The sequence below is a fragment of the Vibrio sp. PSi01 genome (genome assembly GCF_054960695.1).
Window position 1 is genome coordinate 346,030 of sequence record NZ_JBHNYN010000004.1, and the last position, 57,671, is coordinate 403,700.

Here is a 57,671-nt window from a genome sequence, read left to right on the forward strand (position 1 = left end):
AATACCAGGGCTAGACCACCACGTTTTATTGTAGAGCTTCTTATTGGCGGCAAGGACATCTGGCGATCGATTAGCACACTCAAGTGCCAACGCATAAGCTTCAGCGTAAGGATCTTCTGCAATCTTGGTCACCAATCCATATTCTTTCGCAGTTTCACAGTCGATCACCTTCGCGGTCATCGCCATTTCCAAAGTATGATCCTTACGCATGAGTTCACGAAATGCGATGGCGCCCCCCATGTCAGGAATCAAACCCCATTTCGCTTCTAATACCGAGAAGTTGGCGTCTGGGCTAGCAATTCTAAAATCACCGCCGCTGACTAACTGTAGACCTCCTCCCCAGCAACGCCCATGTATCGCAAAAATCACCGGGCATGGGATATCTCGCCAGCCAATAGAGAAGTATTGCGCAGCATTCGGCAACGTTGGCCACCATTTAAATAGAAGCTTCAATGCCCCAGCTTTACTATTCAATAAAGACTTAACATCAAGCCCTGAACAAAAATCCGCGCCATTCCCCTTCACTATAACAACGCGAATCTCGGTATTCTTTTTTAGCTCCCTGATCATAGTGTTAACGCCTTGAAACATCGCCATATCAATAGCATTCAGCTTATCTGGACGGTTCAATACTACGGTCGCGATTTGGTTTTCATCGATGGAACAAGTGATACGAGAAAGGTCGGTCATGTGGGCTACTCAACTAAGTGGTCAGACCTTTAGGTTATACATCTTGTTAACATATGCAAAGTTTGCGTATGAGAAGCGAGACCTGTGTTGCTTAACACCTCCCCTTTACACAAACGACATGAATAAAAAAAGCAGTGATGGATCGCTCCATTCACGGCCTTTCATACTTGTTCCAATGAACAATGAACCGAGCTCTTAACTTACTAACCGTTAATTTACGCTCTTCGAGATTTCAGTAACAAGAAGATGAAATAACTGCCGCCAATAATGGAAACTAAGGTTCCTGCCGCAAGCTGCGCGGGGAACACCACCACTTGACCTAGCCAATCGGCAAATAGCATCAATGCTGCGCCAATCAAAAACGCCAAGATAATCTGCTCTCGAACCAAACGAGCCCCTACCATTGCAGCGATATGCGGAGCTAACAAGCCGACAAATGCGACAGGCCCCATGGTGGTTGTCACGACCGAACATAAGATCGCAACAATACACAACAAGGCGACGTAGGCGATGTTGATATTCAACCCTCTGGCACTCGCGAACTGACGTCCAGTCGCAATTAAGGTCACCCAACGACTCAACAATAGAGCAACACCTATGCAAGCCGTAATCACGACAGCCATTATAGTGGCAGACTCAGGTTCAACACGATAGGTAGACCCTGCTAACCAAGCCAATAAGGTGTATTTCCCCTCACCTACTCGCGTTAGAGAAAATTGCACTAAAGCTTCCAGTACTGCGGTCAGCGAGATACCTGTCAGGATCAGAATAGACGGTGCAAACTGATGCTTCTTGCCAAGAAATAGCAATAAACAGAGTGCAATCGCACTGCCTAAAAACGCAACCCACGGGCTTAGTGAGTGAATCGAGTATCCCATAAACAGACTACTGAAAATCAGCGCTAACACCGCACCTGCCGATACGCCAAGAATGTCTGGGCTTGCAAGTGGGTTATAAACCAACCTTTGTAAAATCACACCAGCCACTGCCAAACCGCCACCAGCGAATATCGCCGTTAACATTCTCGGCCAACGAATCGACCATTCAAATACATCGGGGATAACGAAGTAGCCCATATCTGAAGAAGGCTGAGACAATGTACTCAACGCCAGCAACCCGAGGATCATCGAGCCCAACAAGAAGTAAGCCAAAGATGAAATAGACTTCGGCCCTTTAGGCATCGAGAAAAATAGCTGATCTTGAGCAGACATTTGCTTGCGAGCAATAATGATCAACGCTGGAGCACCAATCACCGCGGTTGCCGTCCCTGTTGGAATCATATCTAAAGACCATTGCGCCAAGAATATCGCCAAGCTGTCGGTGACACAGAGTAATAACGCACCTAATACACAGCTTGCGACGAGTTCAGATTTGGCCTTTAGAAAACCTAAATGCCTAGCAATGTTTGGAGCTATCAAGCCGATAAAGCTGATCACGCCTACCGAGGTAATCGATACTGAAGCCAACCAAACGCCAACCGCCATCAATACAAAGAATGTTGCGCCAATATTGAGCCCGCGCGCTGCTGCCCCTTCAGTCCCGATCGAAAGCAAAGTCAGGATTCTTGGCGCCAACAAGAAGATGGCGAAGATCGGCAGCAACTTAGGCATCAGCCAAATTATTTGTTCCCAACCGTTCTGTCCTAGATCGCCCGCCCCCCATACAAACAGATTTTGAGCGTACTGGTCGTTAAGCAGAATAATCGCCGTTGCAAATGCCCCTAGCAATAAGTTGATCGCCATGCCCGCCAATACAATTGGCAAGCCGCTCATATTTTTGATTCCGACAATCGAAACAATCAGCCCCATAGCAAGCAATGCCCCGACTAGCGCAAACCAAACCGAATATTGAGCAACTAACATTGGCGCCACCACATTCAGAATAACCAAACCAAGCCATGCACCTGATGATGTACCTAAAGTTAACGGCGACATCATGCGATTCTGAGTCAGCTGCTGGAACAAACTACCTATGGTGCCAAGTGTTCCGCCAACCAAGATCGCCATCACCAAGCGAGGTAAATTGACATAGGCTAACGCCATCAATTCGAATGAATCATCGACCATTAAGTTGAATGTTGCGATATCACTGATCTGTGAGGCTTGCTGAAGCAACTCACCAATAGGGCCAAATTCCGACTGCCCTAACCACAAATGAATAAGGGCAGCACAAAGCAGCGCAGCCCCCATCATAAAACCACTGGATTTCATTACTGCTCCGCTAGCGTCAACAACGAGTGCGCCATGGCTTCTGTGTTATACAAAATCGACATTGCACCGCCGTAACTCCAACTTGCGGCTACTGGACTAAATTGACCATTACGAACAAAGGGCATGCTCTTCCAAACCGGAGAACGGTCTAGCTTGTCTTGATATGGGAAAGGTTCAAAGTAAAGCGCAATCCCCTTCTTCACGTTCTTAAGCTCGGTCATACGCTTTTGACTGATACCCCACTGACTTGCAGGAAGATCCATCGCATTGTCAAAGCCAAGCTGCTCAAGTGCATATTGTGGAATAGAGTTATCACCGTAAATGTATACAGAAGTCGTGCTCGCAAAACGGAAAGAGGTAACTTTCGGCTTGTCGCCTGGATACGCTTGGTCTAACTCAGCTTTTAGAACAGCGATACGTTCATCCATTGCGGCCAATTTTTGGTTCGCTTGTTCTTCTTTACCAAGCAATTGACCTATCTTCTTGAAGTTCTCGATAGCCGCCGCTGCATTGCTGTGCTGGTCACTGTATGTTTGGTAGTAAAGCACGGGCGCAATTTCAGAAAGTCGTTGCTGAAGATCTTTCTGAGGCGAAGCGATAAGAATCACATCAGGGTTTAGCTTCTTCAAAGCAGAGAAATTAGGCTCAGTTCGAGTGCCAATATCTGCCACGCCTTCTGGAATCGCAGGTTGAACAACCCAATCTGTATAGCCAGCGATATCAGGCACTGCCACTGGTGTTACACCGAGTTCAATCACTTGTTCGGCTATGTCCCAGTTCAGCGCAGCCACTCTAACAGGCTGAGCTTCAAGGGTTTTAACACCCTCACTGTCTTCAACTTGAAAGTTGGCCATCGCTTGAGCTGATAACAACAAGCTCAATGAGACAATGAACGAACTCACTTTAGGGACACGAGAAGTAAAATAGTTGGCTTTCATATAATCACTGTCACTTTTTAATTGTTTATTTAACGACAAAAGCAGCCCACACAGGCTGCTTAGATTTATGTATTCAAATAAATTAGAACTCGTAGTTCACGCTGAGTTCTACAGACTGCTCAGCACCGAACCAGCAGTTCGATTGATCGTAACAGGCATAGTATTCTTCATTGAAGATATTATTTACGGCTAAGTTAGCAGTAGCGCCTGATAAAGTATCACTCGCTGCACCTAAGTCATAACCTACAGACAGGTCAACCACTGTGTACGCAGGTACTTTACCTTGAGTATTACTCGCATCCATTTGCATTTCGCCAACATAACGAGCACCAGCACTGAATCGGGAGCCCGCTAGCATGCCGTTAAATACGTTGTAGTTAGCCCACAAGTTCGCAGTATGTTCAGGTACATAGATTGGCGTAGTGCCCTCTAGGCCATTACTCGTGTCTTCTGTTATTTCCATATCGACGTAAGTGTAAGCTGCCGCAATATCAAAGTTCTCAGTAGCAAACCAACGGCCTGATAGTTCAGCACCTTGCGATACCACTTCACCCACTTGAATTCTTGGTCCATAGACGTTTGTCGGATCTGTCATCAACATATCTTGCTTAACAATATGGAATAAAGAAACCGTCGCTTCTTTCGACATATCATCAGACAGGTATTTCACACCAATCTCAGCTTGCTGCGCCATTTCAGGATCAAATTCGTTGCCACTCTTATCAACACCCGGAGCTGGCTCGAAACTGGTCGCGTAACTCGCAAATGGAGATAGACCATTATTAAGTTCGTATAAACCACCTACACGATAAGTAAATTGCTTGTGATCAGATTCATGTGCGTAGTAATCGCTTTCTGACTTGTAGTGATCAAAACGAGCACCTGCAATTAGGACAAGAGCATCTAAACGAACTTGGTCTTGAAGGTATAAGCCAAGTTGGCTTGATGTGGTGTCATCAAGATACTCACCCGTTTTTGTTACATCGCTACGATCGAGGAGATCATTGTTAGGGTTCAACGGGTCGAAGCTATTGAAACCACTTCCGTTAGCGCTATAAGACGAGTAATTTACGTCTCCATCCATATTTTGATAATCGATACCAACTAACACATTGTGTTCTATTGAACCAGCTTTGATAAGACCACTCAATTGGTTATCAATGACAAAGCCTTTAAAGCTTTCATCTGTAGAATACAAGTATCGACTAAGTTGATTCGGCGTATTTGAATCGTAGCTCACATGGTAAGTGTTCTCTTGGTAAAGAGATGCATCGGTATAACGAGCATTCTGTAAGAATGTCCAATTATTATTGAAGTCGTGGTTAATCTTATAACCAACCATCAACACTTCACGTTCAAATTTACTCCAGTTCTTATCACCCATAGAAACAGATGGGTTGCTTGCTTTCAGAACATCTAATGGCATTGAAGAGTTGATGCCCATTGAAGGATCGTTTTGGTAATAAAGGTTGAAGTTGATTAATGTGCTGTCTGTTGCTTGCCAGTCTACAGAAGGGGCAATTAAGTAACGTTCTTCTTCAGCGTTATCAACTTGGCTATCTTGTTTGCGAGCAAGTGCGATCAAACGGTAAGAGAAATCACTGTCACCAAACTGGCCAGTGGTATCAATCGAAGCTTCTTGTAGGTTTCGCGAACCTGTCGCGACACCAACCTTCGTTGATTTTTCAGTTTGCGGAGCCTTAGCGATCATGTTCACCATGCCGCCCGGTGGCATCGCTCCATAAAGTACAGAAGTCGGTCCTTTAAAAATCTCAACTTGTTGCATTGCGATAGGATCAATCTGCGGCTGTAAGTTCCAGCCATTCAATTGTTGAAGTGATAAACCATCATAATAGTTAACGTTATTGGTTTTAAAACCGCGTATAGAGTAAGAATCGAACATGGCTACAGAGCCACCTCGGTTTTCAGTTACAACACCCGGTGCATAACGAAGGGCTTGGTTCAAAGATTGAACACCTCGTTGCTCTAACTGTGCTTCATCAATAACCGTAATACCTTGAGGCGTTTCTTCTGGTTCAAGTGCCGATTTGGTTGCGGTATTACGATACGCTTTGCCCATAATAGTGACAGTTTCTATATTCGAATCTGCTGCTGTAATAGTATCTTCCGCCAACGCTTGCGTTGAAAACGCCGTCAGCAACGCAACTGCCAATGATGAATACTTAAAACGAGTGTGAGTGGTCATAATTCCCTCGGTACCAATGCTTAATATAAATAATAATAAATCTCATTTGCATTGTATGTATCTATGAATGGGATAATTAACAATTTGGTGCAAATTCCAAAAGAACTTGACTTATTTTGACTAAAAAGCAGCCAATTGATGATTAAAACGGCAATTAGCTGTGATGAGAGGGAGGGCTTTATAGAAAGAAATTTGAATAGATATGACTACGATTTTATAATAGGAACCCAATATTCCATTTCGGCATCAGCGGCGTGCGCTTGATAGCTAAATGGGTATACTTCGAGTTCGTAACCATCCACACCGCGATAACCAGAGTTCGGCAGCCAATTAAGAACAAACCAACTTAAGGTATGTCGCAGGTTTTCTATAGGACCACAATGTTTGACCACGGCGTAGGTTTGCTTAGGGATAGTTAACACCTCTAATTTATCAGAGATAATGCTCGGTAATTGAGGGATTGATATTCCATCGTGTAACTCAACGCCAGCCCAATAATGAATATTCGTGCCATCAAAGCAAGACTGAGTTAGGTCGACGACACCAACAAGCTGAAGCACATTATCGTTTGGAATCGCAACTTCATGTTCTAAACGAGACCAAAGTTGTGGAACTTTTTGTGCGAAGTCTTGTGTCAGTGAAAATAAACCGCTGATTTCTGATGTCATACCCTTAACAAGAAATGACTCTCTCTCATCAATACGAACTTTCACAAAACTGAGAGCACCATGATCAGCAGTGCTTTTAGTTTCAGAAACCTGAATCGGCTTTCTAAGCCCAACTCTTTTGCCTGCTTTTCTATATTGGCTCGGGCTAACCCCAAACATCTGCTTAAACGAACGACTAAAACTAATTTCTGAGTTGAATCCAAGACCAAGTGCAACATCTATCACACGTTCTTTTCCATCAAGTAGCTCTTCCGCAGCTTGGCTCAGCTTAAGCTCCCTTACATAATTGGCTACGGTGAGCCCAGTTTCGGCTTGAAACACCCTTTGTAACTGCCAACGAGACCAACAACTTTGCTTAGCAATATCTTCTAGAGATAACGCAGAACTAAGGTTCGTATGGATATATGCCAGAACGCGACTGATGCGATCAAATGCTGGTGTGTTCATATTCAAGCTTTCATCTTCTCTTTAGTTGGCAGTGGCAAACTGGGTTCACCCGTACTTTTATCATTTAACAAGGTCTTTATCACTTAAAACAAGCAGTCCATGTACTGTTTATAAGTATCAAAAACGACCAACGTTCGAAGTAGATGCTCCAATTTGTGTGGTTCTCCTCGATTATGTTCGCTATGATAACGCAACTGATTCTCATTTGATGGTTTAAAATGCTTTCCCAACTACACAATATTGTCACTCGTAGGAGAGCCCCTTCTCTGCACCAAAAAATCTTCGCTTATTCAAAACAGGTAACCCCTTACCTAAGCGGTAGTTATGGTTCTCTGAGCAGTAAAAGCATCGCAATAACGAATGTCCAGAGTCATATAGAGATCAAACGCGTTTATGATGGCATTGCACAGAGTCACCCTGAAGCAGGCAAAGCCTATTGGTTAACTCGAACTTGGGATCTCGTTTGTTGGCAACCGATTTATGTGACTTTCATTTCTATTTATGGGCTTCGTTCGTTGCCTGATATTAAGAATATTGGCCAGTTTAGGTACAAAGAATTTGTCACAGGTTATCGCTTCTTTAACGGTGATCATCAACACGGTACACCGGAAGAATTGATCCCACATGCCGGCAAAGCCATTCTTGATCTTACTGAGTTTTATCGTAGCCAAATAAGTGAATGGACTCGTATTCGACCAGGGTTTACCAATCACTTACTGGCTGATTTGTTGTTAGCCAGTTTGATAAAACTACAACAACATGAACCGAGCCTGACTAACGACTACATCACATCGCAAGCTAAGCTTTGGTTAGACGCATGCCAATTACCTGACAGCCACTTAGACAGCCTTAAGATTGATTCAGGTTCAGGTATGCTTAAACTGATCAGAATCAGTTGCTGCCTCGTCTATAAGTGTGACTCGGGGAAATATTGTGACGACTGTCCTAGGCACCCTGACAACAGAAAAACCGCTTAGCAATACCCATTATTTTAAAAGACCAATATAGAGAGCCGCTTTCATTAGGCACTGTCATTGGTCTTGATACAGGACCGATATGTTTCAGCTTTCAAATATCAACATCGTTCGAGACAACCGAACTATCCTATCTGTTGAAGACCTTATTATTCCGACCGATGAACTCACCGTCGTTCTGGGTCACAACGGTTCAGGGAAATCAACGCTAGTTAATTTGCTATCCGGACAAATGGCTCCAGATTACGGCACAGTTCAATTAGAAGGCGCTTCCCTGTCCTCGTTAAAAAGCAAAGACTTAGCCAAGAAAATTGCCTATCTGCCTCAAAAATTGCCCGCTTCTGCAGGTTTAACGGTGGAAGAGTTGGTTCGTTTAGGTCGCTTCCCATGGAGAGGAGCACTAGGCCGTTGGAACTCTGAAGATAAATCTATTATCCAACGAGCAATGGAAAGAACTGGCGTTGCTGAATTCTCACAGTCACTTGCGGATGATTTATCTGGCGGCGAACGTCAACGAGCGTGGGTCTCGATGTTACTGGCTCAGCAATCGCCTGTACTCATCCTTGATGAACCAACTTCTGCATTGGATGTTCACCATCAGTTTCAGTTAATGGGTTTGCTTTCTGAACTCAACAAAAAGGAAAACGTTGGGGTGATCGTCATTTTGCATGATTTGAACCTTGCACTGCGTTACGCTACACATATTGTCGCTCTAAAAAAAGGACAGATAGCATTTGAAGGCAGCGCCGATAAGTTGCTCGATGAACAAGCATTGTCTGCACTGTATGAATCACCTATCCGATTGATCGATCATCCCGTTCCAGCTAAGACAGCCGCGAGTGAAAAAGTGGCGGTAGTCTGCGAATAGTTCTCGCTTTCAAGCGCTTTAAACCAACTACTAGCCCCATCCCCCCCACCACCAAAAAAACAAAGGCCACTGAATCTCAGAACTTCAATGGCCTTCTTGGAATTTTTACTCGCTAGTTAAGCTGAGACTCTCTCGCTTCTTGGCTACTAAAACCACGCAAAATATTAATCAGAGTAACCAGCGTGAACACAATGATCACGAGCGATAGGTGCCATGCTTCCCCGAGTCCTAATTGGACTAGCCCCATACTCACCATTGAAGATACGACCATTTGCCCACCGCCCGACATCGCAGCCGCCGCGCCTGCGTTCTTTTTATATGGCAACATCACCAAAGCTTGAGCACAAGGTAACGCGATACCATTACCAAGTATCATCAAGAACTGACCAATAATTAAGTACAGTGGTTCAAGTGGACAGAAGAAAAGCCACAAGGCCGCACAGATATGCAATATAGGTGTGCATAACAGTGTTTTCTTATTACCTAGTATCGGACGAATACGATTACAAAGACTTGTTCCGCCAAGCATGCCTAATGCAGGAATCACCGCCCACATCGCGTATTCGTCGGATGTCATACCGATCTGGTTTTGCATGATAAACGGCATCACTGACACAGTAGTGATCATCAAGCTAAAGTTGAGCCAGCCTATACTCGCAAAGCTCATGAAATAACGAGAGGTGAGTAATTCCTTGTATTGTGCAATCATTTTCTTTGGTGAAGGAATCGCCGAGAATTGAGTGACCGTTTCTTTAAATTTGAACGCCAACACGACCCAAGCAAAAGATACGTATCCAAGTAACGAGATAAACACCATGCTCCAACCAAAGTGGAAGTTGATAAACCCACCAATAACGGGCGCGATCAGAGGTGTAATAGATGCAACCATTGCGATATAGGACATTGCCAGCGGCAAATCAGAACCACTAAAACGATCTCGTGTTGAGGCACGAGCCAGTACCGCACAGCAACCCGTACCTAAACCTTGTAAGAACCTTCCCATTACTATGTTGGTGAACGAATGACTGAAGAATATAATCATCAACAAGCCAAGCATTGCGATTAATAAGCCGCTTAGCAGTACTTTTTTACGTCCCAGAGCATCAGAAATAGGGCCATAAATAAATTGAGAAGGGCCAAAACCTAACAAATACACACTCACCAAAAGCTGAGCTTGCTCTAGTGACACATCGAAGTCTTTGGCAATCCAAGGTAAAGAAGGAAACACCAACCCCATACTGAGTTGGCCAATGCTGATGACCAAACACGCGAGTAAGATCGATTTAAAATCAAATCGACGACTCATGATGTAAAGTATCCAAAAGAACAGCTGTTTTGAGATCGGGTGGTTTGAGAATAGATAGCTTGGCTTTCTACCTGACAACTTAAAAACAGAAAAAATAGCGAAGATGTTGCAGGGGTAATATTCATTATGCTCCGAAAGAATCGAATAGAAGGTGGCAGAATAAACATACGCCAGCTTGTTTGTTCATACAATATTAGTTGAGAGAAATATGTGAATAGTCACTTTTCACTCACCCTAACTTTCCAACTATTAGACACAAGCGCTAGACTAACAAAAAGAATGATCATCAAGGGACTTCAATGAACGTTTATCATCGCTTTATTTCCTGTGCTTTAGCACTCGTTGCATCAGGTCCAATAGCTTCACCAAAGTCTTATGCATGGCAAGCTGAGAAGATCACCGATGGCCTCGTTATTCCGTGGGGGCTGGCTTATATCAACGATGACTCAATGCTACTCACTGAAAAAGAAGGCGTCATTAAGCACGTTGATTTAAAGACAGGTGAGCAAGAGACTTTATTCAGACTACCAAATGTGTGGGCTAAGGGCCAAGGCGGTGCATTAGATATCGCTCTATCCCCTTTTGAACAAGATAAGTTGTACATAACATACAGCAAAAACGTTGATGACGAAGGTGTAACGGCACTCGCCTCTGCTAATTACAGCAACAGTAAAATCTCAAATTGGAAAGACGTGTTTGTATCAAAATCCAGAACGGACACTGGGCGTCACTTTGGTAGCCGAATCACCTTTGATGAGACTCACCTTTACTTTTCAATAGGTGATCGGGGCGACCGAGATAATGGCCAAAACACAATGACTCACGCTGGTTCGATCTTACGATTGAATCCAGATGGAAGCGTGCCAAGTGATAACCCATTCATTGATAATAATAAGGTTCTGAACGAAATTTGGAGTTTTGGTCATCGTAACCCACAAGGCTTGTTTTACGATTTCCCTACTAAAAAACTCTGGTCGATTGAACACGGCCCGCGAGGTGGTGATGAAATCAACCTAATAAAAGCAGGCGCAAACTATGGATGGCCAGTCACATCACACGGCAAAGAGTATTGGGGGCCGATTAGCGTTGGCGAATCTGAAACCAAAGCTGGCATTGAGCCTCCTATAAAGGTTTATGTACCTTCAATAGCACCAGGCAGTCTAATGGTTTATCGGGACGATAAGTTTCCAGAACTCAAAGGTAAGCTGTTAGCCGGCGCACTTAAACTCACCCACATCAATGTCGTTACTTTGAACGAGCAAGGTGAAGTAATCGAGGAAGAACGCATTCTAGAAAACTTAGGGGAAAGAATTAGAGACATAGAAATCTCACCCGCCGGGGACATATTTTTCAGCACCGATAATGGGAACCTGTATCGCTTAAAGGAATAAAGTGACAATCGCTCAACTACAGTTGTTCAATCGCAAAAATATTTATAAATACAAGCTGCTAAACGGATCTAAAACCTCATTTTCGGCTTTTTATGAGCCGTAATTTAATTTATGAAATTGGTGCAATTACCCTAGGTTTGTCATCAATTTCATCCACCTTTTTCACAAAAACGACAACAAATCGCCATACAACTGTAACTCCATGATATTTAAGGAATGCAAAGTTTGACTACCCCCAAATTTCTGCAACCTTTCACTATGTATTCGATTGACTATCCCTTGATTTGATTTAGACTTCATCTCGGCTAGAAAGAAAGTTCTTTGTATATAAACATTTCGTTGGATTACTAGTAACCCCGTTGTGTTGTACGCAATAGCAATAAACTTTTCCACGCTATCAGTGCCACAATTGGCTCACTATAAAAATTAAATTTTAGGATATAATCATGTCTAACACAGTTACTGGTACAGTAAAATGGTTCAACGAAACTAAAGGCTTCGGCTTCATTCAACAAGAAAACGGTCCAGACGTATTCGCACACTTCTCTGCGATCACTGGCGACGGTTTCAAAACTCTTGCTGAAGGCCAAAAAGTTGAGTTCGTAGTATCTCAAGGTCAAAAAGGCCCACAAGCTGACAGCATCAAAGTACTTTAATTTAGTATTTTAAAGCTTTCTAAAAATAGCCAGCCTCTGCTGGCTATTTTTTTACCCGCTATTCAGAGATTTAAGGTAATATTCCCCCTCACTATTTCTACCTAAGACACCCCCTCAATGGCTCTTAAACCGACAATCTACAAGTTTCGTATCTCTCTAACCGATATGAATCGCGACTATTACGACTCTTTTAATCTAACGGTTGCACAACACCCTTCTGAAACAGAACAGCGTATGATGGCTCGAATCATGGCTTTCTGTATCAATGCATCACCTGAACTTGAATTCACTAAAGGGTTGTCTAGCATTGAAGAGCCAGATTTATGGCAGAAGTCGTTAGATGACCAAATCCTAGACTGGATTGATGTGGGCGAACCTGATCCTGAGCGCGTGAAAAAAGCGACTCGCTTATCTAAATCTGTACGCATATTCAGCTTCAACACCAAGTCGAACGTGTGGTGGGAACAAAACAAAGGCAAGTTCGGTTATCTGAAAGCTCAAATTGTCCGTTTGGATAATGCTGGTATCGAACAACTCTCTGAAATGACGCAGCGCACTATGGATCTTTCTGTAATGCTATCGGGTAACTCTGCTTTCGTTAACAGCGACACGCAATCTGCAGAAGTCACTTGGGAAGAGCTACAGAGTAATGACTGAGATCCAAACTCAGACTGAATCTCAGCGCCAAACTAAGCTCGAAGCTTGTTTGCAGCTCGCTGGTCTCGATTCAGTGAAAGCGCTGACGGCTGGCTATGAAAAAGAGTTAAAGTCATTTACTGACGAAAACCACGCTCTTTTCAAACACGCGAGTGAGAATAAGCCTGACAACTCAGAGCGACAAACCTTACTTGGGCTGTTAACAAAAGTGCATATCGATGTGAGCTACCGCTTTGAAAGTAATAAAGAAGCCAGCGAGGCGATGCAAAGCGTTTTCGATAGTACGGTAGGCAGTGAACATGGCGACAAATTTCAGAACTCCAATGCTCAGCAATTGAAGTTAGTGACGCATTTATGGTTGTTCATTCAAGGGCGACTAGGAATGGATTACAGCCTAGCCAATGATCATGCTGCAGCGACCGCAACATTGCTGTCTCGCCTTTCGAGAAGTACTGATGACGAGATTCGAGTCGAGTTCATGGGCAGCTTTTATGATGGCTTGAACCTCTATCAAGCCGAGAACAAACCATCAGGCTTTGTTCATCGTTTTAAGCGTTTGTTTAATCTAACTTAGACACTCCCACCAGCTGCTGACTCTAGATACGCTCTATATTTTTTATAGAGCGTACTTATTCTGCTTAGCCGCCAGAGATTCCCTATTACGCTCGTTCCTCACTTTAGGGAATGACAAAAGTTAACGAGTATCTCATTCTGCAAGATCAGCAGCGTTTGCCTCTAAAAGGCTGTCGATAGAATACACACCGAACCCTCACTCTCGTATTTTACCTCACACGCCGCCATCCTCGAGAAGGAGGAACGACTGAGTCGGGTTCTCGTATCAAGTCAGAAAGCACACAGATAAACAGACTCCCTACTCCGCTCATTCTTCACTCTAGGGAATGACGAAATTCGCAGTTATTGTAGTCAACTTAATTACAAGTACAAAAAAGCCTCGCAGAAAGCGAGGCTTAGAATATTTATTTTTAACGAACATCAATTTACAGAGGCTAAATCGCGTTCATCAAATAACGAAACGTATTAACGCAGACCGTGTAAGAACTCGTGGCGCGTTGCTGGGTTTGATCTGAAAATACCGCCCAGAGCTGTCGTTGTCGTTTCGCTAGTTGCGTCCATCACACCGCGTGATTTCACACAGTAGTGAACAGCATCCATAGTTACAGCAACATCATCCGTTTCTAGTAGCGTTTGTAATGCAACAAGAATTTGCTGCGTCATGCGTTCTTGAACTTGAGGACGTTGAGCAAAGAAACGAACGATACGATTGATCTTCGAAAGACCAATAATCTTGCCTTGAGGGATATAAGCTACGGCCGTTTTACCATCAATAGTCACTAAATGGTGCTCACAGGTACTGGTCACGGTAATGTCTTTTACACGAACCATTTCGCGAACACCCATCTTGTTTTCAATTACGGTGATTTTAGGAAAATTGGCGTAATCCAAACCAGAGAAAATCTCATCCACATACATTTTAGCAATACGCTGTGGTGTTTCTTCCAGACTGTCGTCCGCAAGATCAAGTTCAAGGAGAGTGAGAATCTCACGCATATGATGTTCGATTCGTTCCTTTTTCTCTTCTCGGCTCACCTGATTAGGACGCATTGGTGTCTCTAATCCACGGCTTGCTAGCGCATCTTTAACCAACTTCGCTGATTCGCTAAGACCTGGCATTGAACTTCCTCTTCTATTACCCCTTTTGGATGGCAAACAAGGATACTCGGAATTTTGAAGAAATACACCCATATTTTAAGGGAGGTCATTATTTACGGGGCTTAAACTATGCTAAAGTGACTTCAATTTCGTCGGCGAGTTTTAATAAGCTCAGAAAGGCCGAGCACCTAAATCAAAATAATAACGATCAAGGATTTCAATTATGGGCTGTTGCGACGCTCCGGGCTTAATGCCAATTGAAGAAGCACTAGATAAGCTGCTATCACCAATCAAACCAATCCAAACGACTTTATCTCTGCCTCTTGCTGAAGCATTAGGTTATGTCCTTGCTGAAGATATTCTTTCCCCTATTTTCGTACCTCCTTTTGATAACTCAGCAATGGACGGCTATGCACTGCGCTTAGCAAACCTAGAGAACGGTAATGTACTACCATTAGCAGGCAAATCTTTTGCAGGCCAACCGTTCGAAGGTGAATGGCCAAGCAATACCTGTATTCGCATTATGACTGGCGCAAAGATCCCTGAAGGTTGTGACGCCGTCATCATGCAAGAAAATACGGCCGAAACTGAGGCTGGTATTGAGATTCAACAAGACAACATAAAGCTGAACAATAACATTCGCCCTACTGGTGACGACATCAAACAAGGCGATATCGTTCTTAGTCGCGGTGAGCGTTTAACACCTCGTGACATTCCAATGATTGCTTCATTGGGTGTGAGCCACGTGACAGTGTTACATAAGCCTAAAGTCGCTTTCTTCTCTACTGGCGATGAACTAAAACCATTAGGCCAACCGCTTGAAGACGGTCAGATCTACGACAGTAACCGTTACGGTATTAAACCATTAATCGAAGCCTTTGGTTGTGAAGCTATCGACTTGGGTATCATCCCAGATTGTCCTGCGACGCTTAAAGAAACCTTCGAAAAAGCACAGCAAATAGCAGACGTGGTTGTGACTTCTGGTGGCGTGAGTGTTGGTGAGGCGGATTACACCAAAGATATTTTGGAAGAGCTTGGCCAAATCGGCTTCTGGAAACTGGCAATCAAACCGGGCAAACCGTTCGCATTCGGCGAATTGGATAACGCGTGGTTCTGTGGCCTACCGGGTAACCCTGTATCAGCGGTGATGACCATGTATGTTTTAGTTCAGCCAATGTTGGCTAAACTTGCAGGTCACACAGCATGGACAGCACCAGAATCGATTCCTGCTATTACTAAGTCTGCATTCAAAAAAGGTCCAGGCCGTACTGATTACCAACGTGGCATCTACTCGATTGAAAACGGTCAGTTTGTGGTAGAAACAACTGGCAACCAAAGCTCTGGTGCTTTCCGCTCGATGAGCTTGGCAAACTGCTTTGTGGTACTAGAACGTGAACGTGGCCGTGTTGAAGTAGGCGAAACGGTTCAGATCCAACTGTTTAACTCGACGCTTTACTAACGAGGCTTGCTGATGGAAATACTGTCCGATGCTGAGATGCTTCGCTACAACCGTCAAATCATTCTTAAACAGTTTGATTTTGAAGGCCAAGAAGCGCTGAAACAGAGCTCAATCTTGGTGCTGGGTGCCGGCGGTTTGGGTTGTGCCTCTGCTCAATACCTGGCGACTGCCGGTATTGGTAAGCTCACGCTGATCGACGATGATGTTGTTGAGCTTTCAAACCTGCAGCGACAGGTGCTTCACACCGATGCTGACATTGGTAAGAAGAAGGTCGACTCAGCCGCAGAATCATTGCAGATGTTAAACCCACACCTAAAAGTTGAGACCGTCGATCATAGACTTGATGACCAAGCGCTTGGAAAGTTGGTTGAAGCACACTCGCTTGTTCTTGACGCCAGCGACAACGTAGAAACGCGCAATCAATTGAACCGTTTATGTTACGCATCAAAAACACCACTTGTTTCTGGTGCTGCAATTCGTATGGAAGGTCAGATTAGCGTATTCACTTATCAAGATGACAACGCACCCTGCTACCAGTGTTTGAGCGCTCTATTCGGCAATGCTGCTCTAAGCTGTGTTGAAGCCGGCGTTATGGCGCCTGTTGTCGGTATGGTGGGCGCAGCTCAAGCTTTAGAAGCGATCAAGGTGATTGCAAAATTCGGGCAACCAAAACAAGGCAAACTCTTGATTCTCGATGCCATGTCACACAGCTGGCGTGAGATGAATTTAATGAAAATGCCTAATTGTTTGGTGTGTGGGTAGACTAACTCATATCCACTCTTATCGAAAACCTAAGCCTTGACTAAAAATCAGGGCTTTTTTGTAACTCAAAATAGGAATCCTAGATTGCCCTGTCAATTTGAAATAGCACATGAGATTTAGGTTTCATTTGAATTCTCATTTTGAGAAACCAAAAACAATAGAAATAAAGTAACATAAAATCAGCAAGTTAAAAATGGCATATAACTTGATTAAGTATCTATAACTTCCATCACAAGGATGTAGATATGAGAACTACAACGTTAAGTTTGCTATTGAGTGCACCCCTATTCGCCAACGCCGCACCATTCGACACTTGCCCGAGTCAGGCTTACCTCTTTCAGTCTAAACCCGTCGAGGTTTGGGGTGTAAACCTAGTGACAGGTTCAACCACCCTGTTAGAAGACGACACGGGTATGAATGCCAACATCAACGGCGTCGGTTTCGATTTCGAAGACAGATATATTTATGGTTATGACACCACCAACAAACGCTTGGTGCGTCTTGGCAAAGACTTCCAAGCAGAAATTATCAATACCAGTGGCTTACCAACCGATCACACCTTTTATGTAGGTGACGTATATGGCCACGTTTACTACTTATACCGCACGGGCAAAGGGCTATTCACCGTTGACCTATCTCCTTTAGATGCTGATCCAAATGCGACCGTCACTGTAAATAAGATTGCAAACAGCCCCGCAACTGTAAAACTCACCGATTTTGCTTTTCACCCAAGTGATGGCTCTTTATATGGTATAGATAATGACTCCGGAGGCTTATACAGCTTCAATCCTAAAACTGGTACCGAAACCTACATCGGTGACACAGGAGAAACAGGAACATTCGGAGCTGGCTATTTCGATGTAAACGGCTACTACTATGTGTCACGAAACCAAGACGGTAAGATCTACCGCATCAACTTATCACCAGAAAACGCTGCCAACATAGCCGCTGGGATTGTTCCTGCGGTTGAGTTTGTATCGAATGGTCCAGCGTCTGGACAGAACGATGGTGCTCGTTGTGCAAATGCCCCAGTTGTAGATGAAGATTCCAGCATCGATTTCGGCGATGCGCCAGACAGCTACCTAACTCTACTCGCAAGTAACGGCCCAAGACATGAGCTTGATGGCAACACATGGTTAGGAACAACACCTCCAGATGCTGATTTGGATGGTTATGTCACACCACAATCTGATGAAAGTGTCGGCATTGATGACGAGTGGGCAAACGGTGGTATCGGTTTTGTTACCGCACTTGAAGCCGGACTCGATTCAAAAGTGGTGATTGAAGCTTCAACAACCGGTTATCTTTCAGCTTGGATTGACTGGAACCAAGATGGCAGTTTTGATGGCGCTAATGAGCAAGTATTTACCGATTACCAACTGGATGCAGGTGAGAACGACTTGTTCCTTAACGTCGACATCAACGCACTTACTGGTACTACTTGGGCTCGCTTTAGATTCAGCCAACAAACCAATCTAAGCTACTTTGGTGGTTCTACATCCGGTGAGGTCGTTGATATTCAAGTGGATGTGCTTAACGACGGAGCCACAGCCCGCTACTTCCCTAGTGCTTCTGGCTACGCCACTCTGGCCTATGAAGATAACTGGCCTTATAAAGCTGATTACGACATGAATGATGCTGTAATTATGTACCGCATTACAGAGATACTTAAAGACGGAAAAGTAGTGAAATCCACCATCGACGGACGTCTAGCAGCCGTAGGTGCTTCATATAGAAATGGATTCGCCGTTCGACTTCCGAATCTAGATCCGAGCTTAGTGAGCAGCGGAAGCTCTTACATGAAGCACAATGGCATCTTTACGGACCTAGATATGGAAGTAGGACGCAGTGAAGCTATATTTATTGCGGCTGAGGACTTAACTTCAAAAACAGATACGTCGTGTAATTTCTACCGAACCAGTAACTCGTGTAAAGACAGCGAACAATTCTCGTTCCAAATCGGTATTACCTTAGCTGGTGACGGTGTGAGTACTGACAATTGGACAGACATGCCTTACGACCCGTTCATCTTTGCAACACCAGGTTACTATCACGGCGAAAATCTACCTCTGCATCCAGGACGCAGCTGGGAAGTTCACCTACCAGACCAAGCTCCAACCGAGGCATTTGATACCACGAATCTCTTTGAGGCTGGATTAGGCGTCGATGACAGTAATCCATCAACCGGCAAATATTTCAAAACCGCAGAAAATCACCCTTGGGCGCTGATAGTAACTTCGGACGATGAATGGGAATGGCCTTTAGAGTACGTAGATATTGTTACCGCTTACCCAGAGTTCAAACAATACGCAGAATCAGGCGGAGCTACGAACCAGACATGGTATCTATCACCTACAGACAACCAACGCTACCAACCATAAGGAGAGATGTTATGACTATTTACACAAAACAGTTTCAAGAAAATCATTACGTTGACTCAAGTCGTAACCTTTCTGAGGAAGAACATATGTCCGGGCAAAGTACTTGGAACATCAAGAAATCACTAGTCACTATTTTAGTGGTAACTCCACTGGCATTAGTGGGTTGTGGAGGTGGGGGCGGTGGGGGCGGTACATCTACTCCATCGCAATCCAGTCCGTCGACCCCAGAAACACCTTCTACTGTGCTAACAGCAAACCCTTCTCCAACTCCCGTGACAAGTACAGTCGCAGCGCAAAGCTATACAATGGGTGATCTAATAGTGCCTGACGGGTTTGACTACAGCTCTGTCGAACAGTTTGAGCTCGATATCGACATCAGTAATATCTCGACAGATCGTTCTTTCGTGACCGTTTACAGCCGTTTTGGCACAAGAGACGATTCAACCTTGAAGCCGGATTACTCCAGTAAAGTGATTGCAGGCCCATTACACAATGGCATGTTCGCCTCCAACTTTTCAGCACCGGTAAACCATGAAGCTCTCTTGATAGAGATTTGGTTTTACGATGGTCAGCCGCCATTACAACAAGTGGTATCAAGCAGTGATTCTCAGATCGTCTGGTAATCGGTCGAAACAGTTTGGTCGTCAACAGATACAAAACGGATTCTGTATCGATAGAAAGTGAGCATACGTGCTCACTTTTTCGTTTCGTCGAATAACAGGTAATTCAGCTTTCTCAGCTGGTTCCATTCACTTTACCGCCAATCTCACTTATATTTTAAATATAACCTTCAAAGACTTACTCTCATGACTCAATTAAAAATAGGCCTATTAATCTTACTATGTGGTGTGGGCTTATTGTTGGCCCTCACCTATTTCCCGATGACATCTGAAACAGGTCAACGCATTCAAGCAAAAGTAATTTCGAACACACTCACTCAATCCCTAGATGGCCACAGGCGCTACCTCACTCTTCAAAGTCAAGGCAACGAAATATTTCGCGTTTCAATTCCACCAACGACAGACTGCCCTATTGATTCTGTGGTCGTGCTTGATACATTAAGCAATCAAATAACCGGACAAAATAGCTACCAGTTCGCCCATTGCCTTACTGCACCGTAGTACTGGCTATAGCAGTAATAGCTATCACAACAAAAAATGGACATAACAAGAATGAATCAGCCACTGATCTCACCAGAACAACTTCAACAACGTTTGCTAGAAAATCATTCGCTAAAAAGCGACCTAGTCATCCTCGACGCCAGTATCGAGTTTCAAATTCCAAGCGAATCAGAAAAGATCAAAGGACAGATGATTCCTGGGGCTATTCGTTTTGACTACGACAAAGACTTCTGCAACAAACACACTCTACTTCCTCATATGTTCCCGACCGAGAAACACTTCAATAAACGGGCACAAGAAATTGGTATCAATCAAAACAGCACCATCGTGGTTTACGATAATTCAGGTACCTTAGCCTCTCCTCGTGCATGGTGGATGTTTATGGCGATGGGACACAACAACGTATACATCTTAGACGGCGGTTTGCCAGCATGGATAGAAGCCGGTTACGCTACAGACACTGACTATAGAACCGAAATCCAAGCCGGGAATTTTGAAGGAAGTAGTCAAGATAACTATTTTGTAAATGCTCAGCAGATTGAGAGTTACTCAACTAGCAAGAGCGCAAACATTCTAGATGCGCGCTCTCAAGCGCGTTTCGATTCAGAAGTACCTGAACCACGTGAAGGTTTGCGCAGTGGTCATATTCCAAACTCAATTTGCCTACCGTTTGCACAGGTACTCGATAACGGCAAGCTAAAACCCCAGAGTGAGCTTGTTGATATCTTTTCAACGTTAGAATTAACCCCTTCTCAACCCATGTTCTTTAGCTGTGGCTCTGGAGTAACAGCCTGCATCATTTTATTAGCGGCGAAACTTGCTGGCTATTCAGGTGAAATGGGAGTTTACGACGGCTCGTGGACTGAATGGGGTGCCAATGAACAACTGCCGATGGCCGTCACTCATAAGTAATTCGTTTTGCTCAATGCCATTGATAGCATATACTACGCATGCATAAGAGCTTACAGATAATAAGGACTCCTTACAAAGTAAGCTCTTTATGGCTGAGATATCTCATCTTAGTTTGAAACTAGCACAATCTAAAAACGGTTGATTCGAAAGCGTGGTTGTTTGATAAGTAAAAACTGTGATCAGCTCTAGGTTAATCGTTATCGTTATTTTTGTAGTTAATATTTCGCTCAAGAATCTCAGCTTGTAGTCGTTACACTATTTAATCCTTGATACTTTATTCATCGATTTGTTACACGCACAACGCTGACAACCTAATAGTTTGTCACTTGCAATCAGTTAAAAGAAGTAACTAACAAAAGGCACCCTATGGCTCTATTTAAGAAAAACATCTGGTCGCTGTACGCTCTGATCGTACTGCTTACCCTGATGCTTTTCGCTGGGCTGGGCGTCACTAAATGGCAGTCAAACAGAAATGACTTCACAGAGCAGCAGCATATTCAAGTTGAGCTATTTTCAAGCTCTGTCAGCTCACTATTAACCAGTCAAGAAGCCTTATTGGAAGTAGTTGGGCACCAGTTAGCCCAGCAGTCTGACTTTACACGGACGGCTTCGATTCAAATTCGACCTATTCTAGATAAATTACTTGATACACACCCTGCTATTGCTGCATTTGGCTTACTCAATACTCAAGGTGATTACCTTTCAATTAGCTCAAATCTTCAACTATCTGACCAGAAAAATCTGCTCCAGTACAAAGAAACAAGATCTTCATTTTTGGACGCTATGGCGAGCGAGAAAATGGTGTTGGGTCGTACTTACTTTCAAGAATCTTTAAACAGCCTCATTATCCCAATGAGGAAGTCTATTTCAATCGATGGCAAAAATATTGCTGCGGTTATGACTGCTGGCTTACGTTTGGACAGCACAATAGTTTTTGAAAACAATGCGCACGCCGGTAGCTACAACACATTAACGTTACTTCGACTCGACAACTACCGACAGTTTTTTTCCAGCGATATCGAATCACTCGATGCCTACTCAGATCCCGTTGGGCAGGATGTAATGAAACGCATCTCTAAGAGTTTTAATGAGCAAATTGGCATAAGCATCAAAGACGCTGCAACAGGAAAAAACACCTATTCTTTTGTCATCAGTGACGAGAAGTACCACGCTTTGTTAAGCGCTAAATACATCCCAGATTACAAACTTTGGGTCGTTGGTCGTACTGAGCTCTCTTATGTCGATAACATCTTTATCAATGAGTTCGGTATTCTTCTCATTATCTTTATCTTTCTACAGCTAGGTTTCTACTTTTTGGTTAAATCAATCGCCAAGAACGAGCAACGAACCCGAAGCCAACTCATTTACCAAGCTAATCACGACCCATTAACGTCCCTACCCAATCGCTTATACATGCGAAGAAACATTCATAATTGGGTAAAAAATGAGTCAGAGCAATTCTCTCTACTATTTATCGACATCGATAATTTTAAATGCGTTAACGATACTCACGGACACGATTTCGGTGACAAAGTACTCAAACAGATTGCATTGCGTTTAATGAGATTCCGCTCACGCTTGAGCTTAGTGGTACGGGAATCCAGTGATGAGTTTTTGTTCTTAACGCCATTAACCAACGAACCCGAGATTAAACGGCTCGCAGAAAGAATTATTGATGTGCTATCTCAACCTTATGAAGTTGAAAATTCGCAGTTTTTGTTAGGCTGTAGCATTGGTATCGCTCGTTTCCCTGAACACGGGAAAGATTTAGATAGCTTGCTCCGTTCTGCCGACATTTCAATGTACAAAGCAAAACAACAGCAAAACTCATACAGTATTTTTACGACAGAAATGCAAGATGCCCATATCTACAAAATGCGAGTGGAACAAAGACTACGCATTGCTATCGAAAAACAAACTCTATTTATGGTTTTTCAACCACTGGTCCGCACCGATAAGAGCATTCATGGCGTTGAAGCACTGGTGCGTTGGATTGATGACGAGCTTGGATTTGTTCCGCCCGATGTCTTTGTACCCATAGCTGAAAGTACTGGCTTAATGCAAAAATTGGGCGCTTTCATCATTGAATCGAGCGTCATGCAAATCGCTCATCTACATAGAACGACTGAACAAAACATTGGATTGTCGATTAATATATCGGTTCGCCAGTTTTCTCATAAGTCGTTCTCTGAACACTTACTCGCTACGTTAGAAAAATATCAATTTTCTGCTCATTGCCTAACATTAGAGATTACCGAAAGCCTATTCATTGAGGACGTAACCTTAGTGAAACCTATTTTCCAAGCCTTGAAAGAGAAGGATATAAAAATATCTCTCGATGACTTCGGTACCGGCTACTCCTCATTAAGTATGCTGAAAGTTCTCCCTATTAATGAGCTTAAAATTGATAAGAGTTTCATTGAGAACATCGCTATAGACCAACAGTCGCTCACGATGGTGCAAAACATCATTGCGATAGGCAAAAACTTTGGCATGGTGGTATTGGCAGAAGGCGTAGAGTCCAACGAACACTTCTCTATTCTAAAGGCGTGTGGGTGCGATTTAATGCAAGGCTATTACTTCTCACGACCTATTCCTTACGATCAACTATGTCAGTTTTTAGCCACCACTCTAACTGAGGAAACGGATCTAACCGTGTCTCTATCTTAGTTTTGATTATTTGGTATAAATAGTCGCATATTACTGATACTAAAATCTGATCAACACCAACAGTTTTGGACACTGAGTTAAGTGAGTACAATCACTACTGATTTGAACCATGACGAGCAAGAAGAAACATATTATCCATTCTCCTGAATAAATGTCGCTTAGGTAAAATATCCATTTTGACTGGAGCAGAGCATTCGTAAGAACAACAAGGGATAGGACAATAAAGTATATCTCCTTTGTCTTCTCTTTAGTTTTTATCAATCAGTTCAACATGCTTCATTTGCTCATCCAAGTTAAGTACCGTTAAAGCATTACTTACACTAGTTGCAATCACATCTACCACACCAGTTCTTAGTGCGCCTAATAGAGCGAGAGGTTTACTGTTCTCAGCTGCAATAGCAATAACTTCAGCAATTGGGCGAAATTCTTCCAAGGCCAAACCAATCACACGGTCACTCATTACTGTATTGGCAGCTTTGCCGTGTACATCGAAAAAGTCGTAACCCGCAAAGTCACCGACGACACCTTGTAACAACCTCGATTGAACGACTTCACCAGGTGTAAACCAACCTAAATCGACCATATAGCTGTTTTCACTCATATCACCAATACCCACTAATGCGACATCGGCTTTACGAGCTAGATCGAGTGTTTGCTTAACGGTGCTGTTCTCCATAAACGCGGTTTTTTGTGCTTTATTCTCTGCATAAGCGGGGGCGTATAAGGTTTCTGATGAACCGCCGTACTTCTTAGCCAACTGTCTGCATATATGGTCGGCGTTAAACATACCACCTCTCGGGTGAATACCGCCGATGCCACATACAAACTTACAGTCACGTGGCGTGATAACACCAGTATGGTGAGCAACCGACGATACGTTTCGGCCTTGGCCAACCGTCACCACCATGCCATTTTTCAATGTGCTGGTAAGATAATTAGACACCAAGCCTGCTACTTGAAGACGTTGTTGTTCTTCATTCGGCTGGTCTAACGCAACCAGAGCACGCTTCACACCAAAACGTTCAATCAAACGCTGTTCTATCTTGGCACTGAATACTGGGTGATATTTCACGGTTATCTCAACAATACCTTCATCTCTGGCTTGTTTGAGCATTCGACCAACCTTTGCACGAGAAATAGAGAACTTTTTGGAAATCTCTTCTTGAGTCGCGCCATCTTGATAATAAGCGACCGCGACTTCAGTGAGGAGATCAGTGTTTTCTTCGGAAACATCTTGGATATTCTTACTCATATACCACTCAACCAATATTTAACAATTATTTTACCTGCTTGGAGGACTAATGTTCGATGCTTAAGCATGTGATACACAAGTTTACACCCTGATCATATGTAACAACAAGGAACATTTGTTCAGGGTGTTAACCAGGTTTTTAACGGTGACAAATTAACGCCATATTAGCTGTTAAACGTTTGCTTATAGTCCCCATGATTACTAGAGCGAAATATATTTGACTAAAGTCACCATACAGCACTATTTACCGTTGACTTTGGGGCTAGAACGGATAAATATGGCTACATCATTTACTCATCGAGCGATCAAATGTTCTGTGCAAATGTTCGTTCGGAGAAAAATTTAAATTAATGTAAGTTCGGCTCACTGGTACAACCATTGAGCGCTTCATTAGTTAGCTTGCAAATGCCCGCACCTCTCCCGTTAAAGGGGTGTTATGCGATACATAGGATGATCAAAATGAGCAATAAATTAGAGCAACTTCGTAAACTAACAACTGTTGTAGCTGACACTGGCGATATCGAAGCTATCAGTAAGTACACTCCAGAAGACGCGACAACTAACCCATCTCTAATTCTTAAAGCTGCTCAAATTGCTGAGTATGCACCTCTAATCGATGCTTCTATCGAATACGCTAAAGCGCAAAGCGATGACAAAGCACAGCAAGTTCAAGACACTTGCGACATGCTTAACGTAAACATCGGTAAAGAAATCCTTAAAGTTGTACCTGGCCGTATTTCTACAGAAGTAGATGCTCGTCTTTCTTACGACATGGAAGGCAGCGTTGCTAAAGCTCGTCAACTTATCAAAATGTACAACGACGCTGGCATCACTAACGACCGTATCCTTATCAAACTGGCTTCTACTTGGGAAGGTATCCGTGCTGCTGAAATCCTAGAGAAAGAAGGCATCAACTGTAACCTAACGCTTCTATTCTCTTTCGCTCAAGCTCGTGCTTGTGCTGAAGCTGGCGTATTCCTAATCTCTCCTTTCGTTGGTCGCATCATGGACTGGTATAAAGCGAAAGAAGGTCGTGATTTCGAAGCTTCAGAAGATCCAGGTGTAATCTCTGTTTCAGACATCTACAACTACTACAAAGACCACGGTTACAAGACTGTTGTTATGGGCGCAAGCTTCCGTAACATCGGCGAGATCCTTGAACTTGCAGGCTGTGATCGTCTGACGATCGCTCCTCAACTTCTAGCAGACCTAGAAGCAGCAGAAGGCGAAGTAGTAGAGAAGCTAATCGACTCTAACGGTACTAAAGAGCGCCCTGCAGCGATGACTCACGCTGAGTTCCTATGGGATCACAACCAAGACCCAATGGCTGTTGAGAAGCTAGCTGAAGGCATCCGCAACTTCGCAGTTGACCAAGGCAAACTAGAAGACATGATTGCAGCTAAGCTGTAATCACTCTTACCAAATTCAAATAGGGGAACGTTCAGTTCCCCTACTTTTATCAATTTTGTTTTTCTTAATTTTTATTCGGAAGTTCTTATGAATCGCAAACATCTAGCTAACGCTATTCGTGCTCTAAGCATGGACGGCGTACAACAAGCAAACTCTGGTCACCCAGGCGCTCCTATGGGCATGGCTGACATCGCTGAAGTACTTTGGCGCTCTCACCTAAACCACAACCCAGCAAACCCAGAGTGGGCTGACCGCGACCGTTTTATCCTGTCTAACGGCCACGGCTCAATGCTGATTTACTCTCTGCTTCACCTAGCAGGTTACGAGCTTTCAATTGAAGATCTTAAGAACTTCCGTCAACTGCACTCTAAGACTCCAGGTCACCCAGAGTACGGCTACGCACCAGGTATCGAGACGACTACTGGCCCTCTAGGTCAAGGCATCACTAACGCTGTTGGTATGGCGATGGCTGAGAAAGCACTTGCGGCACAGTTCAACAAAGAAGGCCACGACATCGTAGACCACTACACTTATGCATTCATGGGTGATGGCTGTCTGATGGAAGGTATCTCTCACGAAGCATGTTCTCTAGCAGGTACGCTAGGTCTTGGTAAGTTGGTTGCTTTCTGGGATGACAACGGTATCTCTATCGATGGCGAAGTTGAAGGTTGGTTCTCTGACGATACACCTAAGCGTTTCGAAGCTTACGGCTGGCACGTAATCCCAGCCGTTGATGGCCACGATGCTGACGCTATCAACGCGGCTATCGAAGCAGCTAAAGCAGACCCTCGTCCAACTCTAATCTGTACTAAAACAGTGATTGGCTTTGGTTCTCCAAACAAAGCAGGTACGCACGACTGTCACGGTGCACCATTAGGCGCTGATGAAATCGCAGCAACTCGTAAGCAACTAGGTTGGGAGCACGGTCCTTTTGAAATTCCGTCGGAAGTTTACTCAGAGTGGGATGCGAAAGAAGCAGGCGCAGCTAAGGAAGCAGCGTGGAACGAGAAACTTGCAGCTTATGAAGCAGCATACCCTGAGTTGGCAGCTGAATTCAAACGCCGCGTAAACGGTGACCTTCCTGCTGAATGGGAAGAGAAAGCATCAGCAATCATCGCCGATCTTCAAGCTAACCCAGCAAACATCGCATCACGTAAAGCATCTCAAAATGCTCTAGAAGCGTTCGGTGCTATGCTACCTGAATTCATGGGCGGCTCTGCTGACCTTGCGCCTTCTAACCTGACTATGTGGTCTGGTTCTAAGTCTCTTGAAGCAAATGACTTCTCTGGTAACTACATCCACTACGGTGTACGTGAATTCGGTATGACGGCTATCATGAACGGTATCGCTCTGCATGGTGGTTTCGTACCCTACGGCGCAACGTTCCTAATGTTTATGGAATACGCGCGTAACGCAATGCGTATGGCTGCTCTGATGAAAACTCAGAACATCCAAGTTTACACTCATGACTCTATCGGTCTTGGCGAAGATGGTCCTACTCACCAACCGGTTGAGCAAATCGCTTCTCTACGTCTGACTCCAAACATGAGCACATGGCGTCCATGTGACCAAGTTGAGTCTGCTGTTGCTTGGAAACTGGCAATTGAGCGTAAAGATGGCCCTTCTGCACTTATCTTCTCTCGTCAAAACCTTGCACAGCAAGATCGTGACGCTGAGCAAGTGGCAAACATCGCTAAGGGTGGTTACATCCTGAAAGATTGCGAAGGCAAACCAGAGCTTATCCTGATCGCGACTGGTTCTGAAGTTGAGCTTGCTGTTGAAGCAGCAGCACAACTAACAGCTGAAGGTAAAGCAGTACGCGTAGTCTCTATGCCTGCAACTGACGCATTCGACAAGCAAGACGCTGAATACCGCGAGTCTGTACTTCCATCTGACGTAACTGCACGTATCGCTGTAGAAGCTGGCATCGCTGACTTCTGGTACAAGTACGTTGGTTTCGGTGGCAAGATCATCGGTATGACAACGTTCGGCGAATCTGCACCAGCAGGCGAGCTATTCAAGATGTTCGGTTTCACTACTGAAAACGTAGTAAACACAGCAAAAGAGCTTCTAGCTTAGTCTTGATTAAATTGTCTCACCCTTAAATGGGTTGATGCATACAGAAAGCCCCGCATGAAAATGCGGGGCTTTTTTGTATCAGTTGCCTGTTAGTCTTTGATTGTTAACAGTTCCTTTAGCTCACAAAAAAGCCCTGCTAATTTCGCAAGGCTTTCTCTTATTTCTTACTCGGCGTAAATCTAACCGCTATTTCTCTTCGAAACGCTTCGCCAATTGATAGAATTCATTCACTTGCTCTTTGAGTTCTTTCGAATGATCTTTGACTGAATGTGTCGCCACTAGGTTTTGCTCGGCGGTTGACGCGATAGACTGCATATGAAGGTTTACGTCACTAGATAGCTGACGTTGCTTATGTGCGGAACTTTCAACCGACTGCATTAACTCGTTCATCGATTGCATCAGGTTCTCAACTTCTGACAAGCGCTCTGCACTTACCTTTGCTACATCGCCACACGCATCCGTTTGTTCTCGGTTAGCCAAAATATCTTTCTGCCAACCTTCAATCGTCGCTAACATGGTATCAATGCTCTCTTTGATTTGAACCGTCGCCTTAGAAGTGCGACCCGATAACGCACGCACTTCATCAGCAACCACCGCAAAACCACGTCCTTGCTCGCCTGCTCTAGCCGCTTCGATCGCAGCGTTCAGTGCCAACAAGTTGGTTTGCTCGGCGATTCCGCCTATCTCTTCCATTATCTTGCTGACGCTTTGAGCTTGGTCGCTCAGTTGGTAAGTTGTTTGGGTGGCCTTCTCTGCCTGTGAAGCTAAGCTTTCTAAATTTTGATGAGTTTGATTAATGCTTTCTTTAGCACCCGCACAGGTTTGCAAAGTCACATCAACAATCTGATGCGCTTCTTCTGTACGAGAAGAGACCTCATTCGCCGTGACTTCAACTTCTTCAGTTGCTTCACGCACTTGTAAAATATCTTCCGTTTGTTGATCTAACGCTTCTGACACTTCAAATGAAGTCGTATTGAGATTATCAGCTAAGTCTTGCAATGGCTTCGCTGAATCCGTCATACGACCTAACACCGTTCTGATTCGCGCAGACAACAGCTTCAAATGGAAGTCGGCGATTGAATACTTACTATTACCTGAATAAACAAGACGACTGACACTATCAAACTTAGACTGAAGCTTCTTTAACTGTAACGGTGTATCAATGAGTTCTTGTCGGAAAAGCAGAGCCAATGCAGAAACAGGAAGCAAACTAAGAAACCATTGCGACATTTGCCCAACTTCGACTAGATTTGATACGAGAGGCGCAGCCAACGATCCCAATAACACGGCATAACGAACACTATCCCTGATCTGTAATGACCATTGGCGGCCAGACTTCTCAGCCTTCAATAAGCCTTGGTAGGCCTTATCTGCAATCTGCACCCACTCATTCTTAGGTTTAACACGAACAGACTGATAGCCACTCACCTTTCCATTATCGTAAATTGGCGTGACATAAGCATCGACCCAATAAAAGCCACCGGACTTCGTTTTGTTCTTTACGATTCCACGCCACGCTTTACCTTGTTTTAGGTTGATCCACATATCGGCAAATGCAGCTTTGGGCATATCACCATGCCTGACAACATTGTGGTTTTGTCCTAGGAGTTCTTGTTGGCTATATTCTGCTATACGACAAAAAGCATCATTACTGTAAGTAATCACACCTTTAAGATCGGTAGTTGAGACGAGTTGTTCGTTTTCGCTTAGAAGCGTTTCACGTGATTGAGAAAATGAGCTGACAGTCATTATATTAACTTTTGTTAATTATTATTTTAGGCGAGGAATATATACAATTATTAAAGTTATGACAAAATGTGAATATCACATTTTGCGTAAATGCCTGCTATTTATACAGATTTAAGCTAGATACTTCACAGAGTTCGAACTCACCCTACAAATTTAAAAAGCCAAATCACTCATCTAAATTGACAGCTGTACTGAATTTCACCGTTCTCATAGAAACAGACGTGTGAAACTTACGAATATTTAAATCTTTGCGCAATACACGCTCAACAAAATCTTCATAGGCTTGTATGTCTTTGACCGTCACAATCAACATGAAGTCAAAGCTGCCTGATATCTGATAACACTGCGTGACCTCTTCTGCCTTTGAAATAGAATGGCGAAAGATCTGGTAAATGTCCCCTCGGTCACGCTCCATTTCCACGGACACAACCAAAGTAATCTTACTGCCGGTCAGTTCTGGGTTGATGATAGACACATCACCAACTATAACGCCCTCTTCTCTCAGCCGTTTCACTCGCTTTAAGCAAGCAGGCGGTGACAATCCGACCAGTTCAGCCAATGTGAGGTTTGGAATTCGGTTGTTCTTCTGCAGTTCAACGAGAATATTCCTATCTATACGATCAATTACCATAATTTCTTAAACCAAGAATTTTTTGACTTATAATTTTTAATATTACGATAATTAAAAAATCCATAGCAACTTTAAAGTTCAATTTAGAAATTTTAATCACATCAATCACGGTAAGATCTTTTCATACTAAACAATCGAACTATGGTCGTAACGATGAAATCAACCTATCAATTTTTTAAAGAACTCCTTAAAGAGATTATCGATGTCACCTCGACTCTTTTCCGAATCATGATTCCAATTATCATCGTGATAAAGGTCATTGAAGAGCTCGGCGGCATCGTGATTCTTAGCGAATGGCTTAGCCCAATAATGGAAAGCGTCGGCTTACCAAAAGAGATGGGATTGGTATGGGCAACCACCATACTCACCAACATCTATGCGGGGCTCATTATTCTCATTAACTCAGATATTCCTCTCACTGTTGCTCAGGCTTCTGTATTAGGCAGCATGATGCTCCTCGCCCATTCACTGCCAATCGAAGGTGCGATAGCCAAAAAAGCAGGCGTCAGTTGGTTGGCGACGTTATCAGTCAGAGTCGGCGGCAGTTTGGTATTAGCATGGTTATTGAATCTCAGCTATCAATATGGCGACTTACTCAACTACCCCGCGACAGTGCTTTGGCAACCGGAAGTATCAACGGATACAAGTTACCTCACCTGGGCCTTGGATCAGCTTAAGAGTTTTGCGGTTATCTTCATGGTAATCTCAGCACTATTACTGCTACTCAAAATTTTAAAGCTTGTCGGAATTGAAAAACTGATGGCTGTAATGTTGAGACCATTCTTAAGACTGTTAGGGATCAGCAAAGACGCAACCAACCTAACGATTATCGGAATCACGCTTGGGCTTTCGTTTGGCGGTGGCTTATTGATCAACGAAGCCAAGAAAGGACATATCTCAGCTAGAGACGTGTTCACCGCGCTCATGCTGCTCAACTTGCTCCACAGTTTGATTGAAGATACGTTGTTGATCCTGCTCATTGGGGCTGACTTCTACACCATATTTTGGGGAAGATTAGTATTCTCAGTGCTTGTCGTTGCTTTGATCTCAAATGTCATCAAGCGCATTAACCCCAAAGTGTGTGAACGGTACTTCTATCGCGATGTCTCTCAATCATAGGTATTGTCACCAAATGACTAACTAGAATACAAACGAAAGAGCCTAACTCGGCTCTTTTTACTACTTATTCGTTTATTCCAAAAAACTCTGTTGTTGCACGCTTTCCATCTAAAAATAATTTAACGACTAAAGTTACATTCATCTCTTATAATTTAATTCACTTCTAGATTTCCAAATGCACGAAAATAATTAAACAGTGATTATGACAAACCTCATATTTATTACCTTCTAGAGTAATAACGTTCATTTCAATGAATAGTACTAATAACCAAACTATCACCTATTTATTCATTAACTTTCATTAAATAACTGACAGAAGAATAATTAACCCATCTTATTTGATATTAACTCTTAATGTTGAAATCGGAACGAATAATTGTTTGTAAAAATTAACCATTTGATTGGTTAATTTTATAAATATATTTTGTTACATAATCAAAACTAATGGCTCTTATCACGATGTCTTCCAAAACAATGCCTTTAATAGTTCTACTTTATTGCTCACTGTCACAGGCTTCCACTATTGAGAACGATGAACTCTTGCTGAAATCATTGATTGGACGAGGCGTTATCTGCTCTGGCTTAACCTATGAGGACAATCAAGAAGCTTTGCGTGTTTATCTCAACGCTAAAAAAGTGAAGGGCACTCCGTTTGATTCAAAAAATAGAAAAGAGACAACTAATACAAAAGAAATAGAACGTATAAAAGAGATAGAAAATACGAAACATACCACAAACACACGTCAGTTAAATATAACACCACAAGAGTGTATTAGGCCAAACTCGGACAACAGATCCGAATAAGGCAAGTTGATACTGATATCGACATGGAAATATAAAAAGGAAATACAATGAAAATGATGAGAAAAACATTGTTGGCTTCAGCAATGCTTGCTCTATTTAGCGTCAGTAGTTATGCAAAGACACCTATTGATTTAGGCGTGGTTAATGAAGACAAGCTAATTGAAATGCTAATAAGACAAGGCTTAGTTGATCAAGACGCAACCGATGTAGCAAAACACGATGCGCTCGACCGTTATTTAAAGAATAAGATCAATTCTGGTTTTAAAGGTGATGCCCAATTCGGTAAAAAAGCGCTAGAACAACGAGCGAAGATACTGAAAGCCATCGAGAAAGGATCTGGTGTTAAAAAGGCGAGCGTCTTTGCTTTGGAAGTCGGCACCAAGCGTACAGATAAAGTACTCGCTCTACTGGTTGATTTTCCTGATTTAAACTGGGACGACAACAAACTGACTGAAGAACATACTCAGATGTTGTACGCGAGCTACAATCCAAATCATTATCAAGAATTGTTGTTTTCAAATTCTGGCTACATCGGACCTAATGGCGAGAACCTAATCTCAATGCGTCAATATTACCAAAGCGAATCAGGTGATAGTTACAGCGTTGCAGGTCAAGCGGTAGGTTGGTACCGCGCTTCTAAGCCTGCGTCATTCTATGGTGGCAACTCCCCTACCACCGACAACGACTTAAACGCACAGGAACTGGTTCGTGAAGCGCTTAATCAACTGGCGCAAGACCCAAGTATCAACCTTGCCGATTACGACATTGAAGATCGTTACGATTACGACGGTGACGGAAACTTCCGCGAACCCGATGGTGTGATAGATCATCTAATGGTGTTCCATGCATCGGTAGGCGAAGAAGCTGGTGGCGGCGTATTAGGCCGTGATGCAATTTGGTCTCACCGCTTTAATCTTGGCCAAGCTCATATTCTTAGTGGCACCTCAAGTTCCCTCCCTCACCGCTTTGGTGGTCAATACGCCGCGTTCGATTACACTATTCAGCCGATTGATGCTGCAGCCGGGGTTTGTGCTCACGAATACGGCCACGATTTAGGCTTACCTGATGAGTATGACACTCAATACACAGGCAAAGGTGAACCGGTTTCCTATTGGTCAATCATGTCTTCAGGCAGTTGGGCTGGTCAAATTGGTGGTACACAACCAACGGCATTCAGCTCTTGGGCAAAACACTTCCTACAAAAATCGATTGGCGGACGTTGGATTAACGACGACCAGATCTCAATTGATGACCTAGAAGACAACCCACAAGTTTATACGTTGTTCCAAACAACGGATAACAACCGTCCGAACATGATTAAGGTCGATCTTCCTGAAAAGCAAATTGAAAGTCTGAAACCCTTTGAGGGAGAGTATTCGTTCCACTCTCAAAAAGGCGATGACCTGAAAAATAACATGACTCGCAAGTTGGTGATTCCAGCGGGTGAATCTGCGCTGCTGTCTTTCAAAACTTGGTACGAGATTGAAAAAGACTACGACTTTGCGCGGGTACTCGTGAATGGACAAGCCATCGCAGGCAACATCACCTCAATGGATGACCCATACAATACTGGCCTCGTTCCTGCTATTGGGGGCGAATCTGGCGGGTGGATTGACGCTGAGTTTGACGTTTCACAATGGGTAGGCCAAGAAGTAGAACTGTCATTCGAGTACATCACCGATGGTGGCTTGGCGATGGAAGGCTTCTATCTGGATAACCTCAGTGTTGTCGTTGATGGTGAAGTCACCTCAATAGACGATGGTGAAAGCAACTCCACCTTCGCCCTAAATGGCTACAAGCTGAGTAATGGATTCCACCAAGCGCAACACTACTACCTGCTGCAATGGCGTAGCCACATGAACGTTGATGAAGGTCTAGCCAACATCAAACGCATGGGTCAACTGATCTCATTCGAACCGGGCCTCATTATTTGGTACGTCGATGAAGCTCTCACCGATAACTGGGTAGGCAAACACCCAGGCGAAGGTTGGCTAGGTGTGGTGGATGCAGATCAAAATGCCATGGCATGGGCGAATTCAGGAGAAGTCGCTCAAACTCGATTCCAAGTGCGTGATGCTGCATTCTCACTGAGTGATCAAGCACCAATGCGCCTCGTCAATGGAGATAACGACGTACTAGAAGACACCAACTTAGTTGGAACTGCCAACTTCTCAGATACTGAAGACTACGCATCACCTCAAGCACCAGACTCAGGGCGTAAGTTAACAGAGTTTGGCCTTGAAATTGAAATACTCAACCAAGGTGAAAACAACGAATATGGTGTGGTGCGTTTATCTAAAGTAAACCAACACAACGTCGCCCCTACTGCAAACTTCGAGGTCGATGTTACTGGCCGGAACGTTTCTGCACGTAACTTCAGTTCTGATCAAGACGGTGAAATCACCAATTATCTATGGGACTTTGGAAACAGTACAACAAGCAACGAAGTGACACCAACTTGGTCTTACGAGCAAGCCGGTGAATACACGGTAAGCTTGACCGTTGTCGACGACAAAGGCGCTACCGATTCGTTTAGCTCATTAGTGGTTGTTGAGTCTCCAAATGCTCTTCCAGAAGCGAGAGCGAAGTACATACACTTGGGGCGTTGGGTAACCATGTGGTCTACAAGTTCAGACAGCGATGGTCGTATTGTTGATACCAAGTGGACACTTCCAAACGGAAAGGTGAAACGTGGTCGCACATTCACGTCAATCTTCCCTTCATACGGAAAGCACGAGGTGACACTGAAGATAATCGATGACCAAGGTGGGATTACGACTAAGACAATTTTAGTCGACCTGTAAATCACAGCAGGTTTTTAAACCCAATAATAGCGATGTGGACTCTACCATATCGACTTGAAAGCAAACTTAAGTACTGTTGTCACAGGAGATAAGCCACGACAGCAGTTTTAAGAAAACGTGATTATTTAAGCCGTAAGCAAAGCCCTACCAAATGGTAGGGCTTTTTATTAGTCTGTATTTCAATCTAACAAGATTCGTACTACCTATAATAAGCTTGAATTAATTGGAGGCTTGGAGGCTTGGAGGCTCAGAAAATCATCATACTGGCTGTTTTTGAACACGCGATTTACGCGCGCTAAAAGCGAACAGCAAGATCACAGCTAATACGAAGGGTAATACGTAGATATTAAGGTTCTGCCACCCTGCTGTTGATTCTAGCCAACCAGAAAGCATCGCTGTGATAGTCACACAACCAAAGACAACAAATTCATTGAATGCTTGAGCCTTGGCTTTGTTTTGCGATTGGTAAGACTGACTAAACAAGCCTGTTGCCGCGATAAACATGAAGTTCCAACCTACACCTAGCACGACCAAGGCCGCTCTGAAGTGCCAGATAGATTCGCCATGAATGTTAATCGCAATACAGACAACGAACAGAATCCCGCCCGCCAAGATCATCATTCTTGAGCCAAACTTCTCGATAAGCGATCCGGTAAAGAATGCAGGTACAAACATCCCCAGAACATGCCACTCAATCACGCCAGCCGCCTTGGTAAAATCAAAACCACAGCCAATCATTGCCAACGGTGTTGCTGTCATTAGGATATTCATCACCGCATAAGCGACCATTGCAGCAAAAACTGCTCCAATAAAGTTCGGTGCTTTAACGATCACACCTAAAGGATCAGCTTTGGGAGCCTGACTATTAAAAGAGACTCTTGGAAATTGAATGGTTTGTAAGATAAGCAACGCAAGAATGTTCAATCCAATCAACGAAGCAAAAGCACCAATATACAAGCCATCTTGCGACCATTGTTGCGACATAATCGCCAAGTTAGGCCCTAACACGGCAGCAAGAACGCCACCTGCCATTGATATAGAAATCGCACGATGGCGAGCATTTTCATCGCATACTTCGATAGCAGCGAAACGATAAAGCGTGCCAAAACCTATACCTATCCCAAGCAAAAATGTGGCGAAGCAAAACAGATAAAAGTGTTGTTGAGATAACGCGTAAGTTGCAAGACTTGCCCCTGTAATACCGACTACGTTGCCAATACTAAACCCTCGTTTTCGTCCTAACTTACCTGAAATTAAAGACGCGGGAATAGTGGCCGCCATTAAACCTAAAAACTGTAAAGCAACGGGTAAAGTAATCATGCTGACACTAGGGGCGATCTGTTTACCTATCAAACCAATCACCGAGATCAGTAATATATTACCCGTCATCAATAAGGCCTGACACAGTGATAGCAGCCAAACGTTTCTATTCATCTTCATTCCCAAATACGATCGTAGTCGGCCAATAAACCAAACATTCAACAAAGTCGCAACACTTTGTTACTCAATAAATAGATTAACGTCCGTATCTAGCCAAAAACACATATCGTTCGCTTTACACTAGCTTGCTTTGATTTCCATAGAAGTGTCTTTTTGAGGTTGAAATTATCATTACTTAATAGAATAATAATTTTTCGTTATTCATGTTGATTTTAATTTTGCTATTCACAGGTTTGGGGATTTGGAAATGAGTATGATTAATCCGCTTTGGCTAAACACGTTTAAGACTCTGGTTGAAGTAGGTCATTTTACCCAAACGGCCGAAAAGCTGTATATGACGCAGCCCGGAGTTAGCCAACATATCAAAAAGCTAGAGCAAGTGTGTGATTGTGACCTTTTATCGAGGGAAAATAAGAGCTTCGAACTTACCGAGCAAGGTCGCATTATGTATCGCTATGCTCTCAAACTGGAAAAAGACCAAGAAGATCTTTTCGAGTCTTTGAATTTTGATAACCCTTATTCAGGGCAATGCAACCTTTCGTGCTCTGGCTCTTTATCTCTGCGCCTTTATCCAAAGCTTCTTGAATTGCAGCAACAGCATAGAGAATTAAGCATTAACCTAGAAGCAGCTCCCAACAAGAAAATATTAAATGACTTACTTGAGGGCACGACAGATATCGGCATCGTGAGACATTCTCCAAACGACAGTTATTATCAAAGCCAAGTCATCGGTAAAGAAGCGTTGTGTTTAATCGTCCATCAAAGCCATGCAGGTTTAGAGATAACACCAAAAGTGTTGGATGACATTGGATTAATTGCGCACCCAGACTCTGCCCATTATCTGTCTTTGTATTTCGACTTATGCGGAGACAAAGATTTGGCGAATATCAACATCAACGAAATACCAAAGTCTGGCTACATCAATCAACTTCATCAAATATTGCTACCAGTATCAAAAGGATTAGGCTTTACGGTACTGCCCGCCGGTGCTGTTGAACACTTCCCAGGCAGAGATAAGCTGTACGTTGTACCACCAAAGGTAAAGGTAGAAGAAACGCTGTATTTGGTTCAGAAGAGGAACCGAAAACTGCCACACAGATACGATACTGTCATTGATCTAATCAAACAAAATGTCCGTGATTAGGTGTGTTTGCCGATTTGATTAGACCATTTTACCGTATTGTAGCTGTTTACTGCATTTAATCTTTAACTGCATTTGACCTTTAGCTTCATCGGTTCCTCCAACATTATTGGCCCCTAAACTAAAACAGTTAAAAGGGCCAATTTTTTGAGTACTGATGTGATTTAACACAAATTATGTGATTATTGAAAAGTTCGGATTACGTCAGTCGCCCGCTCGAAATCATACCCATCCAGCGCACGTTGCACCTCTTTAAGCTCGGCAGAACTTGGATACAAAACAAGTAACTCAGACACATATTGCGCAGCTTCGTTGTCGTAGGCTTCAAGTAGACTGAGCAACTTCACTCTTTGCTTCTCTGTCACCGTTGACGACAAAGCTCCTAGATTAACCGCTTCAACTACTTGTGATTTATCAAATTGACTTTCAATAGCCTTAATGAGCTCGAGCAAACCATGTTTACCTTCTTGAAGATCAAACTCATGACACTCCTTCGCATGGGCTTTCGCCTCTAAATCACTTAGCAAGCCTGCTAAACGTACTCCACCAATCGATGCTGCCATACTTTTCAAGGTATGTAGGCTACGCTCTAAATTCACCCATTCACCTTTCTCATGACTCTCAAAGGCCTCTGCCATGATCTTTGGTGCACTATTGTCGAACTTTCTAAGCAGCTTATCTTGGAGTTCAACGTCGGATTGAGTGAGTTGCTCAAAGCGCTGTTTTGAGAATACAGGAGATTCTTCAGAGTTCTCATCAATGGAATGGTCATCGTTCTCCGCTGAGCTCACCACTTGATCCGTTAAAGGTGCAGCTTTTCCTTCAACCATAACCTCAGGCACAATGTACTTAATAAGCAAAGAGCTCGCTTCATCAATGATTATCGGCTTATCTAGGAAATCTGTTACCCCTGCGTCTCTTGCTCTCTGTTTGGCATCAGCGAACACATTAGCCGACATCGCAATGATAGGAACTTGCATGTCAAACTCTCGAATTTTCCGTGTCGCTCCAAAGCCATCCATAACTGGCATTTGAAGATCCATTAAAATGACTTCGTAATCATTATTTTTGGCTAGTGAAACGGCCTCTTGACCATTTTCGGCCAAATCTGCGTTTAGCTTGAAACGATCCAAGAACGCCAATGCCAAGTCTTGATTCAGTTCATTATCTTCAACCAAAAGTACCCTTTGCCCTTTAAATTCAACATGGTAATCAAGTTTTAATTCTTGGGACTTAAATTGCTCAAGTTCTTGTGCATTCGATTTAAGTAACGTGATAGGGAAAGAGAATTCACTGCCGTTACCCAACACGCTCTCGACTGAAATTTTACTGCCCATAGCATGCACGAGTTTCTGACTAATATTCAAACCTAAACCAGTACCACCAAATTTTCGGGTCGTGGTGCTGTCAGCTTGACTAAATGCTTGAAAGAGCTTGTGTCGATTCTCTTCTGATATCCCGATTCCCGAATCGGATATACTGATCTTCATACTCACGCTGTGATCGTTAGACTCCAGTAGAACAGCGGTTAATGTCACATGTCCAAACTCTGTGAATTTAATGGCATTACCAATAAGGTTAAGAATGACTTGAAAGAGCCTTAACGGGTCGCCGAGCATTGGACTGTTTAACTCTGGGTCAACAGACATCGATAGGTTAAGTTGCTTTTCTGACGCCTTAGACTCCATCAGTTCTATGACATCTTTAAAGGTCACCATAGGGTTAAATGGGATGCTATCAATGAATAGCTGCCCCGCTTCTATTTTAGAAAAATCGAGGATATCGTTAATGATACTTAACAGTGAATGTCCTGAACGATGCACTTTCTCGATATAATTTCGAGCAACAGGATTAGATATTTCGCCAATAGCCAAATAAGACAAACCGATAATCGCGTTCATCGGTGTTCTGATCTCATGGCTCATGTTAGCTAAGAAATCAGATTTAGCTTGGCTAGCCAGATCGGCTCTCTCTTTCTCTTCTTCAAGTTGCTCATTTAGGCGCTTCATTTCAGAGATATCAAAAGCCCAAAATAGAGTCGCGACTTCCCCATCAAGTTCAAATAGGTAATAGCTCACAAGCGCGACAAAGCGGCCTCCATCAAACTTTCTCAGCACTAACTCCCGGTTGACTACTTTACCGTTAAGATCTAGCTCTTTGTCAAACGCATCACGATCAGACAAAGAGTCATAAACAACTTCAACATCGATAGAAGAGAGTTCTTTTCGTCCCACCCCAAATAGGCGTTTGGCCGTATCATTTGCATAACGCACTTGGTCATCAACAATGACACTCGCCGCGATAGGCGAAGTATTCAGGATGTTGTATAGTTGATCTTGTGCTTTGCGAAGTGCTTCGGTCGCGTTATTGGCAATAGTGATTTGTTTGGATAGCTTTCTATTCCAAAATACAATCAGCAACACTATCACGATCGAGAATACCGATATGGTATAAACCAGTTGGTAATCAATTTTTTCAATCGCTTTAGGTGCCGCCCATTTAGCTGATATTTTTTGATGATCTTCAGCCGATATATTTTCAATCGCTTTATTCATAATTGACAACAATAACGGCTCAGACTTTATGACATGAAATGTTGGTGACAAGAAAAAATCTAATCGCCCAATGATCCCAATACCTCGGTAACCAAACGAATCGATCAAGTAATTAAGCACGTCGACAGTGTCAATAATTCCATCGAGCTCACCAGACTCAACTCGCTCCAACCCTTTTCTCGTAAAATCGACAAGCTCCCATTCAATATTTGGGTAACTTTCCACAATAGCTTCAGTATTGGCACCATTTGCTAATATTCCAAGCTTCCATCCATAAGCTTCTTCCAGCACAAGACTATTAATATCTCGGTGTGAAGCTATAGCAAGACGGCTAGAAAATAGCGCTTTTGCTGGTTTTACATTTTCACCTAACGAGCGGTTCTCGACAGCAGCAGACACTAGATGAACCTGACGGTGATCAACAAGTCTGCGAGTTTCTTGCCAGTTTTCAACATCAACATGACTCAATCGTAACCCAGTTTTTTGTTCAATTAACGTCAGGTAATCATCAATCATTCCAATATATTCATCCTTACTAGACAAGGCTTCATAAGGTAATGAATTGGGGTCGATACCTACTTTTAGTTCGGGATGGTTCTTGATCCATTGACGCTCTTTTTGGCTGAGATTTAGAAGCTCACCAGTCAAGTTGTTTGATTGATAGACACCGGCGATATAACGCTGTGCTCCTTCTCCAAACGATTCAAATTGTTCAATGGAAGGGAAATATACATAATTTCTTTCGACGGAACTAACATCAAAGTAAAACGTCATGAACCCTGCATTAACACTTCCTGTTTGCGTTTTATAGCCAGCGCCTTTAGTCACAGATGATAATTTGGAGGTGTTTTTTTTGTTCAGTGAGGAATCTAGATCTTCGCCTAAATACCAAGACTCAATAGGCCTTTTGTTGTTATCTGCTTGTGCGGAAATCACTCTAAAAGTATGCTCAGCATCGAATATATCGAAGATCCTAGGGAGCTCTTCAAAGCGGTCATTCACAATAAAATAAGCCGATATTTGAGCAATGATGTCGGCCTTCCTAAGTACTGGAGTAAGATCATTCCTAACTTGAGTTTCAAGTATCTGCTCAAACTCGTCATTAGTTTGCTTTAGATGTTTAATCGCTTCATTGAAGCTGTCTCTTAGCTTAGCTGATCTAAAATCCACATAAATCGGATAGTTGACTTTAAAATCTTCATGTAGTTCGATTTCACGCATCTCAATGAAACGGGTATTCATGACAAACCACCTCAGCACCCGTTTCTCAACCATTAATAGATCGACGTTTTGTGCACGTAGCTGAGAAAATGCAGATTCTAGGCTGTCGATATCCTCAAGGCTACCGATACTGACTTTGTTTCTCAGTATCTCAACGGAGTTTTTTATTGGCGAAGTATCATCAAATAGCAAAGCACCCAGCGATAAATTTTCGGCAGAGTTGAGGTTCAAGTTGCGCCTTTTTAGCGAAATAGGTACAAACTCAACATCCATGATTTTATCACTCAAAAAATGTACTGAAGCCCCATCAGCCTGTATTCCTGAAACAAACGATATCGAACTATTATTATCAATAGCCTGGTTGGCTGCGCTACGAGGAAGAGTGACAACGTCACCAAGTCGATATCCCATGTTGTTGAGCGCGCGCTGCATAATGTCATGCTCAATCCCTACAGATGTACTTTCTGGGTACATGTAAGGAGGGTTACCAAATCCAAACACACCTTTTACTGGAGTGCGATAGGGCGAATCTTTTAACCAGTGCGATAAAATCCGGTTTTTCTTCCCAATATCAAATGTTGCGATTTGTTGGTTTAACAAAGCAAGCAGTTTGGCGTCCCTAGTTCGAACAACCATTGAAGCTTCTATGTATTTCCAGCGTTCGAGAACGTAATTAACCGCTAAACTGTATACGCCGCTCTTGTGAGCGAGATCTAGCGTAGTGACTGGCTCAGCAAGCATGCCATCGACTGAGCCTTCTTCCAGAGCACGAATAGCATCAATAGCAGTATCAAATTGAACTCTTTCGATCGAGCTGAGTTGTACTCCTGACTTTTCTAGATCGATACTATTTCGCACCATGGCGATACGACGCTTATCAGATTGCTCGATGTTATTATTAGTAGGATCGTCGGTAGGGAGAATCACCGCGATTTGGTAGGGAATATAAGGGCTAGTAGCGAGAAATCGACCACCTTCGCTTGGGTCGAATTGCTGGAAAGGAAAAACATCGCCACGCCCATCAAGTAGGACCTGCTTTGCTTCGGAATGAGAGTTCACACTTATAAAGTTCGTTTCAATTCCATAATTGAGTTCAAACTCTTTCGCCCAATCTCGAATAATACCGGATACCTCACCTTCATCATCGATAAATGAATAAGGATAATGACTGGAAAGCGCGATAAAGGTCACTGTTGGTTTGCTTTCTAACCACTGGGTTAAATCATCTTCACTGACGCTTTCAGCATAAGCATGTGGTAAACCAACGATCAGAAGCGATAAGCTTGAAATGAGAATAAAACACTGATTAATCCATATAATAAAGCGCTTATTCATCTTTGAACTTCTCTTTAATCGCTAGTATCTCGGGCAAGTTGACGAGAAACAAATCGACTATTGTCGGGTCAAAGTGTTTGCCTTTCTGCTCCGTAATTAGAGCAAGCGCCTCTTCAACACTCCACGCTTTTTTGTAAGGTCTTTCAGCCGTCAGAGCATCAAACACGTCAGCAACAGCCGCAATCCGACCAACTAAAGGAATAGCTTCACCCGCGATCTGATTTGGATAACCGCTGCCATCCCATTTTTCATGGTGATACTGCGCCACTTGGGTTGCCATTCGCATCAACTTTGAATCGCTTTGTCTACCTAGTATCTCAACACCATACTCAACGTGCTTTTGCATGGTAGCCCATTCATCAGCATCCAACTTACCGGGCTTCAATAACACACTATCAGGAATGCCGATTTTCCCAATATCATGCATCGGCGCCGCATCACGGAGAGTCTCTGCATCTTCGTCTGTCATGCCTAAGGCTTTAGCTAATACTTCACAATAATGACTCATGCGCATGACGTGCATACCAGTTTCATTATCTTTAAATTCAGCCGCTCTACCCAATATGTTCAGGGTTTCTAGCTTACCGAGATTGATCTCTTGAGTTTTCTCTTTTACCTGACTAAACAACGCGCGTTGTTGGTCATAAAGTGTAATGTGAGTCTTAACCCGCTGAAGTGCAATAGCTGGTGTGATGGGTTTGGTAAGGTAATCTACAGCCCCCAAAGCCAATCCTTTTACCTCCGCTTCGGGCCCAATTTTAGCGGTCACGAATATGATAGGAATATGGGCAGTATTCGGTTGTGATTTTAACTGTTGGCACACCTCATATCCGTCAATATCAGGCATCATAATATCAAGAAGAATGAGATCGGGTTGCGGTACCATTTTCGCAATTTTAATACCAATGGTACCGTTAATTGCTACTTTGACTTGATAGATATCTTTGAGTATTGCAGTTAACACATCCAAATTACTTGGGGTGTCATCTACGACTAACACTATAGGTTTCCGACTCATTGATACCTCGTATAAAAATCAAACAGTTATAACCATAGTGTAGATGGCTTTTCACACCTCTCAACACGAAAATGACAAATGTTTGTTAAAAATGAAGGATAGATCTTCGACTAACATCAAACTAGCGATGAGTAGGTCTTGATGTCAAAAACTCGACTGGATTTATTATGCAACTTACAGCGTAACACTCTGATACTCTGATACTCTGATACTCTCAAAGTATATGGTTAAACATATCTTGGTACTGAGGAGTGTGTTAATGGGTCTAACACCGTACCACGCACTGTAAAGGATCAACCTGGGTCACTTTATCAACAGTCGCAAGAAGCTCATCTTAGAAGATGACGAAGTTACAAGGCGTTAAAATTACAAGAAGCTTAAATTGTAAGAAGATAAAGCAGCAAACGCGCAAAGAAGCTTGGAGAATAAAAAAGAGCTCCTCATATGGGAGCTCTTTTCCTTTTTGTATCTAGGAACTAATAGGCCTAACGACCAGAGTAATACATACAGATTCGAACACCATCGAACTCACAAATCTCAAATGGGATCTCGTAAATCGACTCCATCACTGATTTTTCAACCACTTCCGCAACCTTACCTGACTTAACCACTTTTCCTTTCTTCATCGCGACAATGTTATCTGAATAGCAAGACGCGAAGTTGATGTCGTGAATCACGATCACTACTGCTTTATTGAACTCATGCGCTAAACGACGCAACGTCTGCATGATTTCAACAGAGTGTTTAATATCAAGATTGTTCAGTGGTTCATCTAGGAACACATAATCCGTATCTTGTGCCACAACCATCGCGATAAACGCCATTTGACGCTGACCACCACTCAACTCATCAAGGTATTTGTTTTGGATATCGGTAATGCCAAGGTGTTCGAGCGCTGTATCGACGATCTTATGATCTTCGTCTTTCAAGCGACCTTGGGAATGCGGAAAACGCCCAAAACAGACCAACTCACGAATCGTAAATCGCATATTGATGTTGTTTGATTGTCTTAACACGGCAAGGTGCTTCGCTAACTCTTTGGTATCCCACTCAGCCAGTAACTTATCGCCAATAACCACTTCACCCGCGTCACTGTCTGTTAAGCGACTCGCCATTGAAAGCAGCGTACTTTTACCCGCACCATTTGGGCCAATGATAGAAGTTACTTCGCCTTTCGGGAACATGGCACTGGCATCATCCACCACAAGTGTCTTGCCATACGTCTTACTTAAACCTGTTAATTTAATCACTACTTACTACCTTTACTGAATTCTGGTGCGTAACAACAAGAACATAAAATACAAACCGCCGACCAAGTTAATGATCACACTCACTGTGGTTTCAAACGCCATCACTTTTTCGATAAACCATTGGCCAGAAACAAGTAGCACCACCGCTAATAAACTGCTGGCAATGATAAGCACACGATGCTGATAAGAGCTGAACATCTGACGAGCCAAGCTCACGGTGATCAAGCCAAAGAAAAGTACTGGGCCAACCAAAGCAGTAGACACAGCCACCATCACTGACACAATCACCAAGATAATCTGAGTCAGTCGCTTGGTGTTCACGCCTAAGCTTGTCGCGTTATCGACGCCAAGCCAAAGTACATCGAGCTTGGGCGCAAACAACCATAGTCCAAGCAAGCTCAAACCCAGTGGAATAAGACTGAGATAAACCAGCTCACCTTTCACATTATTGAAACTTGCGAACATCACATTCTGCAGCACCGCGAACTCGTTCGGGTCAATCAACATCGCTAAGAAGCTAGACAGACTCGAGAATACGCTGCCACACACAATACCAATCAACAGCAGTGTAAATACGTTGTTTCGCTTGCTCTTAAAGTAGAAGTGGAACAGGGCAAATGAGAACAAGATCATCACAGTCACAGACAACGAAAAGTTAGCGATGGAATCAATCACCCAGAAACTGGTACTGCCAAATACAAACAGAAGCACCGTTTGAACCAGCATGTACAAACTGTCAAAACCCAAGATGGATGGGGTTAAAATTCGATTGTTAGTAATGGTTTGAAAAACCAATGACGATGCAGAAATCGCTACCGCCGCCAACACAATCGACAACAGTTTTGGTAATCGCAGAGACAAGAAGAACTCGTAGTTATCCCACGTGAGTCCCTGCCCCACAAATACTGCCGCCATACCCAAAGATGCGATAGCCAGAATCGCAATTTTTATTGAATCACGCATTCGACTTGTCTCTCATGATTAGGTAGATAAAAATTAAGCCACCAAAGATGCTGATTACCATCGAGATTGGGATCTCATAAGGGAAAATGACTATTCGAGCTAATAAATCACAAGCTAATACTAAAATCACGCCCCAGTAAGCTGTCCAAGGTAAAATCTTCTTCATGTTATCGCCCATCATCAACGACACGATATTCGGGACAATTAAGCCAAGGAATGGAATGACGCCAACGATCATCACTACAGAAGAGGCGCAGATAGCAACAAGCGCAACACCGATGAAGACGATTTTCTGGTAATTCAGGCCGATGTTTTTAGCAAAGCTCTCGCCAATGCTCGCCGCGCTAAATTGGCTCGCAAAGTAGTAAGCCAACACACAGGCAGGCACAGCCAGATAAAGGATTTCGTAGCTGCCTTGCAACACACTTGCAAAGTTCGCCATCGTCCATGCCGACATGGTTTGCACTAAGTCGTACTTATAAGCAATGAAGGTTGTTAAAGACGAGACGACATTGCCGTACATGATGCCAATCAAAGGCACCAAAACCGCATTTTTGAATTTTAGGTGTTGTAAGAAACGCACCAACAACATGGTCCCGAAAACGGCAAACGCGAAAATAAAGCCTAAGTAGCTCCATTGCGCGGCATTACCCAGCACTAGAATACCAACGATGTAACCTAACATGGCACAGTCAATGGTCCCCATAGTCGAAGGTGCGGCAAACTTGTTCTGTACGATCTGCTGCATGATCAAGCCTGCGACACTCAATCCCGCGCCAGCAAGCACAATCGCGAACAACCTAGGAATTCGACTAACAATATAAATAGAGTTGGCGTGTTGGTTGCCGTTGAAGAAGTCACTAAAACTAATTTCAGCGACTCCAATCATCAATGACGCAATGCATAACACAACAAGAAATACAGCAGCTGCAATGGGTTTCAACATAGAAATAATACTAAAGGTAGGTCTCGGGTAGCCCGTATGAAAAGTGAAAAGGGCTTATAAGAACACTCTTATAAGCCCAAAAATCTGATGATGAGTAACTATTGAATAGTACGTTCAACATCACCAAGCATTCTGTGAATCGCAGTCACACCACCGCCTGCCAGATACCAAGCACTTGAATCAAGGTAAACGATGTTACCTTGCTGCGCTGCAGGTGTTGCCGCAACTAATGGGTTATCAAACAGTTGTTGTGCGCGTCCTTCAGATCTGCCAATCGCTTTTTCGCGGTCAAGAACGTAAAGCACTTCAGGTTTCGCATCAGCAATGTATTCAAAAGAGATTAGATTGCCGTGTGTTCCTTTGATCGGAGCCACTGTTGCACTCTTTGACTCAACGAAGCCAAAATCATCAAAGATGATTGAGAAACGGCTGCCTTTGTTGAACATAGCGATGTTGTTGCCGTTGTTCATTAGCATCATGGCTGAAGTTTCGTTAGACGCCACTTTGTCGTTTATCACAGTGATCGAAGCTTGAGTCTCTTTAATGATCGCTTCGACCTCAGCTTGCTTACCAAAAATGTCGCCTAGCGCGCGCCAGTTTTGTTGAGCGTCAGCCCAGTACTTATCACCTTCAATAGAGAACATGACCGTAGGAGCGATCTGTGTTAGTTGGTCGTAAACCTTAAGCATGCGGTTTTCCGCGATGATGATGTCTGGTTTCAACATGTAGATAGCTTCAAAATCAGGTTCGCTCAACGAGCCAGTGTTCGCAGTCGTTTCTTTGTATGAAGCGAGGTAATCAGGCAGCAAGCTATGAGGCGCGCCAACTGGTTGCACACCAATTTGATCTAGCACGTCTAAGCTACCATGGCCAAGAACCACCACTCGCTGTGGTACTTCAGTAAACAGCGCTGTGCCTTTAACGTGTTCAATCGTGACTGTGTTTGCTTGAGCCATCGCCATCACTGACGATAAAAGAACGATAACAAGTCCGCTCAATAGCTGACGAACTGCATTGATTGTTTTCTTCATGTTTATTCCTTTGCCATTGATACAAACCACCACTCATGACAATGAAAGTCACATTACTCATAGGTGAGTATGGGGCGTACACAACCGCTAAATAACGATAATTTAAAGTCTGCCGCCAAATTGACAACATACCTGTAACGCAAGTGAGAATTATTATCAATTATATTTGCACTAAATTGGTGTAACAACAACTTTCTTATTCAGAAACGTTAAAGTGAGTATTCATTTTTTGTTAGATCAGGTAGTGGCGAGTAGAACTCACAATTGAAGGTCTCTGTAGTAAGAGCGACCTGGAAAAAATGCGACTCAAGTCAGTGGAGGTTCATAAATCAGGAGGCGCTTTCTCATCCATAAGCTTGATTGTTCAAAATAGCATCAGAATAAGGAAATAGGTCCAGATGAGAAATATGGATGGAGTGATGTCGGTAATTTTTAAACGCGAATAGCTGAAAATACAGCAAATCATTAGATTTATCAGAGGATAAGCTCGGTGACATTCCCGAACCAATCAACAAAAAGAAGCTTTATAGCTTTAGCTCTATAACTCAAAACCCAACAGTTCACAAATAAACCAGCCTTCCAATTTACAATGTAAACACTTTATATAACAGAAAGTTAAAATGAAATATCATAAAAAAGGCAATCAGTAAACCTAAGATAACTTGAGTAAGAACTGTAGTTACCCCAGACAGTGAGGCGATGAACCCTACTCTATTCGCTCATTTAACCCTCAATTAGTGGCGTTAATTTATTCAGGCTTATTTAAAGTTTAATTGAAAATAAGGTTGTAATTTAAAAAACTAGGCGTATAGTTCGCCACTTGGCTCTAATCTATAGAGCTGTTAATGCTAAAGTAAGTCCAAGTTCCACATAGACAGTTCTCGATTCCCTCGTTACACCATCTCTGCGTCAGCTTTCACCCAGATAGTCATTCAATAGCTTTTAAATTCGATCCCACTACCGTTCTATTCATCATTTGCTTTCTTTAAAGTAAGCGAATCAACAATAGTTCGACGACTTAAATATAAATGTAATAAACACAAGGCACAGTTATGTCACGCAGAACAACACGACAAACCCATTGGTACCAATTATCACGCGACAAATCAGTTAATAAACTTAAAGGTAGTAAATGCTCACGATAAAAATAGACTTACATAAAGAAGAAATTTCATGGGTCACCGAGATCCGACAGCTCAATAGCGATATACTTCACCGCCACATATTGCCTAAGCTACAACACAACAGTTATCTCATCGACTTTGAATTTAATGAACGAGACAGCATCGGAACTATCGTTTCGGGCAACGGAAACACCCTAGGACATTTCACACTCCTATAGCATTTCCAAAGGCTACAAAAAGAAACACTGCCTAGTTCCAAAGATACAAAAGATGTCACCCTCAATTCGCTCTAGCTGAACGAAATAGAGTAGAAGTAAAACAGATCAGAAACCTAGCCCTTTTTGCATTTCACACGCGGCTAACGCTAGCTAGGTTATCGTGCTTCTATTGAAACCAACTTATATCAAACTCTGAATCACCAATGAGTCATTATCAGTGCATTCATGGACTAATAAGTTAACGGCATAGACCTTAACTTCTGATCCAAAGTATATAAGTGTTCTGCAGCTTGCATGTGTTGAGGGTAATCACTGAACTTCTCACGATTTTCCTCATTCATCTTACATGTCTCATCCACCAGCATTAACTTCCAATACAGCTTTGTTGTATGCAGCATCGCCAGTAAAGGTTTGAACACCTCTTTCTCATAAGCTTGAATCAACTCTTCAATCAACTCGTCACGTTCGTCTTCGCTTGCGATTGAACCATTGGTTGCCGACAATACTTTTTGATATTTCAGATTGAGTTGCAGCTTATCCATGACCGTTTGGTTTTCTTCCGCTAACTCAACAAGCTTCGACTTAATGATGTTTACCCAATTCGCTTGGCTCAGTACTGTGTCATCAACGTTGGTAAAGTCTTCTCGTATCTGTCGTTCAACATCTTTTTGAGCTTTCTTTAAAACCGCACGCACCTTTTGGAAAGGCAGCTGATATTCCTTACTTAGCTCGATAATCAGTTTATGAAAACCACCATTTGGAAGGTGTAAGTTTTCTTTAAACATCGCCATTGCAGCTTCTTGCTGTTCGGTAAGGTGAGTCATTCTGTTTCCTATTCTTTATTACTTATGGTGCTGAGCCTGCGATCATACCACTATATAACCTCGTTTTTTCGGTAACTTAATAACTTACACCTAGGCAGGTGCTTAATTTCTCTCAACGAATTCCCTTTCGGCTAATTTCTAAGCTACGTGGCACTAAATGGTAAATATTTCACGTTGAATATTCGTACATTACGTACTCAGGAGATAGAGCTAGACAGGAGTCATTATTTATATGTAAAAGATAACAACGAGAGATGAGATAACAAGATGACCTACTCAGAATACAAAGAATCAGATTTACATAAATGCTTGAGCATTGCGGCTGAAGCGATGACCTCAATCGCCAAGTTTGCTTTTAAAGCCACTACCCTTATCTTTCGCCTTTTACGTTGGCTTGCAGTAAAAACTTACACCTATGTCATGAAGTAACCGTTGGTATTGCCACAACCTCCCTTTCAAAACTGAACGACGGCCTAGACCCAAGCCTCAAAGAAGCTCCTGTAGGACCAATCTCAAACAATCGCACGATTGAAACGGGTACGATGATTAAGATCGACAAAAACACGATTCAAATGGATATCGTCTATACCTCTGGTGAAACAGGAACGCTTACCGGAATCAAAGATGGTCAAAACGTTAGCTACTATATGGATGGTCAGCTCGTGTCGCAAACGACTATCGAAAAGCTAGAAAAGATACAAGGCACTGAGGCCTAAGATTCCTAGGCCACACAAAATTAAAGTTCAAAGCCCATACATACTTTGAAGCTCATACGATAGAAGAAGCCCGGCAATTACCGAGCTTCTTTGTGTGTCCTTTATTGGGATTGAGATTGAGCAAGCCGAATACTCACCAAGCTCGCCACCATGATGGCCAAGTAGAAACTGCCAATAATGGATTCCATAAACACAAAGAACTGAGCAATAGGCAAAGCCGGTGATATATCACCGTAGCCAACCGTGGTCAACGTAATGAAACTAAAGTACATTGCATTGAACAAGTTTGTTAGCCAAATTTGCTCTTCTAACCCATTAAAGGCTTTAGGAAAGATTTCTAGAATCAACAAATAGATAGTCGACCAAGCAAACCCCAACAGTAAGTAAATACAGATAGAGCCGATGATGTGATTAGGGGTTACCGTTTTTGCTTTCATCACTTGCTTTAACGCAGAGTAAATATGCGAAAACAAGAACACAGCCAACGCCGATAACGTTACTACCGATAAGTTATAGCCTTCCAAAAATGAAAACACACCAGACACCAAGGCCGTGATCAACAACATCCCATACCAAGAGCGATACAAAGCTCGCTCTTTATGAATACCAACAATTGAACTCGCCAAAGTAATAATGATAATAAATAGTATTGTTTTCTGTCCTTGCGGATAGAACTGCTGCATCACAGCACAACCAAAAAACAACACCAACAGTGCATAAAACAAGAAGTAGAAGTTGTCGTCTTTCGAAACTGGTTTCATTTACTTTGCCTCTTGGTCTTCTTCGCCTTTATCTTCAAGACCAAGCCAAGCCATCATAAGTTCGTAGGTCAAACTGAGTATTACTGCACCAACAAATAGGCCCACAATACCCGACATTGCCATACCACCTAACGCACCTAACAGAATCACCAACATAGGGATATGAGAGCCGCGGCTCAACAACATCGGCTTCAAAATCGCGTCACTACCGCTCACTAAAATACACCACACTAAGAACAAACTCGCCGCAAGTGTCGATTCAACACTGAACATGTAGATGATCGCAGGTAGCAGAGCAAGAATGGGTGGCAGTTGGATAATAGCGATCAACAATACCGCTAACGCCCACATGGCTGCCGCTGGAACGCCCGCAATAACTAATCCGATTGCTGACATGATGGATTGAATGACGGCCACACCAATCACACCTTGTACTACGCTACGTACCGTTGCTTTAGATAGTTGAACAAGTTCTTTACCTTTACCGTCAGTTAAGCGAGCCACCAAGTGAATCACACCCGTTTGGCATCGCTCAGCGTTACTCATGAACGCGCCAGCAATAATGGTCGAGATAATGAATTGAATAAAACCGCCCCCCAAAGAACCTAAAACAGACGCTGCTTTAGATGCAAAGATCTTCAATTCGTCAGCATATTTGATAAAAGTGCCTTCTATATTATTTGAGGCGGCAACCAATGTTGAATAAACCCTCTCTCCAATGAATGGAATCTCTTGTAAGGACTCTTTCGGTTTAGGCAGTGATAAGGTGCCGTCTTGAAGACCGGTCATCAAATCTGAAGTGCTGGTGTAAATACCAGAAGAAAGTGCAACGAGAGGAATCAGTAACAGAATTACGCCAATAAAGCTCAGCAATGCACTGGCTTTTCCTTTTGACATACCCGTTTTATTTGAAATGGCGACCGCCACTGGATACAGCGCAGTCGCAATAATCGCCCCCCACACCACCAGTAAAATAAATGGGCGCAAAATCGAAAAACACCAATAGACGAGCATGGCAATGGCTGCAATTTTGATTGCGGCATCAATCGCCTGTTTTGAAAAATCATCGGTTAGCTTCATGAGACGTCCTTGTATGGCAAAAATTAAGGCTGATTTTGTAAGAACTTCCAATTCCTGGTTTCAAGGAAGAGTGAAGCCAAAATCATATAGACTCCAATTATCACTAACTGGAATATGCGTATGAATGCGTTGCTATCAATATCACCTGAGCTCATCAATGTACTCCCCACAAGTACCAATAAGGTACTGAATGCAGTGGCAAAAATCGGTGCTTTTTCTGGAACGGTGTAGATCTTCGTGGCCATCAAAATAGCGACAAGACCTATAAATAAAGAGTAGAAGACAATATTGGGAACAATAGAAAGGATTGAAAAAGCGGTAATCGCCAGCATGCCCCCAATACCATTACTGATGACTAAAAAGACGCTCAGTTTTACAGATTTCTCTGAAGTAATCATTAACGACAACAACGCAATAAACATCATAGTTAACAATGCTTCAGAGATCTGAAAAATAAAGAAAAAGCACACGACAGGATAAGAGATGATCATCGCTCTAAAAGCAGCATACCAACGTTGTTTCTTTTCGAGCGGCACTGGATCAAAGCCTGAAAAGCCCGTTTTAGGTTCAGGAAAAAACACATGCACTAACGCAAAAATCATCACTGAAACGACACCCGATGTCGCCAAACCAGAAGCCAACATGACCGAAACGCCAGGGTTATCAATCGCCATAAATGGCAACATCAACACCGCGATTAATAGCACAGTCGCAAACAAGTTCCATTTAGGGTCAACGAATAAGTAGTAGCCCCATAACATCATCAACCCAACTAAAATCAACAGAGGAATCGGATAATGGGTAATTCCGCGCGACAGCAATAAACCCAATGCCATGGTGGCGACTACTGCCAACAAGAGTTCGTAGACTGTTTCCTTGTGCAGGTTAGGCTTATCGAGTAGGAACTTAGCTGTGAACACCGGCGCCACAAATGCGAGTGGCCAGTTAATCCATGCAGCCAAAAATACAGCCAACGTAACGCCTACGGTATAACGCAGGATCCGTTGCTGAATTTGATGGTCGAGAATAGGCTTATCGGACATAAGACAGTACGCTTATGAATCGAATCCAAAGCTTGCCTATTGCGTTGAAAACGAAGTTATCACCACTATAAACAATCACATCAGCCTGACCACCCACACGTAGCATGCCTTGCACAGTATCGCGTTCAAATTCAATGGTGATTGGCAGCATCTGAGTTTGGCGTAACCAACCTGTTTGTTGACTCGCTTGAGCTAGTTTACCAGCTTGATCATTTTGTCCCCAATCGACCCCCCAATCGATACTGCTCACTCGACCCTTCACGATTCGACCCGGAGCAAAATCTAGAGCAACTTCCACTTCATCACCGACCGCGACATTGCCTAAACTATTTTCGCGATAGTAAGCTTCGATCCAGATATCTTCGGTTGAGACAAACGTCATAATGGCTTGCCCCGCAGATGCATAGAAACCTTCTGACAAACTAAAATTAGACACACCCCCTTGAGTTGGCGCTTTGATAACCGTGCGTTCTAGGTTTAATTGAGCTTGCTCTAGGGCCAATAATGCCGCTTTCACTTGGCTGTTTTCTTTGCCCTCTTTACCCATTTGTTGTTTAGCACGTTCCAAATCCGCTTCCGCATTAGTAACACCAGCACGAGCAGTTGCTAGTGCAGCGCGGGCTTGGTCAGCATCCGATTTAGACACGACACCTTTGTCTGCCATTTCCAACACTCGTTTAGCCTGTAATTGAGTGTTTTGCTTCTCAACCAGAGCAGAGGTTAACTTGGCTTGCGCAGAAGCAATGCTCGCAGTCTGAGCACCGACATTCTGCCCTGCGATTTCTAAGTTTTGCTCTGCCTGTTGAACTGCAATTCGATAATCAGACTTATCCAAAACCGCAAGTGTGTCGCCTTGATTAACCAATTGGTTTGGTTGTACTAAAATATCAAGCACCTTGCCCGACACTTCAGGTTTGATAGGAACGATATAACCCTTCACACGTGCGTTATCAGTAATAGGAATAATTCGATCGGCGATAACACTAAATAACAGTGTGAATGCCACAAACCCGAGTAAGTAATTGGTGACCTTTCTTACCTTATCTTTACCATTTTCGGGTTGGCTACTTTCTTCATTGTCGTCTTGCTTGTTCCCTTTGACTTCTGACATGGAACTCCCTTCTCAATAGCTAAAATCAAACAAAATTAATATCTTAAAAATAAACCCGACCATGGAAAACTCAAGTAAATAGGGTTAGATTTACTAAACAAAACACTGTAAATGATATGCACGTCTAATAACGTATAGATACACAAGGATTGTTTGATCATGGCTACTCGCTCTTACCAAGTCCCAGTAATACAAACAAGTTATGCCAAAATCTTAGTGCAAGTGTTCACGGACTATGGCTTAGACCTGTATAAGTTGCTTGAAGACTCAGGCTTGCCGCCCGGCCTCATTGAATCAGAAAGTGACTTTGTGCCGTCTGAATCCATCAAGCGACTGATTTATCTGACTTCGTCACAACTCGGTGTCTCTCGATTTACGGATGTGCTCGGTTTGGCCTTTAAACGACGAATCATCCCATACGTCTTGCATCAGTTTACCGAGTTTGAAACGATTGAGGATTCGTTAAAACACATCAACACCATTTTCTCTTATGATTCTCCCGGTAGTAGAGTCGACTTCATTCAAGAGCATGGTCAGAGTTGGTTCTGCCGAACCGCAACTGAAGATAATTCACCCATGTTCCAATGGGGCGAAGTTTTTGCCATTACCTACATCATCGAATTAATCACCATTCTATATAAGTCACCTTGGCAACCAACCAAAGTGCGTTTGCAAGGCAATGACACCGACATCGTTAAAACGCTGCTTTCCAATCACTGCCAGCTGTTTGTCGGCCATCGCTCTACCGCGGTTCTTATCCCTGATGAGATCTTACAACTACCGATTCGACTCACCGCCAAAGACTTAAGTAACAAGCCGGCGATCATTGAATGGTACACAAGCTTTACTGACAGCGTTTACGAGTTACTCAAACCCTACATGAAGGAGCAAGACCTCTCACTTGAAGAGGCAGCTGAACTCTTAAACTTTTCTGTACGAACATTTCAACGTAAGCTGAAAAACGAAAATACCACCTACCGGAAAATCAAAGAGAACCTGATGTTTTCCGTCGCATGTGAGCTGATGGAAGAAGGCCATACGTTGACTTACATTTCGAGCCAATTGGGTTACACCAATATTTCCCACTTTTCTAGAGCCTTTAAACGAGTCTCCGGTATTACCCCAAAGATTTACCAACGCTCAATTTCGGCTCAGACACGATTATAATTAACCAAGGCAATTGGCTCTGGGCAACTCGGACTAGAACTACATACCCTATTTCGGCCACTGCCCTTGGCACGATAAAGCGCCCTATCCGCACTTCGATAGCTTGCTTCAGGTTTGGCTTGTATTTCAAATTATCACCTTATTGAAGATAGCAGAATAAATGACGAGTGACCTAGGCTTACTAGCCGAATACCTCCGTAAAAATAACGAATAAACAATCAGTTAGTAGCCAAAATAGCGTTTACTGACTTAGCAGATTACTGAACTGCGAGATTGGCTCTATGCACCAAAAACGCTCGAACATGGTCGTAAATCAGGTTGAATACAAATGCGTAAATGGTAATAAAAATGGTCACGCCGATATCCATCAAAAATGCCTGCCAAATACCGACGTTGAGCAAGTACGCCATCACAGGGATCGTCGCCACCAGCAAGCCAGCCTCAAATAACACGACATGAAAAACACGTAACTTAAGTGAACGCTGTGATTTTTCCCCCGTGAAATAGCAATCAAAAATGCGATTAAAACAGTAGTTCCACATCATCGCGATACTCGCAACAACTATCATGGTTCCTGATAAGGCGTTCACATCATGATCGGTAAATATCGCTAAGCCGACAATGGAAAGTGTTACGGCCAATACTTCAAATAACACAGAGTGAAACACTCTTTCTAACGTACTCATACATTCCTCTAAATAATCTATTATGTGTTGGATTGGTCGAGATTATGTCATCTGAAATAATAAGAGAAAGTTAACAGCCATCACGAATAGTGATAGCCTGAACATTATTAGCCCATATTGGATTGAGTGAGAGCTAGCATGTACAGTTTTGAGCAATTAAAAGTCTTCGTCACTGTGTGTGAAAGCGGATCTTTTTCAGCGGCAGC

At 43.1% G+C, this 57,671-nt stretch carries 45 protein-coding genes and 1 pseudogene (2 of these 46 only partly in view); 23 read left to right on the forward strand and 23 right to left on the reverse strand.

The window, feature by feature from the left end:
• The 5 genes from ACFI6G_RS08780 to ACFI6G_RS08800 all read right to left on the reverse strand — a co-directional run.
• Positions 1–690, reverse strand: partial view of a crotonase/enoyl-CoA hydratase family protein gene (locus ACFI6G_RS08780; protein ID WP_016785343.1) — the 5' portion only. 123 nt of this gene lie to the left of the window's left edge; the window shows 690 of its 813 coding nt (coding positions 1–690); its start codon is at positions 688–690; its stop codon lies off the left edge, out of view.
• A 215-nt stretch (positions 691–905) separates the two neighbouring features.
• Positions 906–2,900 (reverse strand): Fe(3+)-hydroxamate ABC transporter permease FhuB, encoded by a 1,995-nt coding sequence (gene fhuB, locus ACFI6G_RS08785; protein ID WP_065099907.1) that lies wholly within the window; start codon positions 2,898–2,900, stop codon positions 906–908.
• Complete coding sequence (locus ACFI6G_RS08790) at positions 2,900–3,838, reverse strand: iron-siderophore ABC transporter substrate-binding protein (RefSeq protein ID WP_016790287.1); 939 nt, start codon at positions 3,836–3,838, stop codon at positions 2,900–2,902. Before ACFI6G_RS08790 ends, fhuB begins: the two co-directional genes overlap by 1 nt.
• Positions 3,839–3,920: 82 nt before the next feature.
• Entirely contained in the window at positions 3,921–6,044 is a 2,124-nt protein-coding gene (locus ACFI6G_RS08795; RefSeq protein ID WP_016768156.1) for a TonB-dependent siderophore receptor, read from the reverse strand.
• A gap of 206 nt (positions 6,045–6,250) precedes the next feature.
• Positions 6,251–7,159, reverse strand: coding sequence for an AraC family transcriptional regulator (locus ACFI6G_RS08800; RefSeq protein ID WP_462710242.1), 909 nt, complete (start codon positions 7,157–7,159; stop codon positions 6,251–6,253).
• Between the two features lie 218 nt (positions 7,160–7,377).
• On the opposite strand from ACFI6G_RS08800, the gene ACFI6G_RS08805 reads away from it, so the two are divergent.
• Positions 7,378–8,136, forward strand: coding sequence for a siderophore ferric iron reductase (locus ACFI6G_RS08805; protein WP_010430396.1), 759 nt, complete (start codon positions 7,378–7,380; stop codon positions 8,134–8,136).
• 79 nt (positions 8,137–8,215) lie between these two features.
• The gene (locus tag ACFI6G_RS08810) at positions 8,216–9,001 is read left to right on the forward strand and encodes an ABC transporter ATP-binding protein (protein ID WP_010430399.1); all 786 of its coding nucleotides are present in this window, start codon (positions 8,216–8,218) and stop codon (positions 8,999–9,001) included.
• A gap of 112 nt (positions 9,002–9,113) precedes the next feature.
• On the opposite strand, the gene ACFI6G_RS08815 is transcribed toward ACFI6G_RS08810, so the two are convergent.
• Positions 9,114–10,307: a multidrug effflux MFS transporter gene (locus ACFI6G_RS08815; RefSeq protein WP_462710243.1), complete on the reverse strand. Its 1,194-nt coding sequence runs from the start codon at positions 10,305–10,307 to the stop codon at positions 9,114–9,116.
• A 299-nt stretch (positions 10,308–10,606) separates the two neighbouring features.
• Between ACFI6G_RS08815 and ACFI6G_RS08820 the strand changes: the two genes are divergently transcribed.
• The 4 genes from ACFI6G_RS08820 to ACFI6G_RS08835 all read left to right on the forward strand — a co-directional run bounded on the left by ACFI6G_RS08820 (position 10,607) and on the right by ACFI6G_RS08835 (position 13,585).
• Positions 10,607–11,698 carry a PQQ-dependent sugar dehydrogenase gene (locus ACFI6G_RS08820; protein ID WP_016799596.1) on the forward strand — a complete coding sequence of 364 codons (1,092 nt, stop codon included), beginning with the start codon at positions 10,607–10,609 and terminating at the stop codon, positions 11,696–11,698.
• A 446-nt stretch (positions 11,699–12,144) separates the two neighbouring features.
• Positions 12,145–12,354, forward strand: coding sequence for a cold-shock protein (locus ACFI6G_RS08825; RefSeq protein WP_010430417.1), 210 nt, complete (start codon positions 12,145–12,147; stop codon positions 12,352–12,354).
• A gap of 117 nt (positions 12,355–12,471) precedes the next feature.
• Positions 12,472–13,011: a YaeQ family protein gene (locus ACFI6G_RS08830; protein WP_289887841.1), complete on the forward strand. Its 540-nt coding sequence runs from the start codon at positions 12,472–12,474 to the stop codon at positions 13,009–13,011.
• A complete protein-coding gene (locus ACFI6G_RS08835; RefSeq protein WP_289887843.1) occupies positions 13,004–13,585 on the forward strand; it encodes a hypothetical protein in 582 nt (193 codons plus the stop codon). Before ACFI6G_RS08830 ends, ACFI6G_RS08835 begins: the two co-directional genes overlap by 8 nt.
• A gap of 464 nt (positions 13,586–14,049) precedes the next feature.
• Here the strand turns inward: ACFI6G_RS08835 and folE are convergent, their stop codons facing one another.
• Positions 14,050–14,703, reverse strand: a complete 654-nt coding sequence (gene folE / locus ACFI6G_RS08840) for a GTP cyclohydrolase I FolE (protein ID WP_010430425.1) — start codon at positions 14,701–14,703, stop codon at positions 14,050–14,052.
• Between the two features lie 202 nt (positions 14,704–14,905).
• Here folE and moeA point away from each other — a divergent pair, with 202 nt between their 5' ends.
• The 7 genes from moeA to ACFI6G_RS08875 all read left to right on the forward strand — a co-directional run bounded on the left by moeA (position 14,906) and on the right by ACFI6G_RS08875 (position 23,987).
• On the forward strand, positions 14,906–16,141 hold the full coding sequence (gene moeA, locus ACFI6G_RS08845; RefSeq protein ID WP_280574515.1) for a molybdopterin molybdotransferase MoeA: 1,236 nt from the start codon (positions 14,906–14,908) through the stop codon (positions 16,139–16,141).
• A 12-nt stretch (positions 16,142–16,153) separates the two neighbouring features.
• On the forward strand, positions 16,154–16,903 hold the full coding sequence (moeB, locus tag ACFI6G_RS08850; protein WP_010430430.1) for a molybdopterin-synthase adenylyltransferase MoeB: 750 nt from the start codon (positions 16,154–16,156) through the stop codon (positions 16,901–16,903).
• A gap of 245 nt (positions 16,904–17,148) precedes the next feature.
• Positions 17,149–19,284 (forward strand): LruC domain-containing protein, encoded by a 2,136-nt coding sequence (locus tag ACFI6G_RS08855; protein WP_010430431.1) that lies wholly within the window; start codon positions 17,149–17,151, stop codon positions 19,282–19,284.
• Between the two features lie 11 nt (positions 19,285–19,295).
• Complete coding sequence (locus tag ACFI6G_RS08860; RefSeq protein ID WP_462710244.1) at positions 19,296–19,907, forward strand: hypothetical protein; 612 nt, start codon at positions 19,296–19,298, stop codon at positions 19,905–19,907.
• A gap of 183 nt (positions 19,908–20,090) precedes the next feature.
• Positions 20,091–20,405 (forward strand): hypothetical protein, encoded by a 315-nt coding sequence (locus tag ACFI6G_RS08865; RefSeq protein WP_010430437.1) that lies wholly within the window; start codon positions 20,091–20,093, stop codon positions 20,403–20,405.
• A 51-nt stretch (positions 20,406–20,456) separates the two neighbouring features.
• Positions 20,457–21,317, forward strand: a complete 861-nt coding sequence (locus ACFI6G_RS08870; RefSeq protein ID WP_010430439.1) for a sulfurtransferase — start codon at positions 20,457–20,459, stop codon at positions 21,315–21,317.
• Between the two features lie 366 nt (positions 21,318–21,683).
• Positions 21,684–23,987, forward strand: coding sequence for a putative bifunctional diguanylate cyclase/phosphodiesterase (locus tag ACFI6G_RS08875; RefSeq protein ID WP_010430441.1), 2,304 nt, complete (start codon positions 21,684–21,686; stop codon positions 23,985–23,987).
• 247 nt (positions 23,988–24,234) lie between these two features.
• Here ACFI6G_RS08875 and ACFI6G_RS08880 read toward each other — a convergent pair whose 3' ends face one another.
• Positions 24,235–25,239: a sugar-binding transcriptional regulator gene (locus ACFI6G_RS08880; RefSeq protein WP_010430443.1), complete on the reverse strand. Its 1,005-nt coding sequence runs from the start codon at positions 25,237–25,239 to the stop codon at positions 24,235–24,237.
• 459 nt (positions 25,240–25,698) lie between these two features.
• Between ACFI6G_RS08880 and tal the strand changes: the two genes are divergently transcribed.
• Both tal and tkt read left to right on the forward strand, forming a co-directional pair.
• Positions 25,699–26,649, forward strand: a complete 951-nt coding sequence (tal, locus tag ACFI6G_RS08885; RefSeq protein ID WP_010430444.1) for a transaldolase — start codon at positions 25,699–25,701, stop codon at positions 26,647–26,649.
• 87 nt (positions 26,650–26,736) lie between these two features.
• Complete coding sequence (gene tkt, locus ACFI6G_RS08890; RefSeq protein ID WP_010430445.1) at positions 26,737–28,728, forward strand: transketolase; 1,992 nt, start codon at positions 26,737–26,739, stop codon at positions 28,726–28,728.
• A 186-nt stretch (positions 28,729–28,914) separates the two neighbouring features.
• Here the strand turns inward: tkt and ACFI6G_RS08895 are convergent, their stop codons facing one another.
• Positions 28,915–30,477 (reverse strand): methyl-accepting chemotaxis protein, encoded by a 1,563-nt coding sequence (locus tag ACFI6G_RS08895; RefSeq protein ID WP_010430446.1) that lies wholly within the window; start codon positions 30,475–30,477, stop codon positions 28,915–28,917.
• Between the two features lie 166 nt (positions 30,478–30,643).
• A complete protein-coding gene (locus ACFI6G_RS08900) occupies positions 30,644–31,108 on the reverse strand; it encodes an Lrp/AsnC family transcriptional regulator (protein ID WP_016768317.1) in 465 nt (154 codons plus the stop codon).
• A gap of 153 nt (positions 31,109–31,261) precedes the next feature.
• Here ACFI6G_RS08900 and ACFI6G_RS08905 point away from each other — a divergent pair, with 153 nt between their 5' ends.
• The 3 genes from ACFI6G_RS08905 (at position 31,262) to ACFI6G_RS08915 (ending at position 35,835) form a co-directional block, all read left to right on the forward strand.
• The gene (locus tag ACFI6G_RS08905) at positions 31,262–32,227 is read left to right on the forward strand and encodes a hypothetical protein (RefSeq protein ID WP_010430449.1); all 966 of its coding nucleotides are present in this window, start codon (positions 31,262–31,264) and stop codon (positions 32,225–32,227) included.
• Between the two features lie 459 nt (positions 32,228–32,686).
• Positions 32,687–33,031 (forward strand): hypothetical protein, encoded by a 345-nt coding sequence (locus ACFI6G_RS08910; protein ID WP_010430452.1) that lies wholly within the window; start codon positions 32,687–32,689, stop codon positions 33,029–33,031.
• A gap of 47 nt (positions 33,032–33,078) precedes the next feature.
• Entirely contained in the window at positions 33,079–35,835 is a 2,757-nt protein-coding gene (locus ACFI6G_RS08915) for an immune inhibitor A domain-containing protein (RefSeq protein ID WP_462710245.1), read from the forward strand.
• A 258-nt stretch (positions 35,836–36,093) separates the two neighbouring features.
• Here ACFI6G_RS08915 and ACFI6G_RS08920 read toward each other — a convergent pair whose 3' ends face one another.
• Complete coding sequence (locus tag ACFI6G_RS08920; protein ID WP_010430460.1) at positions 36,094–37,269, reverse strand: MFS transporter; 1,176 nt, start codon at positions 37,267–37,269, stop codon at positions 36,094–36,096.
• A 259-nt stretch (positions 37,270–37,528) separates the two neighbouring features.
• Here ACFI6G_RS08920 and ACFI6G_RS08925 point away from each other — a divergent pair, with 259 nt between their 5' ends.
• Positions 37,529–38,419, forward strand: coding sequence for a LysR family transcriptional regulator (locus tag ACFI6G_RS08925; protein ID WP_016768313.1), 891 nt, complete (start codon positions 37,529–37,531; stop codon positions 38,417–38,419).
• Between the two features lie 179 nt (positions 38,420–38,598).
• On the opposite strand, the gene ACFI6G_RS08930 is transcribed toward ACFI6G_RS08925, so the two are convergent.
• From ACFI6G_RS08930 to ACFI6G_RS08955, 6 genes are all read right to left on the reverse strand, one after another.
• Positions 38,599–43,527, reverse strand: a complete 4,929-nt coding sequence (locus tag ACFI6G_RS08930; RefSeq protein WP_462710246.1) for an ATP-binding protein — start codon at positions 43,525–43,527, stop codon at positions 38,599–38,601.
• Positions 43,520–44,545, reverse strand: a complete 1,026-nt coding sequence (locus tag ACFI6G_RS08935) for an HD-GYP domain-containing protein (RefSeq protein ID WP_010430468.1) — start codon at positions 44,543–44,545, stop codon at positions 43,520–43,522. The genes ACFI6G_RS08930 and ACFI6G_RS08935 overlap by 8 nt, the downstream gene beginning before the upstream one ends.
• Before the next feature lie 485 nt (positions 44,546–45,030).
• Positions 45,031–45,795 carry an iron ABC transporter ATP-binding protein gene (locus ACFI6G_RS08940; RefSeq protein WP_462710247.1) on the reverse strand — a complete coding sequence of 255 codons (765 nt, stop codon included), beginning with the start codon at positions 45,793–45,795 and terminating at the stop codon, positions 45,031–45,033.
• A 12-nt stretch (positions 45,796–45,807) separates the two neighbouring features.
• Positions 45,808–46,758: an iron chelate uptake ABC transporter family permease subunit gene (locus tag ACFI6G_RS08945; protein ID WP_016768310.1), complete on the reverse strand. Its 951-nt coding sequence runs from the start codon at positions 46,756–46,758 to the stop codon at positions 45,808–45,810.
• Positions 46,751–47,704, reverse strand: a complete 954-nt coding sequence (locus ACFI6G_RS08950; RefSeq protein WP_016768309.1) for an ABC transporter permease — start codon at positions 47,702–47,704, stop codon at positions 46,751–46,753. Before ACFI6G_RS08950 ends, ACFI6G_RS08945 begins: the two co-directional genes overlap by 8 nt.
• Positions 47,705–47,802: 98 nt before the next feature.
• Positions 47,803–48,735 (reverse strand): siderophore ABC transporter substrate-binding protein, encoded by a 933-nt coding sequence (locus tag ACFI6G_RS08955; RefSeq protein ID WP_016768308.1) that lies wholly within the window; start codon positions 48,733–48,735, stop codon positions 47,803–47,805.
• Positions 48,736–49,867: 1,132 nt separating this feature from the next.
• On the opposite strand from ACFI6G_RS08955, the gene ACFI6G_RS08960 reads away from it, so the two are divergent.
• On the forward strand, positions 49,868–50,077 hold the full coding sequence (locus ACFI6G_RS08960; RefSeq protein ID WP_010430480.1) for a hypothetical protein: 210 nt from the start codon (positions 49,868–49,870) through the stop codon (positions 50,075–50,077).
• A gap of 230 nt (positions 50,078–50,307) precedes the next feature.
• Here ACFI6G_RS08960 and ACFI6G_RS08965 read toward each other — a convergent pair whose 3' ends face one another.
• Positions 50,308–50,901 carry a hypothetical protein gene (locus ACFI6G_RS08965; RefSeq protein ID WP_016795043.1) on the reverse strand — a complete coding sequence of 198 codons (594 nt, stop codon included), beginning with the start codon at positions 50,899–50,901 and terminating at the stop codon, positions 50,308–50,310.
• Between the two features lie 458 nt (positions 50,902–51,359).
• Between ACFI6G_RS08965 and ACFI6G_RS08970 the strand changes: the two are divergent.
• Positions 51,360–51,617, forward strand: a pseudogene (locus ACFI6G_RS08970) (hypothetical protein); the annotation flags it as partial.
• A gap of 101 nt (positions 51,618–51,718) precedes the next feature.
• Here the strand turns inward: ACFI6G_RS08970 and ACFI6G_RS08975 are convergent.
• From ACFI6G_RS08975 to ACFI6G_RS08990, 4 genes are read right to left on the reverse strand one after another with little or no spacing between them, the layout of a single operon-like run.
• Entirely contained in the window at positions 51,719–52,378 is a 660-nt protein-coding gene (locus tag ACFI6G_RS08975) for a potassium channel family protein (RefSeq protein WP_016789047.1), read from the reverse strand.
• The gene (locus ACFI6G_RS08980) at positions 52,379–53,458 is read right to left on the reverse strand and encodes an AI-2E family transporter (RefSeq protein ID WP_016785968.1); all 1,080 of its coding nucleotides are present in this window, start codon (positions 53,456–53,458) and stop codon (positions 52,379–52,381) included.
• Positions 53,459–53,481: 23 nt separating this feature from the next.
• A complete protein-coding gene (locus tag ACFI6G_RS08985) occupies positions 53,482–54,501 on the reverse strand; it encodes a DUF2955 domain-containing protein (protein WP_010430494.1) in 1,020 nt (339 codons plus the stop codon).
• Positions 54,491–55,612, reverse strand: coding sequence for an HlyD family secretion protein (locus ACFI6G_RS08990; protein ID WP_010430498.1), 1,122 nt, complete (start codon positions 55,610–55,612; stop codon positions 54,491–54,493). The genes ACFI6G_RS08985 and ACFI6G_RS08990 overlap by 11 nt, the downstream gene beginning before the upstream one ends.
• Before the next feature lie 159 nt (positions 55,613–55,771).
• Between ACFI6G_RS08990 and ACFI6G_RS08995 the strand changes: the two genes are divergently transcribed.
• On the forward strand, positions 55,772–56,779 hold the full coding sequence (locus tag ACFI6G_RS08995; RefSeq protein ID WP_462710248.1) for a helix-turn-helix domain-containing protein: 1,008 nt from the start codon (positions 55,772–55,774) through the stop codon (positions 56,777–56,779).
• A 257-nt stretch (positions 56,780–57,036) separates the two neighbouring features.
• Here ACFI6G_RS08995 and ACFI6G_RS09000 read toward each other — a convergent pair whose 3' ends face one another.
• Positions 57,037–57,465, reverse strand: a complete 429-nt coding sequence (locus tag ACFI6G_RS09000; RefSeq protein ID WP_462710249.1) for a PACE efflux transporter — start codon at positions 57,463–57,465, stop codon at positions 57,037–57,039.
• Positions 57,466–57,603: 138 nt separating this feature from the next.
• Between ACFI6G_RS09000 and ACFI6G_RS09005 the strand changes: the two genes are divergently transcribed.
• Positions 57,604–57,671, forward strand: partial view of a LysR family transcriptional regulator gene (locus ACFI6G_RS09005; protein WP_010430506.1) — the beginning only. Its footprint extends 835 nt past the window's final position; the window shows 68 of its 903 coding nt (coding positions 1–68); its start codon is at positions 57,604–57,606; its stop codon lies off the right edge, out of view.

What these genes read in the sequence shown, in the direction of transcription:
- fhuB (WP_065099907.1), bottom strand. Translation starts at nt 2,900, where the DNA reads ATGAAATCCAGTGGTTTTATGATGGGGGCTGCGCTGCTTTGTGCTGCC.
- ACFI6G_RS08790 (WP_016790287.1), bottom strand. Translation starts at nt 3,838, where the DNA reads ATGAAAGCCAACTATTTTACTTCTCGTGTCCCTAAAGTGAGTTCGTTC.
- ACFI6G_RS08795 (WP_016768156.1), bottom strand. Translation starts at nt 6,044, where the DNA reads ATGACCACTCACACTCGTTTTAAGTATTCATCATTGGCAGTTGCGTTG.
- ACFI6G_RS08800 (WP_462710242.1), bottom strand. Translation starts at nt 7,159, where the DNA reads ATGAACACACCAGCATTTGATCGCATCAGTCGCGTTCTGGCATATATC.
- ACFI6G_RS08805 (WP_010430396.1), top strand. Translation starts at nt 7,378, where the DNA reads ATGCTTTCCCAACTACACAATATTGTCACTCGTAGGAGAGCCCCTTCT.
- ACFI6G_RS08810 (WP_010430399.1), top strand. Translation starts at nt 8,216, where the DNA reads ATGTTTCAGCTTTCAAATATCAACATCGTTCGAGACAACCGAACTATC.
- ACFI6G_RS08815 (WP_462710243.1), bottom strand. Translation starts at nt 10,307, where the DNA reads ATGAGTCGTCGATTTGATTTTAAATCGATCTTACTCGCGTGTTTGGTC.
- ACFI6G_RS08820 (WP_016799596.1), top strand. Translation starts at nt 10,607, where the DNA reads ATGAACGTTTATCATCGCTTTATTTCCTGTGCTTTAGCACTCGTTGCA.
- ACFI6G_RS08825 (WP_010430417.1), top strand. Translation starts at nt 12,145, where the DNA reads ATGTCTAACACAGTTACTGGTACAGTAAAATGGTTCAACGAAACTAAA.
- ACFI6G_RS08830 (WP_289887841.1), top strand. Translation starts at nt 12,472, where the DNA reads ATGGCTCTTAAACCGACAATCTACAAGTTTCGTATCTCTCTAACCGAT.
- ACFI6G_RS08835 (WP_289887843.1), top strand. Translation starts at nt 13,004, where the DNA reads ATGACTGAGATCCAAACTCAGACTGAATCTCAGCGCCAAACTAAGCTC.
- folE (WP_010430425.1), bottom strand. Translation starts at nt 14,703, where the DNA reads ATGCCAGGTCTTAGCGAATCAGCGAAGTTGGTTAAAGATGCGCTAGCA.
- moeA (WP_280574515.1), top strand. Translation starts at nt 14,906, where the DNA reads ATGGGCTGTTGCGACGCTCCGGGCTTAATGCCAATTGAAGAAGCACTA.
- moeB (WP_010430430.1), top strand. Translation starts at nt 16,154, where the DNA reads ATGGAAATACTGTCCGATGCTGAGATGCTTCGCTACAACCGTCAAATC.
- ACFI6G_RS08855 (WP_010430431.1), top strand. Translation starts at nt 17,149, where the DNA reads ATGAGAACTACAACGTTAAGTTTGCTATTGAGTGCACCCCTATTCGCC.
- ACFI6G_RS08860 (WP_462710244.1), top strand. Translation starts at nt 19,296, where the DNA reads ATGACTATTTACACAAAACAGTTTCAAGAAAATCATTACGTTGACTCA.
- ACFI6G_RS08865 (WP_010430437.1), top strand. Translation starts at nt 20,091, where the DNA reads ATGACTCAATTAAAAATAGGCCTATTAATCTTACTATGTGGTGTGGGC.
- ACFI6G_RS08870 (WP_010430439.1), top strand. Translation starts at nt 20,457, where the DNA reads ATGAATCAGCCACTGATCTCACCAGAACAACTTCAACAACGTTTGCTA.
- ACFI6G_RS08875 (WP_010430441.1), top strand. Translation starts at nt 21,684, where the DNA reads ATGGCTCTATTTAAGAAAAACATCTGGTCGCTGTACGCTCTGATCGTA.
- ACFI6G_RS08880 (WP_010430443.1), bottom strand. Translation starts at nt 25,239, where the DNA reads ATGAGTAAGAATATCCAAGATGTTTCCGAAGAAAACACTGATCTCCTC.
- tal (WP_010430444.1), top strand. Translation starts at nt 25,699, where the DNA reads ATGAGCAATAAATTAGAGCAACTTCGTAAACTAACAACTGTTGTAGCT.
- tkt (WP_010430445.1), top strand. Translation starts at nt 26,737, where the DNA reads ATGAATCGCAAACATCTAGCTAACGCTATTCGTGCTCTAAGCATGGAC.
- ACFI6G_RS08895 (WP_010430446.1), bottom strand. Translation starts at nt 30,477, where the DNA reads ATGACTGTCAGCTCATTTTCTCAATCACGTGAAACGCTTCTAAGCGAA.
- ACFI6G_RS08900 (WP_016768317.1), bottom strand. Translation starts at nt 31,108, where the DNA reads ATGGTAATTGATCGTATAGATAGGAATATTCTCGTTGAACTGCAGAAG.
- ACFI6G_RS08905 (WP_010430449.1), top strand. Translation starts at nt 31,262, where the DNA reads ATGAAATCAACCTATCAATTTTTTAAAGAACTCCTTAAAGAGATTATC.
- ACFI6G_RS08910 (WP_010430452.1), top strand. Translation starts at nt 32,687, where the DNA reads ATGTCTTCCAAAACAATGCCTTTAATAGTTCTACTTTATTGCTCACTG.
- ACFI6G_RS08915 (WP_462710245.1), top strand. Translation starts at nt 33,079, where the DNA reads ATGAAAATGATGAGAAAAACATTGTTGGCTTCAGCAATGCTTGCTCTA.
- ACFI6G_RS08920 (WP_010430460.1), bottom strand. Translation starts at nt 37,269, where the DNA reads ATGAATAGAAACGTTTGGCTGCTATCACTGTGTCAGGCCTTATTGATG.
- ACFI6G_RS08925 (WP_016768313.1), top strand. Translation starts at nt 37,529, where the DNA reads ATGATTAATCCGCTTTGGCTAAACACGTTTAAGACTCTGGTTGAAGTA.
- ACFI6G_RS08930 (WP_462710246.1), bottom strand. Translation starts at nt 43,527, where the DNA reads ATGAATAAGCGCTTTATTATATGGATTAATCAGTGTTTTATTCTCATT.
- ACFI6G_RS08935 (WP_010430468.1), bottom strand. Translation starts at nt 44,545, where the DNA reads ATGAGTCGGAAACCTATAGTGTTAGTCGTAGATGACACCCCAAGTAAT.
- ACFI6G_RS08945 (WP_016768310.1), bottom strand. Translation starts at nt 46,758, where the DNA reads ATGCGTGATTCAATAAAAATTGCGATTCTGGCTATCGCATCTTTGGGT.
- ACFI6G_RS08950 (WP_016768309.1), bottom strand. Translation starts at nt 47,704, where the DNA reads ATGTTGAAACCCATTGCAGCTGCTGTATTTCTTGTTGTGTTATGCATT.
- ACFI6G_RS08955 (WP_016768308.1), bottom strand. Translation starts at nt 48,735, where the DNA reads ATGAAGAAAACAATCAATGCAGTTCGTCAGCTATTGAGCGGACTTGTT.
- ACFI6G_RS08960 (WP_010430480.1), top strand. Translation starts at nt 49,868, where the DNA reads ATGCTCACGATAAAAATAGACTTACATAAAGAAGAAATTTCATGGGTC.
- ACFI6G_RS08965 (WP_016795043.1), bottom strand. Translation starts at nt 50,901, where the DNA reads ATGACTCACCTTACCGAACAGCAAGAAGCTGCAATGGCGATGTTTAAA.
- ACFI6G_RS08975 (WP_016789047.1), bottom strand. Translation starts at nt 52,378, where the DNA reads ATGAAACCAGTTTCGAAAGACGACAACTTCTACTTCTTGTTTTATGCA.
- ACFI6G_RS08980 (WP_016785968.1), bottom strand. Translation starts at nt 53,458, where the DNA reads ATGAAGCTAACCGATGATTTTTCAAAACAGGCGATTGATGCCGCAATC.
- ACFI6G_RS08985 (WP_010430494.1), bottom strand. Translation starts at nt 54,501, where the DNA reads ATGTCCGATAAGCCTATTCTCGACCATCAAATTCAGCAACGGATCCTG.
- ACFI6G_RS08990 (WP_010430498.1), bottom strand. Translation starts at nt 55,612, where the DNA reads ATGTCAGAAGTCAAAGGGAACAAGCAAGACGACAATGAAGAAAGTAGC.
- ACFI6G_RS08995 (WP_462710248.1), top strand. Translation starts at nt 55,772, where the DNA reads ATGGCTACTCGCTCTTACCAAGTCCCAGTAATACAAACAAGTTATGCC.
- ACFI6G_RS09000 (WP_462710249.1), bottom strand. Translation starts at nt 57,465, where the DNA reads ATGAGTACGTTAGAAAGAGTGTTTCACTCTGTGTTATTTGAAGTATTG.